This window comes from Enterobacter cloacae complex sp. GF14B (genome assembly GCF_004136805.1).
Taxonomy (GTDB): domain Bacteria; phylum Pseudomonadota; class Gammaproteobacteria; order Enterobacterales; family Enterobacteriaceae; genus Enterobacter; species Enterobacter hormaechei_C.
This window is the reverse complement of the sequence record NZ_QFRV01000026.1, coordinates 1-48,972: the sequence shown is the minus strand read 5'-3', so window position 1 is coordinate 48,972 and position 48,972 is coordinate 1. Positions and strand designations below refer to the sequence as shown.

The 48,972-nt window shown below is 52.8% G+C and carries 39 protein-coding genes; 33 read left to right on the top strand and 6 right to left on the bottom strand.

Going from position 1 to position 48,972, the window contains the following annotated elements; all coding sequences use genetic code 11:
- The 4 genes from DD606_RS10945 to yegD all read right to left on the bottom strand — a co-directional run.
- Positions 1 to 157 (bottom strand): efflux RND transporter permease subunit (locus DD606_RS10945; RefSeq protein WP_139158316.1); only part of this gene is annotated, 157 nt, incomplete at its 3' end.
- Positions 158 to 3,280: an MdtB/MuxB family multidrug efflux RND transporter permease subunit gene (locus tag DD606_RS10940; RefSeq protein WP_022651491.1), complete on the bottom strand. Its 3,123-nt coding sequence runs from the start codon at positions 3,278 to 3,280 to the stop codon at positions 158 to 160.
- Positions 3,280 to 4,482, bottom strand: a complete 1,203-nt coding sequence (locus tag DD606_RS10935; protein WP_022651490.1) for an MdtA/MuxA family multidrug efflux RND transporter periplasmic adaptor subunit — start codon at positions 4,480 to 4,482, stop codon at positions 3,280 to 3,282. The genes DD606_RS10940 and DD606_RS10935 overlap by 1 nt, the downstream gene beginning before the upstream one ends.
- A gap of 216 nt (positions 4,483 to 4,698) precedes the next feature.
- Positions 4,699 to 6,051, bottom strand: a complete 1,353-nt coding sequence (gene yegD / locus DD606_RS10930; protein WP_129258630.1) for a molecular chaperone — start codon at positions 6,049 to 6,051, stop codon at positions 4,699 to 4,701.
- A 130-nt stretch (positions 6,052 to 6,181) separates the two neighbouring features.
- Here yegD and alkA point away from each other — a divergent pair, with 130 nt between their 5' ends.
- Complete coding sequence (alkA, locus tag DD606_RS10925; RefSeq protein WP_047055230.1) at positions 6,182 to 7,054, top strand: DNA-3-methyladenine glycosylase 2; 873 nt, start codon at positions 6,182 to 6,184, stop codon at positions 7,052 to 7,054.
- Here alkA and DD606_RS10920 read toward each other — a convergent pair.
- Positions 7,019 to 10,348, bottom strand: a complete 3,330-nt coding sequence (locus tag DD606_RS10920) for a diguanylate cyclase (RefSeq protein ID WP_058672956.1) — start codon at positions 10,346 to 10,348, stop codon at positions 7,019 to 7,021. The two genes, alkA and DD606_RS10920, sit on opposite strands and share 36 nt — an antisense overlap.
- 342 nt (positions 10,349 to 10,690) lie before the next feature.
- Between DD606_RS10920 and udk the strand changes: the two genes are divergently transcribed.
- The 3 genes from udk (at position 10,691) to asmA (ending at position 13,879) form a co-directional block, all read left to right on the top strand.
- The gene (gene udk / locus DD606_RS10915) at positions 10,691 to 11,332 is read left to right on the top strand and encodes a uridine kinase (RefSeq protein ID WP_000130320.1); all 642 of its coding nucleotides are present in this window, start codon (positions 10,691 to 10,693) and stop codon (positions 11,330 to 11,332) included.
- A gap of 91 nt (positions 11,333 to 11,423) precedes the next feature.
- On the top strand, positions 11,424 to 12,005 hold the full coding sequence (gene dcd, locus DD606_RS10910) for a dCTP deaminase (protein ID WP_013097886.1): 582 nt from the start codon (positions 11,424 to 11,426) through the stop codon (positions 12,003 to 12,005).
- A gap of 23 nt (positions 12,006 to 12,028) precedes the next feature.
- The gene (asmA, locus tag DD606_RS10905) at positions 12,029 to 13,879 is read left to right on the top strand and encodes an outer membrane assembly protein AsmA (protein WP_048208378.1); all 1,851 of its coding nucleotides are present in this window, start codon (positions 12,029 to 12,031) and stop codon (positions 13,877 to 13,879) included.
- Positions 13,880 to 13,992: 113 nt separating this feature from the next.
- On the opposite strand, the gene DD606_RS10900 is transcribed toward asmA, so the two are convergent.
- On the bottom strand, positions 13,993 to 15,576 hold the full coding sequence (locus tag DD606_RS10900; protein ID WP_023314474.1) for a TerC family protein: 1,584 nt from the start codon (positions 15,574 to 15,576) through the stop codon (positions 13,993 to 13,995).
- A 693-nt stretch (positions 15,577 to 16,269) separates the two neighbouring features.
- Here DD606_RS10900 and DD606_RS10895 point away from each other — a divergent pair.
- From DD606_RS10895 to cpsG (DD606_RS10755), 29 genes are all read left to right on the top strand, one after another.
- Positions 16,270 to 17,406 carry a polysaccharide export protein gene (locus DD606_RS10895; RefSeq protein WP_003862079.1) on the top strand — a complete coding sequence of 379 codons (1,137 nt, stop codon included), beginning with the start codon at positions 16,270 to 16,272 and terminating at the stop codon, positions 17,404 to 17,406.
- A 6-nt stretch (positions 17,407 to 17,412) separates the two neighbouring features.
- Positions 17,413 to 17,856 carry a low molecular weight protein-tyrosine-phosphatase Wzb gene (wzb, locus tag DD606_RS10890; RefSeq protein WP_129258628.1) on the top strand — a complete coding sequence of 148 codons (444 nt, stop codon included), beginning with the start codon at positions 17,413 to 17,415 and terminating at the stop codon, positions 17,854 to 17,856.
- A 2-nt stretch (positions 17,857 to 17,858) separates the two neighbouring features.
- Entirely contained in the window at positions 17,859 to 20,021 is a 2,163-nt protein-coding gene (gene wzc / locus DD606_RS10885) for a tyrosine-protein kinase Wzc (protein WP_063158916.1), read from the top strand.
- Positions 20,022 to 20,172: 151 nt separating this feature from the next.
- Positions 20,173 to 21,015 carry a colanic acid biosynthesis glycosyltransferase WcaA gene (gene wcaA / locus DD606_RS10880; RefSeq protein WP_017383272.1) on the top strand — a complete coding sequence of 281 codons (843 nt, stop codon included), beginning with the start codon at positions 20,173 to 20,175 and terminating at the stop codon, positions 21,013 to 21,015.
- Positions 21,015 to 21,506 (top strand): colanic acid biosynthesis acetyltransferase WcaB, encoded by a 492-nt coding sequence (gene wcaB, locus DD606_RS10875; RefSeq protein WP_003863505.1) that lies wholly within the window; start codon positions 21,015 to 21,017, stop codon positions 21,504 to 21,506. The genes wcaA and wcaB overlap by 1 nt, the downstream gene beginning before the upstream one ends.
- Positions 21,503 to 22,720, top strand: a complete 1,218-nt coding sequence (gene wcaC / locus DD606_RS10870; protein ID WP_129258626.1) for a colanic acid biosynthesis glycosyltransferase WcaC — start codon at positions 21,503 to 21,505, stop codon at positions 22,718 to 22,720. Before wcaB ends, wcaC begins: the two co-directional genes overlap by 4 nt.
- Positions 22,695 to 23,915: a colanic acid polymerase WcaD gene (gene wcaD, locus DD606_RS10865; RefSeq protein ID WP_003863508.1), complete on the top strand. Its 1,221-nt coding sequence runs from the start codon at positions 22,695 to 22,697 to the stop codon at positions 23,913 to 23,915. Before wcaC ends, wcaD begins: the two co-directional genes overlap by 26 nt.
- A gap of 16 nt (positions 23,916 to 23,931) precedes the next feature.
- Positions 23,932 to 24,678, top strand: coding sequence for a colanic acid biosynthesis glycosyltransferase WcaE (wcaE, locus tag DD606_RS10860; RefSeq protein WP_045324875.1), 747 nt, complete (start codon positions 23,932 to 23,934; stop codon positions 24,676 to 24,678).
- Positions 24,679 to 24,694: 16 nt separating this feature from the next.
- Positions 24,695 to 25,249, top strand: coding sequence for a colanic acid biosynthesis acetyltransferase WcaF (gene wcaF / locus DD606_RS10855; protein WP_015572376.1), 555 nt, complete (start codon positions 24,695 to 24,697; stop codon positions 25,247 to 25,249).
- Positions 25,250 to 25,270: 21 nt separating this feature from the next.
- On the top strand, positions 25,271 to 26,392 hold the full coding sequence (gene gmd, locus DD606_RS10850; RefSeq protein ID WP_003863514.1) for a GDP-mannose 4,6-dehydratase: 1,122 nt from the start codon (positions 25,271 to 25,273) through the stop codon (positions 26,390 to 26,392).
- 2 nt (positions 26,393 to 26,394) lie between these two features.
- Positions 26,395 to 27,360: a GDP-L-fucose synthase gene (locus DD606_RS10845; protein WP_003863516.1), complete on the top strand. Its 966-nt coding sequence runs from the start codon at positions 26,395 to 26,397 to the stop codon at positions 27,358 to 27,360.
- A gap of 2 nt (positions 27,361 to 27,362) precedes the next feature.
- Positions 27,363 to 27,842, top strand: coding sequence for a GDP-mannose mannosyl hydrolase (locus DD606_RS10840; protein WP_003863519.1), 480 nt, complete (start codon positions 27,363 to 27,365; stop codon positions 27,840 to 27,842).
- Positions 27,839 to 29,062, top strand: coding sequence for a colanic acid biosynthesis fucosyltransferase WcaI (wcaI, locus tag DD606_RS10835; protein ID WP_022651482.1), 1,224 nt, complete (start codon positions 27,839 to 27,841; stop codon positions 29,060 to 29,062). The genes DD606_RS10840 and wcaI overlap by 4 nt, the downstream gene beginning before the upstream one ends.
- Before the next feature lie 3 nt (positions 29,063 to 29,065).
- Entirely contained in the window at positions 29,066 to 30,502 is a 1,437-nt protein-coding gene (cpsB, locus tag DD606_RS10830) for a mannose-1-phosphate guanyltransferase (protein WP_003863522.1), read from the top strand.
- A 109-nt stretch (positions 30,503 to 30,611) separates the two neighbouring features.
- On the top strand, positions 30,612 to 31,982 hold the full coding sequence (gene cpsG / locus DD606_RS10825; RefSeq protein ID WP_045897076.1) for a colanic acid biosynthesis phosphomannomutase CpsG: 1,371 nt from the start codon (positions 30,612 to 30,614) through the stop codon (positions 31,980 to 31,982).
- Positions 31,983 to 32,110: 128 nt separating this feature from the next.
- Positions 32,111 to 33,505, top strand: coding sequence for an undecaprenyl-phosphate glucose phosphotransferase (wcaJ, locus tag DD606_RS10820; protein ID WP_003863525.1), 1,395 nt, complete (start codon positions 32,111 to 32,113; stop codon positions 33,503 to 33,505).
- Position 33,506: 1 nt separating this feature from the next.
- Positions 33,507 to 34,985: a colanic acid undecaprenyl disphosphate flippase WzxC gene (wzxC, locus tag DD606_RS10815; protein ID WP_032609661.1), complete on the top strand. Its 1,479-nt coding sequence runs from the start codon at positions 33,507 to 33,509 to the stop codon at positions 34,983 to 34,985.
- Positions 34,986 to 35,000: 15 nt separating this feature from the next.
- A complete protein-coding gene (wcaK, locus tag DD606_RS10810) occupies positions 35,001 to 36,281 on the top strand; it encodes a colanic acid biosynthesis pyruvyl transferase WcaK (protein WP_129258624.1) in 1,281 nt (426 codons plus the stop codon).
- Positions 36,278 to 37,498, top strand: coding sequence for a colanic acid biosynthesis glycosyltransferase WcaL (wcaL, locus tag DD606_RS10805; protein ID WP_048240489.1), 1,221 nt, complete (start codon positions 36,278 to 36,280; stop codon positions 37,496 to 37,498). The genes wcaK and wcaL overlap by 4 nt, the downstream gene beginning before the upstream one ends.
- Positions 37,499 to 37,510: 12 nt before the next feature.
- Complete coding sequence (wcaM, locus tag DD606_RS10800) at positions 37,511 to 38,902, top strand: colanic acid biosynthesis protein WcaM (RefSeq protein ID WP_129258622.1); 1,392 nt, start codon at positions 37,511 to 37,513, stop codon at positions 38,900 to 38,902.
- 174 nt (positions 38,903 to 39,076) lie between these two features.
- Positions 39,077 to 39,973, top strand: coding sequence for a GalU regulator GalF (gene galF / locus DD606_RS10795; protein WP_045350271.1), 897 nt, complete (start codon positions 39,077 to 39,079; stop codon positions 39,971 to 39,973).
- A gap of 339 nt (positions 39,974 to 40,312) precedes the next feature.
- Positions 40,313 to 41,077, top strand: a complete 765-nt coding sequence (locus DD606_RS10790; protein WP_100397573.1) for a glycosyltransferase family 2 protein — start codon at positions 40,313 to 40,315, stop codon at positions 41,075 to 41,077.
- A gap of 10 nt (positions 41,078 to 41,087) precedes the next feature.
- Positions 41,088 to 42,287, top strand: a complete 1,200-nt coding sequence (locus DD606_RS10785; RefSeq protein WP_100397574.1) for an oligosaccharide flippase family protein — start codon at positions 41,088 to 41,090, stop codon at positions 42,285 to 42,287.
- A 26-nt stretch (positions 42,288 to 42,313) separates the two neighbouring features.
- Positions 42,314 to 43,831, top strand: a complete 1,518-nt coding sequence (locus DD606_RS10780) for a hypothetical protein (protein ID WP_100397575.1) — start codon at positions 42,314 to 42,316, stop codon at positions 43,829 to 43,831.
- A 3-nt stretch (positions 43,832 to 43,834) separates the two neighbouring features.
- Positions 43,835 to 44,848 (top strand): hypothetical protein, encoded by a 1,014-nt coding sequence (locus tag DD606_RS10775; RefSeq protein WP_104469356.1) that lies wholly within the window; start codon positions 43,835 to 43,837, stop codon positions 44,846 to 44,848.
- Positions 44,836 to 45,378 (top strand): hypothetical protein, encoded by a 543-nt coding sequence (locus tag DD606_RS10770; protein WP_100397577.1) that lies wholly within the window; start codon positions 44,836 to 44,838, stop codon positions 45,376 to 45,378. The genes DD606_RS10775 and DD606_RS10770 overlap by 13 nt, the downstream gene beginning before the upstream one ends.
- Complete coding sequence (locus tag DD606_RS10765; RefSeq protein ID WP_100397578.1) at positions 45,379 to 46,455, top strand: glycosyltransferase family 4 protein; 1,077 nt, start codon at positions 45,379 to 45,381, stop codon at positions 46,453 to 46,455.
- Between the two features lie 8 nt (positions 46,456 to 46,463).
- Entirely contained in the window at positions 46,464 to 47,861 is a 1,398-nt protein-coding gene (locus DD606_RS10760) for a mannose-1-phosphate guanylyltransferase/mannose-6-phosphate isomerase (protein WP_165777833.1), read from the top strand.
- 14 nt (positions 47,862 to 47,875) lie between these two features.
- The coding region (gene cpsG / locus DD606_RS10755) for a colanic acid biosynthesis phosphomannomutase CpsG (protein WP_129258620.1) at positions 47,876 to 48,972 on the top strand (1,097 nt) is incomplete at its 3' end.

Genomic DNA, 48,972 nt, shown 5'->3' with positions numbered 1-48,972 from the left:
CCGGCAGCGAGGCGCTGACCATGATCACCGGGAAATCGACCTGCGGCAGCGGGGCCACCGGCAGCAGCCGGAAGCCCAGCACGCCGCACAGGGTGATAGCGACGGAGAGTAAAATCGTCGCCACCGGACGGTAAATGAAGAGGGCGAAAAACTTCACTTACGCCTCCTCTTCACGTTTCGGGAAGCGGCTTTTCGTCCACAGGGCCAGACGGTCAAACAGCAGGTAGATAACCGGCGTGGTAAACAGCGTCAGCACCTGGCTTACGAGCAGGCCGCCGACCATCCCGATGCCCAGCGGACGGCGCAGTTCGGCCCCCACGCCGGTGCTCAGCATCAGCGGCAGCGCGCCCAGCAGGGCGGCGAGGGTGGTCATCAGGATCGGGCGAAAACGCAGCAGACAGGCCTGGTAAATGGCCTCGCGCGGCGCCATACCCTGCTCGCGCTCGGCGGCCAGCGCAAAGTCGATCATCATGATGGCGTTTTTCTTCACGATGCCGATAAGCAGAATGATGCCGATGATCGCAATCACGTCCAGTTCGCTCCCCGCCAGCATCAGCGCCAGCAGTGCCCCCACGCCCGCCGTCGGCAGGGTGGAGAGAATGGTGATCGGGTGGATAAAGCTTTCATACAGCACGCCAAGCACGATATACATCGCCACCACCGCCGCGACAATCAGCCAGACGGTGCTGCCCAGCGCGGCCTGGAACGCCAGAGTACTGCCCTGGAACTGGGTCTGAATATCGGACGGGAAGCTGAGTTCTTTCTCCGCACCCAGAATGGCCTCCACCGCTTCGCCCAGGGAATAACCGTCCGGCACGTTGAACGAAATGGTGGTGGATGGGAACTGATCGAGATGGTTAATCGACAGCGGGGTGTGACGCTCTTCCACGCTGGCAATGGCGCTGAGCGGCACAATCCCGCCGTCTTTGCTGGTCAGGCGTATCGAGTCCAGCGCGGCAAGCCCGGGCGTGTTCTCGGTGTTATGTTCCAGCACCACGCGATACTGGTTCGCCTGGGTGTAAATGGTGGAGATAAGGCGCTGGCCAAAGGCGTTATACAGCGCGTTATCCACGTCGGACATGGTAATGCCCAGACGGCTGGCGGTGTCGCGGTTGACGTTCACGTACGCCGCCAGCCCTTTATCCTGCCAGTCGCTGCTGACGTCAGAAATCTGCGGCAGTGCTTTCAGCTTGTCCACCAGCTGCGGCACCCAGGTGCTGAGTGCATCAAGCGAGGTGGCCTGGAGCGTAAACTGGTACTGCGTGCGGCTCACCTGCGTATCAATGGTTAAATCCTGGATCGGTTGCAGATACAGCTCAATGCCCGGTACGCGCGCCACAGCGCTTTGCAGACGCTCAATAACCGCGTTGACGCGATCGTCACGGTCATCAAGCGGTTTAAGGTTAATTTGCAGGCGCGCGCTGTTAAGCGACGGGTTGGTGCCGTCCACGCCCACGTAGGCAGTCAGGCTTTCCACCGCCGGATCTTTCATGATGATCTCAGACACCTGCTGCTGGCGCTGCGCCATGTTGGCGAAGGAGACCGTCTGTGGCGCCTGAAGCGTGCCCTGAATAATGCCGTTGTCCTGAATCGGGAAGAAGCCTTTCGGAATGAAAATCCACAGCATGACGCTGAGCGCCAGCGTGCCGAGGGCCACGCCGAGCGTCGCCCAGGGATGGTTCAGGACTTTCGCCAGCACGCGGCCGTAGGCGGCAATAATGCGCTCGAACATCCGCTCGGAGGCGAGGGAGAAGCGGTTTTGCTTGCGCAAAGATTCGTGGCTCAGCATGCGGGCGCACATCATCGGCGTCAGCGTCAGCGACACCACGGCAGAGATCAGAATGGCGACCGCCAGCGTCACGGCAAACTCGCGGAACAGCCGCCCGACGATATCGCCCATAAACAGCAGCGGAATCAGCACCGCAATCAGCGAGAAGGTGAGCGAAATAATGGTAAAGCCGATCTCCCCCGCGCCCTTCAGCGCGGCGGCTAACGGCTTTTCACCTTTCTCGATATAGCGCGAGATGTTTTCGATTACCACGATGGCGTCGTCCACCACAAACCCGGTGGCGATGGTGAGCGCCATCAGCGTCAGGTTGTTAATCGAGAAGTCGAGAAATACCATTACCGCGAACGTCCCGACCAGCGAGAGCGGCACGGCAACGGCGGGAATGATGGTTGCCGGAACGTTGCGCAGGAACAGGTAGATGATCATCACCACCAGCGCAATCGCCAGCATCAGCTCGAACTGGGTGTCAGTCACTGACGCGCGAATATTCGTGGTGCGGTCAGAGAGCACTTTCACGCTGACCGATTTTGGCAGGCTTTCCACCAGCTGCGGCAGCATGGTGCGAATGCTGTCGGCGGTATCAATAATGTTCGCGCCCGGCTGGCGCTGAACGTTCATGACAATCGCCTGCTGCTTATTAGCCCACGCCCCGAGCCAGCTGTTTTCCGCGCCTTGTTCGACGGTTGCCACGTCGCCCAGGCGGATCGGTGCGCCGTTCTGGTAGGCAATGATCAGCTGACGGTATTCATCGGCGGACTGCATCTGGTCGTTGGCGGAGAGCGTGACCGCGCGGGTCGGGCCGTCCAGCGAGCCCTTCGCTGAGTTAACGTTGGCGCTGCTGATGGCGGTGCGAATGGTTTCGCTGGTTAACCCCAGCGCGGCAATGGCCTGGGCATTGAGCTTAACGCGCACAGCGGGGCGTTGTCCCCCTGCGAGCGTCACCAGCCCGACGCCTGTCACCTGCGAAATCTTCTGCGCCACGCGAGTTTCAACCATGTCTTCCACTTGGGTCATCGGCATGGCGGAGGAGGTGACGGCAAGGGTCATGATCGGCGGATCCGCCGGGTTGACCTTGCTGTAAACCGGCGGGTTCGGCAGGTCAGACGGCAGCAGGTTGGTGGCGGCGTTAATGGCGGCCTGCACCTCCTGTTCCGCGACGTCCAGCGACAGGGCGAGCTGGAACTGAAGCGTGACGACCGAGGCGCCGCCCGAGCTCTGGGAGGACATCTGCTTCAGGCCAGACATCTGGCCAAACTGACGCTCCAGCGGGGCGGTGATGGCGGACGTCACCACATCCGGACTGGCGCCCGGATAGAGGGTGACAACCTGAATAGTCGGGTAGTCCACTTCCGGCAGCGCCGACACGGGCAGAAAACGGTAGCCAATGATCCCGGCCAGCAGGATCGCCACCATCAACAGGGTCGTCGCAACTGGACGTAAGATAAACAGGCGTGATGGCCCACCTGTAGAGCTCGGCGGCATCACCTGCATCAGGCTTTTGCTCCTGTATTCTGCGCTTCCACCACCTCGACCTGCGCCCCTTCGGTCAGCCGGTCAATACCGTCGGTTACGACGCGGTCGCCTGCGGACAGCCCGGCGCTGATCACCACCGTCTGACTGTCCTGGATCCCGGTTTTCACCAGGTGTTTGCTGACCTTGTTTTCGCTGTTCAGCACCCAGACAAAGTTGCCTTCACTGCCCATTTGCAGGGCCGCCGTCGGGATCACCACGGCGTTTTCTTCGGTCGCGACCAGCATTCGCGCATTGACGAACTGATTCGGGAACAGGGCATCGTCCTGATTGTTGAAGCGTGCTTTTAACTTGATGGTGCCGGTGGTGGTGTCGATCTGGTTATCCAGGCTCAACAGCGAACCTTCGCTCAGCTTCTGCTTGTTGGTGCGATCCCAGGCTTCAACCACCAGCGATTTTCCGGCCTTCTGCGCCTGTATCACCGTCGCAATGTCGCTTTCCGGCAGGGTAAAGACGAGATCGATAGGGTGCGTCTGGGTGATCACCACGATGCCCGTGGTATCGCCGCTGGAGATTTGGTTCCCGATATCAACCTGTTTCAGGCCCACGCGGCCGTCAATCGGCGCGGTGATCCGGCTCCAGTCGAGCTGGAGCTGGGCGCTGGCGACCGCGGCTTCGTCGGCCTTGATGGTGCCCTGAGATTCACTGACCAGAGATTGCTGGGTATCCAGCTCCTGGCGCGACACGAGGTTGGTTTTTACCAACTGCTGATAGCGGGCTAAATCGCGGCGGGCATTGGCGAGGGTGGCTTTGTCTTTCGCGAGTTGCCCCTGCGCCTGCGCCAGGGCCACCTTAAACTGGCTTGGATCGATTTCCGCCAGCAGATCGCCCGCTTTCACCTGTTGACCTTCCTGGAAGTGGATGGCCATCAGCTGACCGTCTACGCGGCTACGTACCGTCACGGTGTTGGCGGCAGTGATGGTTCCCAGCCCGGAGAGATAACGAGGCACCGCTTTATTCACCGCCGTTGCCGCCTGCACCGGTGCCAGCGCACCGCCGCGCATACCGTGGCGCCCGCCGCCCGTTGGGCGTTGTGAGGGGCTACTGGCGCCAGCAGGTGCCGTGGAGTTCGCTGACTGGCTGTGCCAGTACCAGGCGGCGGCCAGGACCACCACAATCAGACCAGCGGCGATTGCCCAGCGGGATTTGTTACTGCCTTTCATCGTTATACGTTCTCATCCTGAAACTCTTTCGGGGAATGATACTAGTTTAGTCAGGTAACACAGTGGAAAAATGGAGGAAATATGGAAGACTGTCAGGAATGGTCTGAGTGTGGTGCCGCGGTTTCGCCTTCGCCGGGTGGCGCTGCGCTTACCCGGCCAACGGTTGGAGGATCTTGTTGGCCGGGTAAGGCGAAGCCGCCACCCGGCACAACTCCATTAGCTAAACACCACCTGCGCCCAGCGCGCCAGCCCTGCCGTAACGGAGCCAAAGTCATCGCCGCCGGCAATCGGGATCCCCAGCAGCTGTTCCGCCAGCGCTTTCTTGATCAGCGGCGAACGGGCGCTACCGCCGGTCAGGTAAATCACGTCCGGCTTCACTTTGCCATTCTCAAGCGCCAGCTGCACCTGCTCCAGAATACGCTGAAGCGGCTGAGTCAGCGCCATTTCCAGCCCTTCCTGGGTGATAGCCGTAGCCAGATCGTCACTGATAAACGGCAGCGAAACCGCATGCTCAGGACGATCGGAAAGGGCGATTTTGCTCTCTTCGGCGGTGCGCACCACGCGGTAGCTCAGGCGCTGACGCCACACCTTATACAGCAGCGCGACCTTCTCTGCATCCTGTGCATCACGCACCAGATCGTTGAGGAAACGGCCATTCGCGGTGCTGTAAAAATCACTCTGGGCAGGGACGTCGTTGATGGCAATCGCGTTCCACCACGGCAGGATCGGCAGGGCGATGCCTTTCTCGGTTTGACCGCCCATGCCGAGCAGCGGCATCAGGCTCTTGAATGCCAGGGCAATATCCAGATCGTTACCGCCCACTCGGCAGCCGCTGTGCCCCAGCAGACTGTTTTCACGATCGCGACGGTGATGCCACTTCGGACCCATCAGCAGTAATGAGCAGTCCGTCGTACCGCCGCCGATGTCCACTACCAGCACCCGTTGTTCTTCTGTCAGCGTGGCTTCAAAATCCAGCCCCGCTGCAACCGGCTCATACTGGAATACCACGTCACGGAAGCCAGCCCGGTGCGCTGCACGCTCAAGGATCCCCTGCGCCTGCTGGTTGGCTTCGTCGCCGCCCAGCCCCTGGAAGTTGATCGGACGGCCAATCACCGCCTGGGTGATGGCATCCGGCACCTGGGACTGCGCCTGATTGCGGATGTGCAGCATCATCGCGCAGACCAGATCTTCAAACATCGCCACTTGCTGTGGCTTCAGGCCGCTGGCGCCGAGGAAGGATTTCGGCGATTTAACGAAGTAGACCTCTTCCGGATCTTCAATGTACTGCCCGAGGGAAGAGAGGCCGAACTGCACGCTGGAAGGGGTAACGTCGATATCTTCCTCGCGGTTAAAGCTGACCGCACGGCGCAGCAGCGCCTGGGTTTCCGCTGCGGTAGCAGGAACCTGATGATGGCGGAACAGCCACTCGCTCACCGCTTCACGCGTCGGCGCACAGAGCATTGACGGCAACAGCGTACTGCCGTTTTCCATTTTCAGGAGCTGCGGTTGTCCGTTTTGCATTATCGCAACCGAGCAGTTTGCGGTGCCGTAGTCGAATCCAATAAACACAATAAATCCCCATGCCGGTGAGAAGGGGCGAGACTTTAGCGAAATGTCTGCCAGGCGACAACAGGAATATGAAAGCAAGGCGCAACGCGATCTTTCGGTTTATGCTGAGGTAAATACAAAAGGAGAGACAATGTACACCCTGAACTGGCAACCGCCTTACGACTGGTCGTGGATGTTTGGCTTTCTTGCCGCGCGTGCGGTCACGGGGGTTGAGACCGTTACGAAGGATTACTACGAGCGCAGTTTTGGCTATGCCGGGCACCAGGGCGTTTTCCGGGTTACGCCAGACAGCGCAACCCATACGCTTGCGGTGTCGCTTAGCCCTGGCCTGATCCCGGTGGCGGATATCTGCCTGGACCGCATCGCCCGCCTTTTTGACCTCGATTGCGACCCGCAGCACATTGCACAGACCCTCGGCGATCTCGGCGCGGCGCGGCCGGGGTTACGTTTGCCCGGAGCAATGGATGCTTACGAGCAGGGCGTGCGCGCCATTCTTGGACAACTGGTAAGCGTGGCGATGGCGGCTAAACTGGCGTCACGGGTGGTGGCGCTGTGCGGTGAACCCATCCAGGACGCGCCGGGCTACCTCTGCTTTCCTCCGCCAGAGGTACTGGCCGCGGTGGATCCGCTGGCGTTGAAAGCACTCGGGATGCCGCTCAAGCGTGCGGAGTCGTTGATTCATCTGGCGCAGTCGGTGGTGGACGGTGAATTCCCGCTGTTCCCGCCCGCGAACGTTGAGGACGGGATGAAGGCGCTACAGCAGCGCCCCGGCATCGGGCGCTGGACCGCGAATTATCTGGCCCTGCGCGGCTGGCAGGCGAAGGATGTTTTCCTGCCGGATGATTATCTGATTAAACAGCGCTTTGCCGGTATGACGCCCGCGCAGATCCGTCGCTACGCCGAGCGCTGGCAGCCGTGGCGCTCGTATGCGCTGTTACATATTTGGTACACCGACGGCTGGTCGCCGTCAGTTGATGGCGAAATAGCTGGTATTCAGCAGTAGATCGAGCGGCTGCGCTTCCCCAATGGTGTCGCCGTAGATAAAGTCAACGCCGATGCCCGACAGCGTATTCATCATGATCGACTGATGGCATGGCCCGGCAATGGTTTTTATGCCCAGACGCTGGGCATGGCCCTGAATGATGGTCACCATCATCTCGTCCATCAGATTGCCGTGGACGTTGGTCACCACGTCTGCATCCAGCAGCAGATAATCAGCGGTGTTGGCGCTGAGCTGGCTGAAGACGTTCATATCGCGTCCAACCCGCGTCAGCACCACGCGACAGCCAGCCTGACGAAGCTTTTGCAGACCCTGCTGCACGTTTTCATCCGTATTGCTCAGCACATCAGCGGCAATCGCCAGATGCAGCAGCCGCGCCGGCAGCGGACCTTTGGTAATGAGGTCGAGCAGCTCATCCACCAGCGTGACGCTGGCTAAACCCGCTTCTGAGAGCGGCAGCGCGACGCCCATTCCTTTGGCCGCCACCTGTGCGGCATAGGTACGGAAGAATTCGCTGAAGATACGTCGGTCCAGGGCGTGCAGCAGCTCCGGCTCCGCCAGCCCGGCGCGGAAGGCATGCTCTTCCAGCACTTCCCCCTGGCTGGTCCACAGCCGCAAGGAAATCAGCCAGAAGCTACTGCTCTCGGGAATGCGCGGCGAGGCGACGCTGCGGGCGATCATCAGCAGATGGTTATCTTTAATCATGTGCCACTGCTCATCCAGCGACATCATGCTGCGCGTGCTGTGGATCCTCTCCTGCTGGGGTTCGTAGACGGTGACCACGCCGCGCCCGCTGTTTTTCGAGGCGTAGCAGGCGATATCGGCCTGAGACATCACTTCCGCAGCCTGATAATTGGTGTCGTCAATCAGCGTAATCCCCGCACTGGCACCAATGCGGTGCAGGCGTCCTTCCCAGGAAAAATGATAGTTGTTGATGGCGTCGATCAACCGGCCCGCAATGTAGCGTGCGCTTTCGACGTTGCAGTCCGGCAGCAGCAGACCAAACTCGTCGCCGCCCAGACGCGCCAGCACGTCGCTGGAGCGCAGCATGGTCAGCATCAGCGAAGAGAGTTCGCGCAGGAGCGCGTCGCCCGCCGCGTGACCTGCGGTATCGTTCACCGCCTTAAAACGGTCAAGATCGATAAAGACCAGCGCGTGATGCTGATGGGTCTCCTGTACTGTCTGCAACAGACGCTTCAGATGGTTTTCAAAGCTGACGCGGTTCGCCAGGTGGGTCAGGGCGTCATGTGAGGCGCTGTAACTCAGCTGGCGCAGCATTTTGCGCGACTCGGTCACGTCCTGAATCACCAGCACCGAGCCGATGGTGTTACCTTCCAGAGTGCTGAGGGGGGTAATGCTGTAATGAATGTCGAAACTGCCGCCATTGCGGCAGTTAAGCACCACGTCCTGTTCGATATCGGTACGGGACATATCGCCGCTGTGGATGTTTTCCATTAACGGACCGTTCTCGCCGAAGGTAATGTGCAGCACCTTCAGAACGGGCTGACCCAGCGCTTCGCTTTGCGACCAGCCGCTCATCTTCTCGGCGACCGGGTTCATAAAGGTGATGTTCATGTCGATATCGGTGCACAGCACCGCTTCGCCGATGGAGTCGAGGGTGATATGCAGGCGCTCTTTTTCCTGGAACAGCGCCTCGTTCAGCTGCTTCACCTCGGTCATATCCATGTTGATCCCTAACAGCCGCTCCACTTCGCCCTGTTTGTTCAGTACCCGGTTCGCCAGCGAACGAATGTGGCGGATGCCATCCTTGACGCGAATGCGAAATTCCAGCTTGAAAGGCACCCTGGCCTGAAGGGATTCTCGCAGCACCTGTTCGGCGTGGGTGCGATCTTCAGGCACCATGGCCGCATGCCAGAGCTGCCAGGTGGGTTTAATGTGCGTGGGGATCTCGTACAGCTCAAACATCCGCTTATCCCAGCTGATCACGTCCGGCTCGAGATCCCACTCCCATATCCCGATGCCACCGGCTTCGTTCGCGAGGGTGATACGCTCCATCAGACGCTTATTGACCCACTCGGTCTGTTTCAGGTCGTTGATATCTTCAATCTGGGCAATAAAGTAAAGCGGGGTGCCGTCGGCATGGCGCACAACGGAGACGGCCAGCAGCGCCCACACCACCTCGCCGCTGCGAGTGTAGTAGCGTTTTTCGAGGCTGTAGCTATTGATCTCCCCGTTAATCAGCTGTCCCAACTGCTCCAGGTCGGTATTTAAATCTTCTGGCCAGGTTAACTGCTGAAACGTGAGCGACTGGAGTTCAGACTGGCTGTAACCGAGGAAATTGCACAGCGCCTTGTTGGCCTGGAGCCACTGGCCCTCAATGCCCACCAGCGCCATACCAATCGCGGAATATTCCATCGCATTACGAAAACGTTCTTCGCTTTCCGTAATATGTTTACGCTCGGCCCGGAAGGCATACATCACCATCGTCATAATATTGGCGGGGAGCAGCATCATCAGGAAGGGGAGCCACGGCGCGTTGAAGGTGACGATCATGGAGGAGGGCGTCATGGAGAGCGGATTTCGCGCCATCATCAGGGACACCATCATGATGGTGAATAAAAATATCAGGAACGCTTCCATACGCGGCAGACGTACCGCGCTCCACATCAGCAGAACGATGATGCAGGTGAATGGCCACGGCAGCCAGGTGATTGCCGTCCAGCAAAGAACCAGCGTAACGACCAGGGTCACCAGCGTTTCCAGCAGCAGTTTCGGATTGCGGTGGCGCAGCAGGTAATGCGGTTTAAACAGCAGACCTAAAGGCACCAGCGCCAGCGCGCCAATGGCCTCTGAAAGTACCCAGACAAGGAAATTACGCAGCGGCTCCGCGCTCGGCACCAGAAAATGAACCAGAACGCCCCCCACCAGCGGCGGCACAAGGGCACTGCCGAGGGCAAGCCGGACCCAGTCGTTGAGGTTTTGCAGCGGATTATACCAGGGGAGCAGTTTACGCAGTAACAGCGCGCCAACCGTGGCCTCAATGATATTGATCGCCGTGTAGGTGATGTTGAGCGATTCCCATGAGAAGAGCATCCACGAGGCAAAGATATTGCCAAAAGAGCAGGCGAGGGCAATGCCGGGCCACATTTTTCCCGCGTGGCGGTAAAACGCTACCATCATTATTGAAGTCGGGAACCACAATGGCGCCAGCAGCGTACCGAAGCGAGTCAGCTCGAGGGAAAATAAGGTGAAGATGAACGTGACCAGACCCAGACAGACAAGCCGCAGTAAAGGATGTGGGGTAGTAACCAAAACCCGCTGGTATTGTTTATTCATTACCGCTCTATCCAGGGACGCCATGTTGTCAGGAGCCAGGTCCGGACGCGTGAAATTAATAATTTGGTTTATGCTAGTACAAACATTTTACAATTCATATGCCGAGTGCTCAGATTTTGACTTCATAGACTTATAAAATAGTTACTCTGCGAAGAATGGTGATGAAATGGTGAAAATCCGCGCGTAAAAATTTCGCTAAAGGCGTGAAACGGCGCTTTTCAGCCCGCCTCGCATAACCTGCGCATTCGACTGGTATCACGCCCCCGAAATCCCTATAATTGCCGCGTTTGACGCTCCGGCGTCGTCCTTCCTTACATCCAGGTTAATCAGGTCGCTAAATTTATGACTGATAAGTCTCATCAGTGCGTCATCATAGGCATCGCCGGCGCATCGGCTTCAGGTAAAAGTCTTATTGCCAGTACGCTTTATCGCGAACTACGTGAACAAGTGGGTGATGAGCATATCGGTGTTATTCCCGAAGATAGCTATTACAAAGATCAATCCCATCTTTCGATGGAAGAGCGCGTAAAAACCAACTACGACCACCCCAGTGCGATGGATCACAGCCTGCTGTTCCAGCATCTGGAAGCGCTAAAGCGCGGCGAGGCAATTGAGCTGCCCGTCTACAGCTACGTGGAACATACCCGCACTCAGGAAACGATCCGTATCGAGCCCAAGAAGGTGATTATCCTTGAAGGGATTTTGCTGCTCACCGACGCCCGTCTGCGCGAATCAATGAACTTCTCGATTTTCGTCGACACCCCGCTGGATATCTGCCTGATGCGGCGTATCAAACGCGACGTTAACGAACGCGGCCGCTCCATGGACTCGGTGATGGCGCAATATCAGAAAACCGTTCGCCCGATGTTCCTGCAATTTATTGAGCCTTCGAAACAATACGCCGATATTATCGTGCCTCGTGGCGGTAAAAACCGTATTGCCATTGATATCTTAAAAGCGAAAATCAGTCAGTTTTTTGAATAAGCCGTGTGAATTGTGTACCGTTCAGAGATAACCTGGTTTTGCCCTGACGCCGTAAGGCTTCAGGGCGCGATGCACGAAAGGAGAAAGTGCCATGCGTCTTTGTGACCGCGATATAGAAGCCTGGCTGGATGAAGGCCGCCTGTCTATCACCCCGCGTCCGCCGGTTGAGCGTATTAACGGCGTGACCGTCGATGTGCGTCTGGGGAATAAATTCCGCACCTTCAGCGGCCACACGGCACCGTTTATCGACCTCAGCGGGCCGAAAGACGAAGTCAGCGCGGCGCTGGATCGCGTCATGAGCGACGAAATCGTCATCGACGAAGGAGAGGCGTTTTATCTCCATCCTGGCGAACTGGCGCTGGCGGTGACCTTTGAATCGGTCACGCTGCCTGCGGATCTGGTCGGCTGGCTTGACGGACGCTCTTCCCTGGCGCGTCTGGGCCTGATGGTGCACGTCACCGCGCACCGTATCGATCCGGGCTGGTCGGGCCGTATCGTGCTGGAGTTCTTTAACGCCGGTAAACTGCCGCTGGCGCTGCGTCCGGGAATGATGATTGGTGCGTTGAGCTTCGAACCGCTGACCGGCCCGGCAGACCGTCCTTATAACCGCCGTCAGGACGCAAAATATCGCGACCAGCAGGGTGCGGTTGCTAGTCGTATCGATAAAGACTGATCTGTGAGTTCACTGAGGAAGCCATGAGAAGAGTTCTGACAACGCTGATGATTTTGCTGGTGGTGCTGGTGGCTGGCCTTTCAGCGTTGGTGCTGCTGGTTAACCCGAATGACTTCCGGGCCTACATGGTGCGGCAGGTGGAAGCGCGCAGCGGGTATGAACTCAAGCTGGACGGGCCCCTGCGCTGGCACGTCTGGCCGCAGCTCAGCATTCTCTCCGGACGTATGTCGCTCACCGCGCCGGGCGCCGCGCAGCCGCTGGTGACGGCGGATAACATGCGTCTTGATGTTGCGCTCATCCCGCTCTTATCCCATCAGCTCCAGGTTGAACAGGTGATGCTGAAAGGGGCGGTGATTCAGCTTACGCCGCAAACCGAAGCCGTTCGTCAGGCGGATGCGCCGGTCGCACCGCGTGAAAACACCTTGCCTGACGTCCCCTCTGATACCGGCTGGTCGTTCGATATTGGTAATCTGAAAGTTGCTGACAGCGTGCTGGTTTTCCAGCATGAGGATGACGAACAGATCACCGTACGCAATATCAATCTCAGGATGGAGCAGGACGCCAATCATCACGCCACCATGGAGTTCTCCGGGCGGATCAACCGCAATCAGCGCGATCTCAACCTGTCGATGAACGCAAACGTGAACGCTTCTGACTATCCGCACCAGCTGACGGCGGACGTTCAGCAGCTCAACTGGCAGCTGACCGGCGCGGATTTACCCGCGAAGGGGATTGCCGGCCAGGGCACGATGCAGGCGGTGTGGCATGAAGAGCGCAAACAGCTCGAACTGAACGCGCTCAACCTCCAGGCCAACGACAGTTCCCTGAAGGGGCAGGCGAGCGTCACGCTTGATGAGAAACCTAAGTGGGTGCTGGATCTGCAATTCGACAAGCTGAATCTCGAGAACTTGCTTCCGCTCCAACCGGTGAACGCGACCGATGAGGGAGCCACGCAGGTAGGGCAAAGCCAGGCCACGCAGTCGCGTCCGGTGATCTCCTCAAATCTCGATCTGCCTGACTACAACGGCCTGCGCGGATTTACCGCCGACATTCTGCTGAAAGCGAACAGCGTGCGCTGGCGTGGAATTGATTTTACCGACGTCAGCAGCCAGATGTTCAACCACAACGGCCTGCTGGTCATCTCCGAGCTCAGCGGAAAAATGGGAGCAGGGAACCTCTCGCTGCCGGGCACGCTGGATGTACGCAAAGACGTTGCCAGCGCCGCGTTCCAGCCGCGTCTGGAAAACGTTGAAATTGGCACCATCCTGAAAGCCTTTAATTACCCAATTGCCCTCACGGGGCAGCTGTCGCTGGCAGGGGATTTCTCTGGCACGAAGATTGATGCGGATGCCTTCCGTCGTAGCTGGCAGGGGCAGGCGCACGTTGAGCTGAAAGATACGCGCATGGAAGGGCTGAACTTCCAGCAGCTGGTGCAGCAGGCGGTAGAGCGCAGCAGCAGCGTGAAAGCGAATGAAAACTACGACAGCGCAACCCGTCTCGACAGCTTTACCAGTGAGCTTGCCCTCGACAACGGTCAGCTCTCGCTGGACGACATGCAGGGCACTTCGTCACTGCTGGCGCTGACCGGAACCGGCGTGCTGGATCTGGTGAAAGAGACGGCAGACACCCGCTTCAACGTCCGCGTGAAGGCTGGCTGGGAAGGCGAAGGCCAGCTTGTAGAGTTCCTGAAAGAGACGCCGATACCGCTGCGCGTTTACGGAAAATGGCAGGCGCTGAATTACAGTTTGCAGGTCGATCAGATCCTGCGTAAGCACCTTCAGGATGAAGCGAAACGTCGGCTGAATGACTGGGCGGACCGCAATAAAGAGACTCAGTCAGGTAAGGACGTGAAAAAACTGCTCGATAAGCTGTGATGCCTGTTGTGCCGGGTGGCATGTACGGCCTGATGCCCTCACCCTGGCCCTCTCCGACGGGGAGAGGGAGCAAACACTAAAAACGGCAACGAGGTTGCCGTTTTGCTTTTTACCTACACCTCAAAATCCATCTCATCTTCACCGCGCAGCGGTATCAGCTGCACCTTCTGCACGCGATGGCTCTCAACCTGCAAGGTTTTGAGCATGTAATCCCCCACCTGAACCTCTTCCCCCGGCTGCGGAATACGTTGCAGATTTTCCATCAGCAAACCGGCGATGGTGTGATATTCGCGCTTCTCGTCCAGCGGAAGCGGAACGAACTGCACCAGATCTTCGAGCGGCATGTGGCCGTTGGCGGTCCAGCTGCCGTCGGCGTTTTTCTGAATATCGTGGCGCGCATCGATCTCATCCACCTCATTAGGCAGATTACCGGCGATGGTTTCCATCACGTCGCTGAGCGTCACCAGCCCTTCCACAGAACCAAACTCATCAACGACAAACGCGAAGTGGGTGCGCGCGTTGCGGAACTGCTCCAGCGCGGAGAGCAGCGGCAGCGCTTCCGGGAAGACCAGCGGCTGGCGCACCAGCGCGCGCAGGTTTAGCGGCTCGCCGTGAAGCTGCTGTTGCAGCAGGTCAATCACGTGTACCACGCCCAGCAGCTCTTCTTCCTCTTCACCGCCGGTCACGACCACGCGGGTGTGCTGGTTTTTATCCAGCAGGGCACGGATCTGCTCTTCCGGCGCCGTCAGGTCAATATGCTCAATGTCATGGCGGGAGGTCATGATACTGCTCACTGTGCGCTGGTTGAGGTTAAGCACGCGCTCTATCATCCGGCGTTCCTGCGGGTTGAAGATCTGCCCGTCGCTGTGGTCGGCAAGCATCGCCGCGGATTCAGCATCCAGCTCGGCATCCTCTTTTTTGCCGCTCAGCAGGCGCATCACCGTATCTGCGGTGCGCTGCCGTAATGTCTGGTTCGCGGAAAGAAAACGGCGACGGTTGAAAATGGCCAGTTGGTTGAGAAACTCAATCAGCACCGAGAAACCAATGGCGGCGTACAGATACCCTTTCGGGATATGGAAGCCAAAACCATCCGCTACCAGGCTAAAGCCAATCATCAGCAGGAAGCTCAGACAGAGGATGACGATAGTCGGGTGACTGTTCACGAAGCGCGTCAGGGCTTTACTGGCGAGCACCATCAGGGTGATGGCGATGATCACGGCGGCCATCATCACCGCCAGATGGTCAACCATCCCGACGGCCGTGATCACGGAGTCGAGAGAAAAGACGGCATCCAGCACCACTATCTGTGCGACCACCGGCCAGAATTTAGCGCCGCGTCGCTGGGTGGGGTTTTCACTGTCTTTTCCTTCCAGCCGCTCATTAAGCTCAACCGTGGCTTTAAACAGCAGGAACAATCCGCCGAAAAGCATGATCAGGTCGCGGGCGCTAAAGCTCAGACCCTGCACGCTGAATAAGGGTTTGGTCAGCGTCACCAGCCACGAGATTGAGGCCAGTAACAGCAGACGCATCACCATGGCGAGCAGAAGACCCGTCACGCGGGCGCGGTCGCGTTGTGAAGGGGGTAATTTATCGGCAAGGATGGCGATAAACACCAGGTTATCAATGCCGAGCACTAATTCGATGACGACCAGCGTCACCAGCCCGGCCCAGATTGATGGATCGGCAATCCATTCCATAGTAAATGCAATACCTTCTGTTATATGACTAATGTCACACTTCGATCATGGATAAAGCCGACGGAAATTGCAATGCCGGGGTGAGATTTCTCTTAATGCTACACTCAGGTAAACCCCGTTTGCCGGGCGGTGTAAATAAGTTAATTGCGAAGATTTAATTACAGAAGTCGTTATTTAGGAAATATCGCAATAAATGGTCCGGCGTTCTATTTTGTCAATATAAAGAAAATCCGAAAACCTTAAAACTTTGCTCTTAATATTAATCTTAAAAACGGATATTAGGACGGTTGTCTCCTTGCCTGCTATTAGGTTAGCTGCAACAATTCTTCCAGCATCAAATGTTAAAACTCCTTGTTGCTATTTTTGTTTCGGTCTTTGGTGAAGGTTATACATTATCAATCGCCCCTGTGAGGCGTTTGATATATTTCGCAAAAGGCCTTATCCAAGAGGGTGTCTAACCATAACGCATTGTTTAGTCAGTGGATTGGTAACTGAAAGCCAAGGGCGGTAGCGTGCCTGAAAGCGTGTGAATCAGCCTCAATTATTCTGTCAATAGCCAATGGATGAATAAGCTTTTTTTAGGACTGATGCCAGTTATATTGCTAAATGATTAACTGCATTCTGATTGTCACCACGACCCGCGCTTATTTTAATTGCACAGGATAATTACTCTGCCAAAGTGATAAATAATCAATGATGAAATCCAAAATGAAATTGATGCCATTATTGGTGTCTGTGACCTTGATGAGTGGTTGCACGGTCTTTCCCGGCAGCAATATGTCGACAATGGGCAAGGATGTGATTAAACAGCAGGACGCTGATTTTGATCTCGACAAAATGGTGAATGTGTATCCATTAACCCCACGTCTGGTGGAACAATTACGCCCACGTCCAAATGTTGCTCAGCCAAATATGTCTCTGGACCAGGAAATTGCCTCTTACCAGTATCGCGTGGGTCCGGGTGACGTCATTAATGTGACCGTCTGGGATCACCCGGAGCTGACCACGCCTGCGGGCCAGTACCGCAGCTCAAGCGACACCGGTAACTGGGTACAGTCCGATGGCACCATGTTCTATCCCTACATTGGCAAAGTGCACGTCGCGGGCAAAACGCTTGCTGAGATCCGTAGTGATATTACCGGCCGCCTGGCGCAGTACATTGCTGACCCGCAGGTGGACGTTAATATCGCCGCGTTCCGATCCCAGAAAGCCTATATCTCTGGCCAGGTCAATAAATCCGGCCAGCAGGCTATTACTAACGTCCCGCTCACCGTTCTCGATGCGATCAATGCCGCAGGCGGCTTAACCGACGGCGCTGACTGGCGCAACGTGGTGCTAACCCACAACGGCAAAGAGCAGCGCATTTCGCTTCAGGCGCTGATGCAAAACGGTGACCTGACCCAGAACCGCCTCCTCTATCCGGGCGACATTCTGTACGTGCCGCGCAATGACGATCTGAAAGTGTTCGTGATGGGTGAAGTGAAGAAACAGAGCACCCTCAAGATGGACTTCAGCGGTATGACCCTGACCGAAGCGCTGGGCAATGCGGAAGGCATCGATCTGACCGCCTCCAACGCCAGCGGTATCTTCGTGATCCGTCCTATCAAAGGCGAGAACGCGAAGGGCAAGATTGCCAACATCTACCAGCTGGATATGTCCGACGCGACGTCGCTGGTCATGGCAACGTCGTTCCGTCTCCAGCCGTACGATGTGGTCTATGTCACCACCGCGCCGGTTGCCCGCTGGAACCGTCTGATCAACCAGTTGCTGCCTACCATCAGTGGCGTTCGCTACATGACGGATACGGCGAGCGACGTTCATAACTGGTAAGCCGCGATGTTTAACAAAATTCTGGTGGTGTGCGTGGGGAACATTTGCCGTTCCCCCACGGCTGAAAGGCTGTTGAAAAATTACCAGCCTGCGTTAACGGTCGACTCCGCAGGGCTGGGCGCGCTGGTCGGAAAAGGTGCCGACGAACGTGCCGCAAGCGTTGCCCTTGAGCATAACCTCTCACTCGACGGGCACGTTGCCCGTCAGGTCTCTGGCCGGATGTGCCGGGAATATGACCTGATACTCGCGATGGAAAAACGCCACATTCACGCGCTGTGCGATATCGCACCGGAGATGCGCGGCAAGGTGATGCTGTTTGGTCACTGGGATGGTGAGCGCGAAATTCCCGATCCGTATCGCAAGAGCCGCGAGGCCTTTGACGCGGTATACACCTTACTAGACCAGTCTGCCCGTCAGTGGGCGCAGGCACTGAAAGCTCAGCAGGGATAACAATGACAGAAAAAACAAGACCTTCTGCCGCCCCGACGTCGGGCAGTGATGAAATCGATATCGGTCGCCTGGTCGGGACCGTTATTGAAGCGAAATGGTGGGTGCTGGGTATTACCGCCATCTTTGCCGTGGCGGCGATCGTTTATACGCTGTTCGCGACGCCTATTTACAGCGCCGACGCGCTGGTGCAGATCGAACAAAATACCGGAAACTCGCTGGTTCAGGATATCGGTTCGGCGCTGGCCAACAAGCCGCCGGCATCGGAAGCCGAAATTCAGCTGATCCAGTCGCGCCTGGTACTGGGCAAAACGGTTCACGATCTGGGGCTGGATATCGCGGTCACCAAAAACACCTTCCCGGTGTTTGGCGCAGGCTGGGATCGCCTGATGGGGCGCAGTAACGATACGGTAAAAGTGACCGACTTCGTGATCCCAAAAGGGGCAGGGGACCAAACCTTTACCCTGACCGTGCTGGGACCAAAACAGTATCAGCTGACCAGCGACGCGGGCTTCAGCGCACGCGGCGAGGTGGGGCAGATGCTGACTAAAGAGGGCGTCAGCATCAAGGTCAGCGCAATTCAGGCGCATGAGGGCGGGGAGTTTACGGTCACCAAATTCTCGACGCTCGGGATGATCAACAACCTGCAAAACAACCTGACCGTCACCGAAAACGGCAAGGATACCGGCGTCCTGAGCATGACCTTCACCGGTGAAGACAAGGATCAAATCCGCGACATCCTTAATAGCATCACCCGCAACTATCTGGAGCAGAACGTTGAGCGCAAGTCAGCGGAAGCCGCAAAAAGCCTGGCGTTTCTCAGTAAACAGCTGCCTGAGGTGCGCGCCCGTCTGGATGACGCTGAGAACAAGCTGAACGAGTACCGTCAGGACAAGGATTCCGTCGATCTGCCGCTGGAGGCGAAATCGGTTCTCGACTCCATGGTGAATATTGATGCGCAGCTGAACGAGCTGACCTTCAAAGAGGCGGAGATTTCCAAGCTCTATACCAAACGTCACCCGGCGTACCGCACTTTGCTGGAGAAACGTCGTACCCTGGAAGAAGAGAAGGCGAAGCTGAATGACCGCGTGACCGCGATGCCGAAGACGCAGCAGGAAATTGTACGCCTGACGCGTGATGTGGAATCCGGCCAGCAGGTTTACATGCAGCTGCTGAACAAACAGCAGGAGCTGAAAATCACCGAAGCCAGCACCGTCGGCGACGTGCGTATCGTTGACCCGGCGATTACCCAGCCGGGCGTGCTGAAGCCGAAGAAGGCGCTGATTATCCTCGGCAGCATTATCCTCGGCCTGATGCTTTCCATTGTCGGCGTGCTGCTGCGCTCGCTGTTCAACCGCGGTATCGAAAGTCCGCAGGTGCTGGAAGAGAACGGGATCAGCGTGTACGCCAGCATCCCGCTCTCCGAGTGGCAGAAGTCCCGTGACAGCGTCAAAACCGTTAAGGGCGTCAAGCGTTACAAACAGAGCCAGCTGCTGGCCGTGGGTAACCCGACTGACCTGGCGATTGAAGCGGTGCGCAGCCTGCGTACCAGCCTCCACTTCGCCATGATGCAGGCCAAAAACAACGTCCTGATGATGACCGGCGTTAGCCCATCAATCGGTAAAACCTTCGTCTGCGCCAACCTGGCGGCGGTGGTGAGCCAGACCAACAAGCGCGTGCTGCTGATCGACTGCGACATGCGTAAGGGCTACACCCATGAGCTGCTGGGGACCAACAACGTTAACGGTCTGTCGGAAATCCTGCTCGGTAAAGGGGAAATCAGCGAGAGCGCCAAGCCGACGTCGATTCCGAAATTTGACCTGATCCCGCGTGGCCAGGTGCCGCCGAACCCGTCTGAACTGCTGATGAGCGAGCGCTTTACGCAGCTGATTGAGTGGGCGAGCAAAAACTATGACCTGGTGCTGATCGATACCCCACCAATTCTGGCGGTCACCGACGCTGCCGTGGTAGGGCGTCATGCGGGCACCACGCTGATGGTCGCACGCTATGCGGTGAACACCCTGAAGGAAGTGGAAACCAGCCTGAGCCGCTTTGAGCAGAACGGTATTGAGGTGAAGGGGGTCATTCTGAACTCCATCTTCCGCCGCGCGACCGGGTATCAGGATTACGGCTATTACGAGTACGAATACAAGTCTGACAGTAAATAACAAAATGCACCCCACACCCCTCACCCTAACCCTCTCCCCAAAGGGGAGAGGGGACTGTTCGGTGCTGGATTTGGGGGACGAACGTAATGATAACCACTGGATGCCTTTCACCCTCTCCCCTATGGGGAGAGGGCCGGGGTGAGGGGAAAATATGACCACACAACGCCCTTTGATTTCTATCTATATGCCGACATGGAATCGTCAGCAGCTGGCGATCCGCGCGATTAAATCGGTCCTGCGTCAGGATTACGATAACTGGGAACTGATTATCGTGGATGACTGTTCCTCCTCTTACGAACAACTGCAAAAGTTTGTTGAAGACCTGAACGACCCGCGCGTGGTGTACACCCACAACGCCATCAACTCCGGGGCGTGTGCGGTGCGCAACCAGGCGATTATGCAGGCGAAAGGGCAGTATCTGACCGGTATCGACGACGATGACGAATGGACGCCAAACCGTCTGTCGATCTTCCTGTCGCACAAAGCGCAGCTGGTGACCCACGCGTTTCTGTATGCCAATGACTATGTCTGTCAGGGCGAGGTCTATTCGCAGCCGGCCAGCCTGCCGCTGTATCCGAAATCACCGTATTCCCGCCGCCTGTTCTACAAGCGCAACATTATCGGCAACCAGGTGTTTACCTGGGCATGGCGCTTTAAGGAGTGCCTGTTCGATACCGAGCTGAAGGCGGCGCAGGATTACGACATTTTCCTGCGGATGGTGGTGGAGTACGGCGAGCCGTGGAAGGTGGAAGAGGCCACGCAGATCCTGCACATCAATCACGGGGAGATGCAAATCACCTCGTCGCCGAAGAAATTCTCGGGCTACTTCCATTTTTACCGCAAGCACAAGGACAAGTTTGACCGTGCCAGCCGGAAGTATCAGCTCTTCACCCTGTATCAGATCCGTAACAAGCGCATGAACTGGCGCACGTTGCTGACGTTGCTGTCGGTACGTAACGGCAAGCGTCTGGCTGACGGGCTTCGGGGGAAATAATGTTTCTGGAAGATTGTCGCGCTAACAGCTGGAGCCTGCGCCCGTGCTGCATGGTTCTGGCCTACCGTATTGCGCACTTTTGCTCGGTGTGGCGCAAAAAAAATGTGCTGAACAATATCTGGGCCGCGCCGGTGCTGGTGCTGTACCGCATCATCACCGAATGCTTTTTTGGCTATGAAATTCAGGCCGCAGCCACCATTGGCCGCCGCTTTACCATTCATCACGGTTATGCGGTGGTCATCAACAAGTTCGTCGTCGCGGGTGATGATTTCACCATTCGCCACGGGGTGACGATCGGCAACCGCGGGCCGGACAGCCTGGCCTGCCCGGTCATCGGCAATAACGTCGAGCTGGGTGCCAACGTAGTGATGATTGGGGACATTACCGTGGGCAATAACGTGACGATTGGCGCAGGCAGCGTGGTGCTGGACAGCATTCCGGACAACGCGCTGGTGGTGGGCGAGAAAGCCCGCGTGAAGGTGATAAAATGAACATTCTGCAATTTAACGTACGCCTCGCAGAGGGCGGGGCGGCAGGCGTAGCGCTGGATCTGCACCAGCGCGCGCTGCAAAAAGGATTACAGTCGCGCTTCGTTTACGGTTACGGCAAAGGTGGCAAGAAAAGCGTCAGCCATGATAACTATCCGCAGGTGCTGAAGCAGACGCCACGTCTGACCTCCATCGCCAATATCGCGCTGTTCCGCCTGTTTAACCGCGACCTGTTCGGCAACCTGAATAATCTCTACCGCACCGTCACCCGCACTCGCGGCCCGGTTGTGCTGCACTTTCACGTGTTGCACAGCTACTGGCTGAATCTGGAAGAGGTGGTGGCGTTTTGTGGCAAGGTGAAGGCGCATAAGCCGGATACCCGATTCGTCTGGACGCTGCACGACCACTGGAGCGTGACCGGACGCTGCGCCTTTACCGACGGCTGCGAAGGCTGGAAAAATAACTGCCAGAAATGCCCTACGCTCAGCAACTACCCGCCGGTGAAGGTCGATCGCGCGCATCAGCTGGTTGAGGGTAAGCGTCAGCTGTTCCGCGATATGCTCTCGCTCGGCTGCACCTTCATCTCTCCAAGCCAGCACGTGGCGGACGCTTTTAATAGCCTGTACGGAGCAGGGCGCTGCCAGATCATCAACAACGGTATTGATGTGGCGACGGAAACGATCCTGGCCGAACTGACGCCCGTAGCCGTTACCGCCGGTAAGCCGAAAATTGCGGTCGTCGCCCATGACCTGCGTTACGACGGCAAAACCAACCAGCAGCTGGTGCGCGACATTATGGCGCTCGGCGACAAGATTGAGCTGCATACCTTTGGCAAATTCTCCCCGTTTGAAGGCGCTAACGTGGTGAACCACGGGTTTGAAACCGACAAACGCAAACTGATGAGCGCGCTGAACGGTATGGACGCGCTGGTGTTCAGCTCCCGCGTGGACAACTACCCGCTGATCCTGTGCGAAGCGCTCTCCATCGGCGTGCCGGTGATTGCCACCCACAGCGACGCCGCGCGGGAAGTGCTGGAGAAATCCGGCGGTAAACCCTTCAGTGAAAACGAGGTGCTGCCGCTGGTGCAGTTGTCGAAGGCCGATATCGCGCAGGCTGTTTTTGGCACGGACCTGGAATCGTTCCGCAACCGCAGCCGCAAAGCGTACAGTGGACAACAGATGCTGGAGGAGTATGTCTCGTTCTATCAGAATCTGTAGTTATCTGCTGCTGCCGCTGATCTACCTGCTGGTCAACGTCAAGATTGCCCAGCTCGGCGAAAGCTTCCCGATCACTATCGTCACCTTCCTGCCGGTTCTGCTGTTGCTTTACGTTGACAAGCTTAACCTCAAAAAGCTGATGATTGCGCTGGGCATCGGGTTTGGTCTGACGGCGTTTAACTACATCTTTGGTCAGTCGCTGGACGCCAGCAAATATGTCACCTCCACCATGCTGTTTGTTTATATCGTTATCATTATTGGCATGGTGTGGAGTATTCGCTTTAAAACTATTTCTCCGCACAATTATAGGAAAATCCTCAGGTTCTTTTATATTGTCGTCGGGCTGATTGTTGTGCTTGCGGCAATGGAGATGGCGCAAATTATTCTCACAGGCGGAAGCAGCCTGATGGAAATAATTTCGAAATATCTTATATACAGTAACAGCTATGTACTGAACTTCATTAAGTTTGGTGGCAAGCGTACAACCGCGCTCTATTTTGAACCGGCGTTTTTTGCTCTGGCATTAATCTCAATTTGGCTCAGCATCAAACAGTTCGGTATCAAAACCCCCAAGACCGATGCTATGATTCTTGCAGGAATCGTTCTGTCAGGGTCGTTCTCCGGGGTAATGACGTTTATTCTGTTTTACCTGCTGGAGTGGGCGTTCCAGTACCTGAATAAAGAGGCGATTAAGAAAAAACTGCCGCTGGCGATAATCTCTCTGACGGTATTTTTAGTGGGCGTGATATTTGCGTTTCCGTACATTTCTGAGCGTCTGGGTGATTTGGGAACGGAAGGGTCATCGTCCTATTATCGCATCATTGGTCCACTGGTGATGGTGGGTTATTCCTTAACCCATATAGATGGCGTAGTAAGATTCGGCTCACTTTATGAATATGTTGCATCATTCGGAATCTTTAACGGTGCGGATGTCGGTAAAACCATAGACAATGGTCTGTATCTGTTAATTATCTATTTTTCCTGGTTCGCCGTACTGTTGACACTGTGGTATCTGTTTAAAGTTTTCAAAATGATGATTAACGCGTTTGGTGATAACCAGAACTTTCGCGTGCAACTTTATCTGTTCACACCGGTGTCGTTGTTTTTTACCGGGTCAATATTTAGCCCGGAATATGCATTCTTAATTGTATGTCCGTTTATTTTGCGCAAGGCGCTGAATATTACGAGCGTATGACGAAATGAGGTGATTTATGTTTCTTAGCGTCATTACTGTCGCCTTTCGTAACTACGAAGGGGTGGTAAAAACCTGGCGCTCGCTGCGCAACCTGGCGCGCGATCCGAGCCTCACGTTTGAGTGGATCGTGGTCGATGGCGGCTCGAACGACGGCACGGCGGAGTTCCTGGAAAAACTCAACGGTGAGTTTAACTTACGTTACATCAGCGAGAAAGATAAAGGCATTTACGATGCCATGAATAAAGGCATCAACATGGCGCAGGGGCGTTACGCCATCTTCCTCAATTCCGGCGATGTGTTCCATGAAGATGTGGCGCTGTTTGCCCGTCAGCTGGTGCGCCAGAAAGAAGATGCCATGTTTATCGGTGATGCGCTGCTTGATTTCGGCGAGGGGAAAAAAGTGCTGCGCGGTGCGAAACCAGGCTGGTATATCTACCACAGCCTCCCGGCCAGCCATCAGGCTATTTTCTTCCCAATGAGCGGCCTGAAAAAACAGCCTTACGATTTGCGCTATAAAGTGTCATCAGATTATGCCCTGGCCGCCAGCCTTTACAAATCTGGCTACCCGTTCCGTCGAATTAAAGGACTGGTATCTGAATTTTCAATGGGCGGCGTGTCAACCTCGAATAATCTGGAACTGTGCCAGGATGCCAAAAACGTGCAGCGTAAAATATTACGCGTGCCGGGGTTCTGGGCGGAATTATCTTATTTCTTACGTCTGAAAACGACGGGTAAAGCGAAAGCCTTATATAACAAAGCCTGAGATATAAGGAAACGTAATGCAGGAATTAAATGGATTCTCCGTACCGAAAGGTTTTCGGGGCGGGAGCGGTATTAAAGTTCAACTGTGGTGGGCTGTACAGGCAACGTTATTTGCCTGGTCGCCGCAAATACTGTACCGCTGGCGCGCATTTTTACTGCGTCTGTTTGGCGCAAAAATAGGAAAAAACGTAGTCATTCGACCTTCGGTGAAAATTACTTATCCCTGGAAATTAACGCTTGGGGATTACGCCTGGGTTGGGGATGACGCAGTGTTATATACCCTTGGTGAGATTACGATTGGCGCAAATTCGGTGGTTTCACAGAAGTGTTATTTGTGCACCGGCAGCCACGATTTTATGAGCCCGCATTTTGATATTACCGCTTCGCCTGTTGTGATCGGTGAAAAATGCTGGCTGGCAACAGACGTCTTTGTTGCACCCGGTGTTTCTGTTGGCGATGGCACGGTAGTCGGTGCCCGCAGCAGCGTTTTTAAATCGCTTCCGGCAAATAAAATTTGCCGTGGCAACCCCGCAGTGGTGATACGCGAACGCGTTGAAACTGAAAAACTTTGATAAGTACAGAGGAATATAAACATGTCTAAAGTCGCTCTCATCACCGGCGTTACCGGGCAGGATGGTTCTTACCTGGCAGAATTGCTGCTGGAAAAAGGGTATGAAGTTCACGGTATTAAGCGTCGTGCCTCTTCATTCAACACCGAGCGTGTCGATCACATTTACCAGGATCCGCATGCGGCAAACCCGAAATTCCATCTGCACTACGGCGACCTGACCGATACCTCCAACCTGACCCGTATCCTGCAAGAAGTACAGCCGGATGAAGTGTACAACCTGGGCGCGATGAGCCACGTTGCGGTTTCCTTCGAGTCCCCGGAGTACACCGCTGACGTGGACGCCATGGGTACGCTGCGTCTGCTGGAAGCGATTCGCTTCCTGGGTCTTGAGAAGAAAACCCGCTTCTACCAGGCATCTACCTCTGAGCTGTACGGTCTGGTGCAGGAAATTCCGCAGAAAGAGACCACGCCGTTCTACCCGCGTTCTCCGTACGCTGTGGCGAAACTGTACGCCTACTGGATCACCGTGAACTACCGTGAATCCTACGGCATGTACGCCTGTAACGGCATTCTGTTCAACCACGAATCTCCACGTCGCGGCGAAACCTTCGTGACCCGCAAAATCACCCGCGCGATCGCTAACATCGCTCAGGGCCTGGAGTCTTGCCTGCACCTCGGCAACATGGATTCCCTGCGTGACTGGGGCCATGCGAAAGACTACGTGAAAATGCAGTGGATGATGTTGCAGCAGGAGCAGCCAGAAGACTTCGTGATTGCGACCGGCGTCCAGTACTCCGTACGTCAGTTCGTTGAGATGGCTGCGGCACAGCTGGGCATCAAGCTGCGCTTCGAAGGCACCGGCGTGGAAGAGAAGGGTATCGTTGTTTCCGTGACCGGCCATGACGCACCGGGCGTGAAGCCAGGCGACGTGATTGTCCAGGTTGATCCGCGTTACTTCCGTCCTGCTGAAGTGGAAACCCTGCTGGGCGACCCAACCAAAGCGCACGAGAAGCTGGGCTGGAAACCAGAAACCACCCTGCAAGAAATGGTATCCGAGATGGTGGCCAAAGATCTTGAAGCAGCGAAAAAACACTCCCTGCTCAAGTCTCATGGCTACGAGGTTGCCATCGCGCTGGAGTCCTGAGAATGACAAAACAACGTATTTTTGTCGCCGGTCATCGCGGAATGGTGGGTTCCGCGATTGTTCGCCAGCTGGAACAGCGCGGTGACGTGGAGGTGATTGTTCGCACCCGCGACGAGCTGAACCTGCTTGACAGCAAAGCGGTGCAGGACTTCTTCGCCAGCGAACGTATCGACCAGGTGTATCTGGCGGCGGCGAAGGTGGGCGGCATTATCGCTAACAATACCTACCCGGCGGATTTCATCTACGAGAACATGATGATTGAGAGCAACATCATTCACGCGGCGCATCTGCACAACGTGAATAAGCTACTGTTCCTCGGCTCATCCTGTATCTACCCGAAAATGGCGAAGCAGCCGATCGCCGAGAGCGAACTGTTGCAGGGCACGCTTGAAGCCACCAACGAGCCGTATGCGATTGCCAAAATTGCCGGGATCAAGCTGTGTGAATCCTACAACCGTCAGTATAACCGCGACTATCGCTCGGTGATGCCGACCAACCTGTACGGACCGCACGACAACTTCCACCCGAGCAATTCCCACGTGATCCCGGCGCTGCTGCGTCGTTTCCACGAGGCGACTGCCGAAAACGCCCCGGACGTGGTGGTGTGGGGCAGCGGTACGCCAATGCGCGAGTTCCTTCACGTGGACGATATGGCGGCGGCCAGCATTCACGTCATGGAGCTGGATCGCGAAGTGTGGCAGGAAAACACCGAGCCGATGCTGTCGCACATTAACGTCGGGACCGGCGTGGACTGCACCATTCGCGAGCTGGCGCAGACCATCGCGCAGGTGGTGGGTTACAAAGGACGCGTGGTGTTTGACGCCACCAAACCGGACGGCACGCCGCGCAAGCTGCTGGACGTGACCCGTCTGCATCAGCTGGGCTGGTATCACGAGGTCTCACTGGAGCAGGGGCTGGCCAGCACCTACCAGTGGTTCCTGGAAAACCAGCACCGCTTCCGGGGGTAATGATGTTTTTAAGTCAGGAAGATTTTGCCACGGTAGTGCGTTCCACTCCGCTCATCTCAATTGATTTGATCGTGGAGAACGAACGCGGCGAGTTCTTGCTGGGGAAACGAACCAATCGTCCTGCACAGGGCTTCTGGTTCGTGCCCGGCGGGCGCGTGCAGAAGGATGAGACGCTTACCGATGCGTTTGAGCGTCTCACTCTGGCGGAACTGGGCCTGCAACTGCCGATGGCAGCGGGCCAGTTTTACGGGGTCTGGCAGCACTTCTATGACGATAACTTTTCAGGCACCGGGTTCACCACGCACTACGTCGTGCTGGGGTTCCGCCTGAAGGTGAGTGAGGCAGACCTGCGTCTGCCTGATTCTCAGCATGACGATTACCGCTGGTTAACGCCAGAGGCGCTGCTGGCAAGCGACAACGTCCATGACAACAGTCGGGCGTACTTCCTTGCGGAACGTCAGGCCGAGGTGCCAGGTCTATGAAAATCCTCGTCTACGGAATTAACTACTCGCCGGAGCTTACCGGTATCGGGAAATACACCGGCGAGATGGTCGAGTGGATGGCGAGCCAGGGACATGACGTGCGGGTGATTACTGCCCCGCCGTATTACCCGGAGTGGAAGGTAGGCGAACGCTATTCCAGCTGGCGCTACCGCCGCGAAGAGGGCGCCGCGACCGTCTGGCGCTGCCCGCTCTACGTGCCGAAACAGCCCTCGACGCTGAAACGTTTAATTCATCTGGGCAGCTTTGCCCTGAGCAGTTTCTTCCCGCTGATGGCGCAGCGTCGCTGGAAGCCGGATCGCATCATCGGCGTGGTGCCGACCCTGTTCTGCACGCCAGGCATGCGCCTGCTGGGAAAACTCTCCGGCGCGCGCACCCTGCTGCACATTCAGGATTATGAAGTGGACGCCATGCTCGGGCTGGGTATGGCCGGGAAAGGCAAGGGCGGCAAGGTGGCGAAGCTCGCCAGCGCCTTTGAGCGCAGCGGCCTGCACAACGTGGATTACGTCTCGACCATCTCGCGCTCGATGATGAACAAGGCGCAGGAGAAGGGCGTCCCGGCGGAAAAAGTGATCTTCTTTCCGAACTGGTCCGAAGTGGCGCGCTTCCGCGATGTGACAGACCAGGATGCGCAGGCGTTACGCGCGCAGCTCGGGTTGCCTGCTGAGCAAAAAATCATTCTTTACTCAGGCAACATCGGCGAAAAACAGGGGCTGGAGAGCGTGATTGACGCCGCGCTTCAGCTGAGCGAACACCCGTGGATGTTCGTGATAGTCGGGCAGGGCGGTGGTAAAGCGCGGCTGGAAAAAATGGCCAGCGAGCGCGGACTGACCAACATCCGCTTCTTCCCGCTTCAGTCTTATGACGCGCTGCCCGCGCTGCTGAAAATGGCGGACTGCCATCTGGTGGTGCAAAAACGCGGCGCGGCGGATGCGGTGCTGCCGTCCAAGCTGACCAACATTCTGGCAGTGGGCGGAAATGCGGTGATTACGGCAGAAGCCGCAACAGAATTAGGCCAGCTGTGCAACAGCTACCCGGGCATTGCCGTTTGCGTGGAGCCTGAATCGGTTCCTGCGCTGGTGACCGGAATTGAGCAGGCACTCGCCATGCCAAAAGAGAACACGGTGGCACGTGAATATGCCGAACGCACGCTCGAGAAAGAGAACGTGCTGAGCCAATTTATTGCAGATATACGGGGATAAATCATGAGTCAAACCACTTTGTATCCGGTCGTAATGGCGGGTGGATCCGGGAGCCGGTTGTGGCCACTGTCCCGCGTGCTTTATCCAAAACAATTTCTGTGCCTGAAAGGCGACCTCACCATGCTGCAAACGACGGTTAACCGTCTGCACGGCGTGGAGTGTGAAAGCCCGGTGGTGATCTGTAACGAGCAGCACCGCTTTATCGTTGCCGAGCAGCTGCGCCAGCTGAACAAACTGACCGAAAATATCATTCTGGAGCCTGCCGGACGCAACACGGCGCCTGCCATTGCTCTTGCGGCGCTGGCAGCAAAACGCAGCAGCCCGGACTGCGACCCGCTGATGCTGGTGCTGGCGGCTGACCACGTCATCCAGCAGGAAGAGGCCTTCCGCGACGCGGTACGCGCCGCGATTCCTTACGCTGAGAACGGCAAGCTGGTGACCTTCGGCATCGTGCCGGATCTCCCGGAAACCGGCTATGGCTACATTCGCCGCGGCAGCGTTACGCCTGGTGAAGGCGACAGCGTGGCCTTTGACGTGGCGCAGTTTGTCGAAAAACCGAATCTGGAAACCGCGCAGGCGTATGTCGCCAGCGGTGAATACTACTGGAACAGCGGTATGTTCCTGTTCCGCGCCGGTCGCTACCTGGAAGAGCTGGAAAAATATCGCCCGGATATCTTAAGCGCCTGCGAAAAAGCGATGGCGGTGGTGGATCCGGATCTCGATTTTATCCGCGTGGACGAAGAAGCCTTCCTCGCCTGTCCGGAAGAGTCCATTGACTATGCGGTGATGGAACGTACGGCAGATGCGGTAGTGGTACCGATGGATGCGGGCTGGAGCGACGTCGGCTCCTGGTCGTCACTGTGGGAGATCAGCGCGCATACCCCGGAGGGTAACGTCCATCACGGAGATGTGATCAGCCACAAAACGGAAAACAGCTACGTCTACGCCGAATCTGGCCTCGTCACTACGGTAGGGGTGAAGGATCTGGTGGTCGTGCAGACCAAAGACGCGGTGCTGATTGCCGACCGTAATGCCGTGCAGGACGTTAAAAAAGTGGTGGAGAAGATCAAGGCCGATGGCCGTCACGAACACCATATTCACCGTGAAGTCTACCGCCCGTGGGGCAAATATGACTCCATCGACGCCGGCGAGCGTTATCAGGTGAAACGCATCACCGTGAAGCCGGGAGAAGGGCTGTCGGTGCAGATGCACCATCACCGCGCCGAACACTGGGTGGTGGTGGCAGGGACCGCCAAAGTGACCATCGACGGTGAAGTGAAGCTGCTCGGTGAAAACGAGTCCATTTATATTCCGCTGGGCGCCACGCACTGTCTGGAAAACCCGGGGAAAATTCCGCTCGACTTAATTGAGGTGCGTTCCGGCTCCTATCTGGAAGAGGACGACATCATCCGCTTCCAGGATCGCTACGGGCGCGTGTAGCACTCCGCATCATGCCCGGTGGCGCTGCGCTTACCGGGCCTACGAATGAAAAAAATAAATTTGGCCATTACATGGTCAGGGCCAACTGTTGCCTGAAAAAGGGGTCATCATGGAAAAATTAACCTGTTTTAAAGCCTACGATATTCGCGGCAAGCTGGGCGAAGAGCTGAACGAAGACATTGCGTGGCGCATCGGCCGCGCGTACGGCGAATACCTCAAACCACAAACTATCGTGCTGGGCGGCGACGTGCGCCTGACAAGCGAATCCCTGAAGCTGGCGCTGGCGAAAGGGCTACAGGACGCGGGCGTCGATGTGCTGGACATTGGCCTTTCCGGTACCGAAGAGATCTATTTTGCCACATTCCACCTGGGCGTGGACGGCGGTATCGAAGTGACGGCCAGCCATAACCCGATGGACTACAACGGCATGAAGCTGGTGCGCAAGGGCGCGCGTCCTATCAGCGGCGACACCGGCCTGCGCGACGTGCAACGTCTGGCCGAGGCCAACGACTTCCCGCCGGTGAACGAAGCGAAGCGCGGCAGCTATAAGCAGATCAACCTGCAAAAAGAGTACATCGACCACCTGCTGGGCTACATCAACGTGGCGAACCTCAAACCGCTGAAGCTGGTGATTAACTCCGGCAACGGCGCGGCAGGCCCGGTTGTAGACGCACTTGAAGCCCGCTTTAAGGCGCTGAACGTGCCGGTGACCTTCGTCAAAGTGCACAACACGCCAGACGGCAACTTCCCGAACGGTATTCCTAACCCGCTGCTGCCGGAGTGCCGCGACGACACCCGCAACGCGGTGATTGAGCACGGCGCCGATATGGGTATCGCCTTTGACGGCGACTTCGACCGCTGCTTCCTGTTCGACGAGAATGGGCAGTTTATCGAAGGCTACTACATCGTTGGCCTGCTGGCGGAAGCGTTCCTCGAGAAAAACCCGGGGGCGAAAATCATTCACGATCCGCGTCTTTCCTGGAACACCGTCGACGTGGTGAAGGCCGCGGGCGGTGAGCCGGTGATGTCCAAAACCGGCCACGCGTTTATCAAAGAGCGTATGCGTGAGGAAGACGCCATCTACGGCGGCGAGATGAGCGCCCACCACTATTTCCGTGATTTTGCCTACTGCGACAGCGGGATGATCCCGTGGCTGCTGGTGACCGAGCTGCTGTGCCTGAAAGGGCAGAGCCTGGGCGAACTGGTGCGCGACCGCATGGCGGCGTTCCCGGCCAGCGGTGAGATCAACAGCAAACTGGCACAGCCCGCTGAGGCCATTGCCCGCGTGGAACAGCACTTTGCCATTCATGCGCTGGAGATTGACCGTACCGACGGTATCAGCATGGCGTTCCCGCAGTGGCGCTTCAACCTGCGCTCGTCCAATACCGAGCCGGTGGTGCGCCTGAACGTGGAGTCCCGCGCTGACACCGCGCTGATGGAAGCCCGAACGAAGGACATTCTGGCGCTGTTGAATCAGTAAAAAGAAAACCTTACCCCTCACCCTAACCCTCTCCCCAAAGGGGAGAGGGAACTTGAACACCCTCTCCCCTTTGGGGAGAGGGCCGGGGTGAGGGGCGAGGGGTAAGGTTTAGAACTAAAGGAACAACGATGACAAATCTAAAAAAGCGCGAACGAGCGAGAACGAATGCATCGTTAATCTCTATGGTGCAGCGTTTTTCTGATATCACCATCATGGTCGGCGGACTGTGGGCGGTGTGTTGGGTCAGCGGGCAGTCGTTCTTATACATGCACTTGCTGATGGCGTTGATTGCGCTGGTGGTGTTTCAGATGATCGGCGGCATGACCGATTTCTATCGTTCATGGCGCGGCGTCAAAATGACCACCGAACTGATGCTGCTGCTCCAGAACTGGACCTTAAGCCTGATTTTCAGCGCAGGCCTGGTGGCGTTCAGCCATGATTTTGATAACCGTCTTGTGACCTATCTCTGCTGGTATCTGTTAACCAGCATTGGCATGGTGGTCTGCCGCTCGCTGATCCGCTTTGGCGCGGGCTGGCTGCGCAACCGCGGGTATAACCGTCGCTTCGTTGCCGTGGCGGGCGATCTGCCGGTGGGACAGGTGTTGCTCGACAGCTTCCGCAAAGAGCCGTGGTTAGGTTTTGAAGTGGTCGGGATTTATCACGACGCGAAGCCCGGCGGCGTACCGTCCGACTGGGCAGGTAACTACGAACAGCTTATTGACGATGCGAAAGCCGGCAAAATTCATAACGTCTACATCGCCATGCAGATGAAAGATGAATCCCGCATCAAGAAACTGATGCGCGAGCTGGCGGATACCACCTGCTCGGTGATCCTCATCCCGGATGTCTTCACCTTCAATATTCTCCACTCCCGTATTGAAGAGGTGAACGGGGTACCGGTTGTTCCGCTGTACGACACGCCGCTGTCGGGGATTAACCGCGTGCTGAAGCGCGTGGAAGATATCGTGCTTTCGTCCCTGATCCTGCTGCTCATCTCCCCGGTGCTGTGCTGTATTGCGCTGGCGGTGAAGCTCAGCTCGCCGGGGCCGATCATCTTCCGTCAGACCCGCTACGGCATGGACGGTAAGCCGATCATGGTGTGGAAATTCCGCTCCATGAAGGTGATGGAGAACGACAAGGTGGTGACCCAGGCGACGCAGAACGATCCGCGCGTCACCCGCGTGGGCAACTTCCTGCGCCGTACCTCGCTCGATGAGCTGCCGCAGTTCATCAACGTGTTCACCGGCGGGATGTCCATCGTCGGGCCTCGTCCTCACGCCGTGGCCCATAACGAGCAGTACCGTACCCTGATTGAAGGCTACATGCTGCGCCATAAGGTGAAGCCGGGCATCACCGGCTGGGCGCAGATCAACGGCTGGCGCGGCGAGACCGACACGCTGGAAAAAATGGAAAAACGTATCGAGTTCGATCTGGAGTACATCCGCGAGTGGAGCCTCTGGTTCGATATCAAGATTGTTTTTCTGACCATTTTCAAAGGTTTCGTGAACAAAGCGGCGTACTAAGATGAGCTTACGAGAAAAAACCATCAGCGGTGCGAAATGGTCAGCCATGGCCACCATCGTCATCATTGGCCTCGGCCTGGTGCAGATGACGGTGCTGGCGCGCATTATCGATAATCACCAGTTTGGTCTGCTGACCGTCTCGCTGGTGATTATCGCCCTGGCCGATACGCTGTCGGACTTTGGTATCGCCAACTCCATTATCCAGCGCAAAGAGATCAGCCATCTGGAGCTGACCACCCTCTACTGGCTGAACGTCGGGCTGGGTATCTTCGTTTTTGTGCTGGTGTTCCTGCTGAGCGATGTGATTGCCGGCGTGCTGCATAACCCGGACCTGGCGCCGCTGATGCGCACCCTGTCGTTCGCTTTCGTGGTGATTCCGCACGGGCAGCAGTTCCGCGCGCTGATGCAGAAAGAGCTGGAGTTCAACAAAATCGGCATGATTGAGACCAGCGCCGTGCTGGCGGGCTTTACCTTCACCGTGGTCAGCGCCCATTTCTGGCCGCTGGCGATGACCGCCATCCTCGGCTACCTCGTTAACTCTGCCGTGCGCACGCTGCTGTTCGGCTTTTTTGGCCGTAAGATTTATCGCCCGGGGCTGCATTTTTCGCTGGCATCTGTTTCATCCAACCTGCGCTTCGGCGCGTGGCTGACGGCAGACAGCATTATCAACTACGTGAATACTAACCTCTCCACGCTGGTACTGGCGCGCATTCTGGGCGCGAGCGTCGCGGGTGGCTACAACCTGGCGTATAACGTCGCGGTTGTCCCGCCGATGAAGCTCAACCCGATTATTACCCGCGTCCTGTTCCCGGCGTTCGCCAAAATTCAGGACGATACCGAGAAGCTGCGCGTGAACTTTTATAAGCTGCTCTCCGTGGTGGGGATCATCAACTTCCCGGTCCTGCTGGGGCTGATGGTGGTCGCCAGCAATTTCGTACCGCTGGTGTTTGGCGAGAAGTGGAACAGCATCATCCCAATCCTGCAACTGCTGTGCGTCGTGGGGCTGCTGCGCTCGGTGGGGAACCCGATTGGTTCTCTGCTGATGGCAAAGGCGCGCGTGGATATCAGCTTCAAGTTCAACGTGTTTAAAACCTTCCTGTTTATTCCGGCAATTATTGTGGGCGGGCACATGGCGGGCGCCATTGGCGTGACGCTCGGCTTCCTGCTGGTGCAAATCTTCAATACCGTGCTGAGCTACTTCGTGATGATCAAACCGGTGCTGGGCTCCAGCTACCGTCAGTACATCCTCAGCCTGTGGCTGCCGTTTTATCTCTCCTTGCCGACGCTGGCGGTGAGCTACGGCCTGGGCGTGGTGCTCAACGGGCATCTGCCGCTGGCGGCACTGCTTGCGGTGCAGGTCGCGGCAGGCGCGCTGGCGTTCGGCGTGATGATTGTGCTGTCACGCAATGCGCTGGTGGTCGAGATGAAGCGCCAGTTTTGCCGTAACGAAAAAATGAAAACGCTGCTTCGCGCAGGCTAATTTTACGAGGCCATTATGAAATTACTTATTCTTGGCAACCATACCTGCGGCAACCGTGGCGACAGCGCCATCCTGCGCGGTTTACTGGATGCAATTAACACCCTTAAGCCTGAGACTGAAGTGGATGTGATGAGCCGTTATCCGGTCAGCTCAACCTGGTTACTGAACCGCCCGGTGATGGGCGACCCGCTCTACAGCCAGATGAAACAGCACAACAACGCCGCGGGCGTGATGGGGCGCGTGAAGAAAGTCCTGCGTCGCCGCTATCAGCATCAGGTGCTGCTTTCTCGCGTAACCGACACCGGCAAGCTGCGCAACATCGCCATCGCGCAGGGCTTTACCGATTTTGTGCGTCTGCTGTCCGGCTATGACGCCATTATTCAGGTGGGCGGTTCGTTCTTCGTCGATCTCTACGGCGTGCCGCAGTTTGAGCATGCGCTTTGTACCTTCATGGCGAAAAAGCCGCTGTTTATGATTGGCCACAGCGTCGGGCCATTCCAGGATCCGCAGTTTAACCAGCTGGCGAACTATGTCTTCGGCCACTGCGACGCGCTGATCCTGCGTGAATCGGTCAGCCTCGACATGATGAAGCGCAGCGAAATCGACACCACCAAAGTGGAGCACGGTGTAGACACCGCCTGGCTGGTGGATCATCAGGATGACAGCTTCCAGGCCAGCTACGCGGTACAGCACTGGCTGGACGTGGCGGCAAAGCAGAAAACCGTCGCCATTACCCTGCGTGAACTTGCGCCGTTCGATAAACGCCTCGGCACGACCCAGGCGGCGTACGAGAAAGCCTTTGCCGACGTGGTGAACCGCGTGCTGGACAGCGGTTACCAGGTGCTGGCGCTTTCCACCTGTACCGGTATCGACAGCTACAACAAAGATGACCGTATGGTGGCGCTCAACCTGCGCAACCTGGTGAACGATCCGTCCCGCTATCACGTGGTGATGGACGAGCTGAATGATCTGGAGATGGGCAAGCTGCTCTCCGCCTGCGACCTGACCGTGGGCACGCGTCTGCACTCGGCCATTATCTCGATGAACTTCGGCACGCCAGCCATCGCCATCAACTACGAACACAAGTCCGCGGGCATTATGCAGCAGCTCGGTATGCCTGAAATGGCCGTCGATATTCGTCATCTGTTGGACGGGTCGCTCGGCGCCATGGTGGGCGACACGCTCGGCCAGCTGCCTGCGATCAACGAACGTCTGGCGGTGGCGGTAAAAGCCGAACGCGAAAAAGGTATTGGCATGGTGAAATCCGTACTCGACCGCGTCCGGGAGGGGAAATGAAGGTTGGTTTCTTCTTACTGAAATTTCCGCTGTCGTCTGAAACCTTTGTGCTGAACCAAATCACCGCGTTTATCGATATGGGGTATGACGTGGAGATTATCGCCCTGCAAAAGGGCGATACGCAAAACACCCATGCGGCGTATACCCGGTATGGGCTGGAGGCAAAAACCCGCTGGTTGCAGGATGAACCCGCCGGACGGATGAACAAACTGCGCTATCGCGCCGGACAGACGCTGCGCGGCCTGCATCGCGCCTCGACGTGGCGGGCGCTGAATATGTCGCGCTATGGGGCGGAGGCCCGCAACCTGATCTTATCCGCCATTTGCGGGCAAACGGCCCAGCCGTACCGGGCCAATGTCTTTATCGCCCACTTTGGCCCGGCGGGCGTAACGGCGGCAAAACTGCGTGAGCTGGGGGTGATTGACGGCAAAATCGCAACCATTTTCCACGGTATCGACATCTCCAGCCGGGAAGTGCTGAACCACTACACACCGGAATATCAGCAGCTGTTTCGCCGTGGCGACATGATGCTACCGATAAGCAACCTGTGGGCCGGGCGCCTGAAAACCATGGGGTGCCCGAGCGAGAAAATCACCGTTTCACGCATGGGCGTAGACATGGAACGCTTCACCCAGCGACCGGTCAAGGTGCCGGGCAAGCCGCTGCAAATTATCTCTGTTGCCCGCCTGACCGAAAAGAAAGGGCTGCACGTAGCCATCGAAGCCTGTCGCCAGCTGAAGGCGCGTGGTGTGGACTTCCACTACCGCATCCTGGGTATCGGGCCGTGGGAGCGTCGCCTGCGCACGCTGATTGAACAGTATCAGCTGGAAGACGTGGTCGAGATGCCGGGCTTCAAGCCGAGCCACGAAGTGAAAGCCATGCTTGATGACGCGGATGTATTCCTGCTGCCTTCCGTAACCGGCGCCGACGGCGATATGGAAGGCATTCCCGTGGCGCTGATGGAGGCGATGGCCGTCGGCATTCCGGTGGTCTCGACCCTGCACAGCGGCATCCCGGAGCTGATAACCTCTGAGCATTCTGGCTGGCTGGTCCCTGAAAACAATGCGCTGGCGCTGGCGGATCGTCTGGCCGCGTTCAGCAATATCGATCAGCAGACGCTGATCCCTGTGCTGCAAAATGCGCGGCAAAAAGTTGAAGCAGAATTCAATCAGCAGGTGATTAATCGCCAGTTAGCGAGCCTGCTGCAAACGCTGTAACGCTGAGGTTGTATGCTGAAAAAGATTACCCGACGCCGATTTGTCTCTTCTTTATCCGTCCTGGCTGCCATGCCGCTGCTGTCGCCCCGCGCTGCGCGGGCGGCAACCGGGAAGACGGTTTCTGTCGATCGCTACAACAATAACGACTGGATCGCCGCCTTTAAGCAGGCATTTACCGAGGGCGATACCGTTGTTGTTCCCGCCGGGTTAACCTGTGAAAACATCAATACCGGCATTTTCATTCCTGATGGCAAAACCCTGCTGATCCGCGGCGCGCTGAAGGGCAACGGGCGCGGGCGGTTTGTGCTCCAGGAAGGCTGCAAGGTCATTGGGGAAGATGAGGGGCGCACACATAACATTACGCTGGACGTGCGTGGCTCCGACTGTGTCATTAAAGGGCTGACGATGAGCGGCTTCGGCCCCGTCACCCAGATCTACATTGGCGGTAAAAAGCCGAGAGTGATGCGTAACCTGCTTATCGATCGCATTGCCGTGAGTCAGGCCAACTACGCCATTCTGCGCCAGGGTTTCCATAATCAGGTGGATGGTGCGCGCATTACCAACAGCAAATTCAGCCATTTGCAGGGTGACGCGATTGAGTGGAACGTGGCGATTAACGACCGTAACATCCTGATCTCTGACCACGTGATCGATAACATCAACTGCACAAACGGCAAGATCAACTGGGGCATAGGCATTGGGCTGGCTGGCAGCACGTACGACAATGACTATCCGGAACAGCAGACCGTTAAAAACTTCGTGGTGGCGAATATCACCGGCAGCAACTGTCGGCAGCTGGTGCATGTTGAAAACGGTAAACACTTTGTGATCCGTAATATCAAGGCCAGCAATATTACTCCCGACTTCAGTAAAAAGGCCGGAATTGATAACGCAACGGTAGCTATTTATGGTTGTGATAATTTCGTTATCGATAATATCGATATGGTGAACAGCGCCGGAATGTTAATCGGGTATGGCGTGATCAAGGGCGATTATCTGTCGATACCGCAAAACTTCAAACTTAACGATATTCGCCTGGATAACCGACAGCTTGCCTATAAGCTGCGCGGGATACAGATTTCCTCCGGCAATGCCACGTCGTTTGTTGCCATCACCAATGTCAACATGCAGCGGGCAACACTTGAGCTGCACAACAAGCCACAACATCTTTTTTTGCGTAATATCAACGTGATGCAGGAGTCAACGACGGGGCCGGCTTTAAAGATGAACTTCGATTTGCGCAAAGACGTGCGCGGGAAGTTTATGGCTAAAAACGAGACGTTGCTGTCGCTTGCGAACATAAAAGCGGTTAATGAAAAGGGGCAGAGCTCGGTGGATATTGATCGGGTCGATCAACATGTGGTGAATACGGAACGGTTGAATTTTGCGCTGCCGCACAGGTGATCATAAAGGTTATTTTGCGACTATTCCTGGTATGGAATCGCGATCTATTCAGATTACAACTACTGTAATTTGTGGTGGGGTGACCTAAGATTACTTCATATTTACGGCAAAACATGCTGGCGAAAACAGGTTTAAAAGCTATAATTCGTCAACCATTTTAAGGTGGAAGAAATAATGATTAATTTGAAAGCAGTCATACCGGTAGCGGGTCTGGGCATGCACATGTTGCCCGCCACAAAGGCCATTCCTAAAGAGATGCTGCCGATCGTTGACAAGCCGATGATTCAGTACATCGTCGACGAGATTGTTGCTGCGGGGATCAAAGAAATCGTTCTGGTGACGCACTCTTCGAAGAATGCCGTTGAGAACCACTTCGACACCTCTTATGAACTCGAAGCGCTGCTTGAGCAGCGCGTTAAGCGCCAGCTTCTGGCAGAAGTTCAGTCTATCTGTCCTCCTGGCGTGACCATCATGAATGTGCGTCAGGCGCAGCCGCTGGGTCTGGGCCACTCAATCCTCTGCGCGCGCCCGGTGGTGGGTGATAACCCGTTCATCGTGGTTCTGCCGGACATCATTATTGATACCGCTTCCGCCGATCCGCTGCGTTACAACCTGGCGGCAATGGTTGCTCGCTTCAACGAGACGGGCCGCAGCCAGGTGCTGGCGAAACGTATGAAGGGCGATCTCTCTGAGTACTCGGTTATTCAGACTAAAGAGCCACTGGAGACAGAAGGGCAGGTGAGCCGGATTGTTGAGTTTATCGAAAAACCCGATCAGCCGCAGACCCTGGACTCTGACCTGATGGCAGTCGGCCGTTATGTGCTGAATGCGGATATCTGGGCCGAACTGGAAAAAACTAAGCCGGGCGCCTGGGATCGTATCCAGCTGACCGATGCGATTGCTGAGCTGGCGAAGAAGCAGTCGGTTGATGCGATGCTAATGACCGGCGATAGCTATGACTGCGGTAAGAAAATGGGGTATATGCAGGCGTTTGTGAACTATGGCCTGCGTAACCTGAAGGAAGGGGCGAAGTTCAGAAGCCGGATTGAGAAGTTGCTGGCTAACGACTGATACTTCTTCTGTGGTATAAAAGGGCTTAATGAGCGATAGTCACCATTTCGTTATGTAACAAAATAACGAAAATGATGTCTGTCGCTTTTTATTATTAACTATTTTGATAACATCTGTTATCTACTTTGCATCACCACTAATTTGTAACGATTTGTGCTTGTTTCTGCTGTCGATTAAGACGACAATTAAGATTAACTTGCCGTTGTCCATTGACAGAGTCGGTTCAGATTCAGACAACAGCAAATGGACAATACATTTTTTGCTCAGCGCGCTGGTAGCTGTTAAGCCAGGGGCGGTAGCATTCTTATTTCATTAATTCAATTTAGGGAATTTATAAAAGTGGCTGGCACTGATTTAATCTCAATTATCACTCCATCCTATAACTCTGAATTATTTATAGAGGAAACATACAACTCTATATGTAGTCAAACATATGATAATTGGGAATGGCTTGTTACTGACGACTGTTCATCCGATAGAACGTGGGAAATTCTTAAAAAAATTAGTTTGTCAAATCCTAAGGTAAAGATATTTCAGAACAAAGAAAACAGTGGTGCCGCAGTTTCTAGGAATAATTCTATCTCACATGCGTCAGGTGAATATTTAGCTTTCATCGATAGCGATGACAAATGGGAACCATGTAAATTAAATGACCAGTTGCATTTTATGAAAACCCATGACTGCAATTTTTGCTTCACTGCATATACGTTAATAACAGAACATGGTGAATTATTACATAAGAATATTGACGCCAGAAAAACATGTTTGTTTGTGAGCTATAAAGATTTGTTAGCTAAAAAAGTAACACTTGGCTGTTCTACTGTCATGTTAAAAAATGATGCGTTTGACAATATCAGAATGCCATTAATAAGAACGGGTCAGGATTATGCGCTATGGTTACATTTGCTAAAGAAATATAATGTCAATGCTGTTTTATATCCCAAAGTATTGACGTCATATAGAATAGTTGCTGGTTCAATATCAAGAAATAAATTAAAAAAAGCAATAAGACAATGGTCTATATATCGTAACCTAGAGAAAATTAATGTTGTTATGTCAATGTGGTATTTCGTAAATTATGCTTGGCGTGCAATTTCACGTTGAAGAGGATTAAGTGAATAAAGCTACATATACTGCTATTGCTAAGATTATATCGAGTAATCTTTCGGCCTCTGTTCTAACATTCCTTTCATTGATGTGGTTAAGTCGTGTTTATGATGTAAACGATTATGGATTGTTTACTAAATACTATTATATGTTGGGAATAATGTATGTTTTATTAGATTTAGGTCTACCAAATGCTTTGGTTATATCTTTGTCGAAACAGGGCCAATCATTTACCATCACTGATTTAGTCAAAAGATATCAATTCAATTTTGCTGTTGTGATATTTATTGTAATTGTTTTGGGGTTCTATTTTTTTTCACCACTCATAGCAATTTCTTTTATCATATGTAGTATTATAGGTATTATTTTAAAATTCAACTCTATTAAATTACAAATAGTGGATGATTGGGGAGGAAGTTCCCGAGTCGTTTTCTATCTCCCATTTTTGCGTAGCTTAGGAATTTTTGGTGTCTGCCTTGCGGTTTTATTTTTTAATGAAAAATATGAACCAAATTATATATATGCCGTAATGATTTTTTCTAGCATAATGGCGATGTACATGAGTTTTAACAAAACTAAGGGAATTAATTATTCAAAGTCTGGCATTTCTAAAAATCTAACCGGAATGGCATGGAAGTTGTATGCAGCAAATATTTTTGCAATTGTATGCATGCGAGCTGATGTTATCTTCATTTCGCATTTCTTTTCCGATGCCTTAGCAGGTGAGTATGCTAGGATTTCGATGATCTTTTTTGCTGCACCATTACTAGCCGGGGCAATTAATACAGTATTTATCCGTGGTCTATCTGCTAGTGAACTTGATATTAATTCTGTAAAAAATATTACGTTCAAATTATTTGGTGTTACCTGTCTCGGTTTATTAATCTTATTAGTCCTCGCATTTTTAACTAAAGATTTGATAGTAAAATATGTTTCCAATGAAGAAATTTATATTTTTATTATCTTAACTATAGCATACGCTGGAACACTCGTATTTGGTGTATGGGAAGCTTTTATCAATCACCGAGATCAGTCCTTTTTCTTAATTTTAAAAATCGCTCAATTATTGTTCTTTATTATTACCTTTGTCTTACTTTATAAGTACGTAGGTTTTATTATTGGTGCTATTGCTTTCCTGATGTCTAGAGTTGGTGGATGGGTGCTGCAATGGATTTATTGTAAGCGAAGAAAGCAAGCTTTTTCTTAACACCGAATAAATCGGAGTGCACAAAATTGTCAGTGATAAATTATTATCCCCAGAGCGAACAAAATAATAATAAAAATTTGAACTATTATTTAGTAGTCGTCTTGGTCGCTTTGCTCTCAGGTTTCTATGTGCAATACTTGGCTGATACGGCCTATGGCTTGTTTATTTCTTATTTAATGCTTACGGTTATAATTTTATCTTCTTTATTTAGTTTAGAGTTATCTGTTAAGCTCTTTGTATTATTATCATTAATCACACCACAGTTTTCGCGTACTTTCGTAGAACAAGTGGTAAGTAGTAATAACCAAGAAGTTGAACAATTCTTTAGCTTTCATTCAGTTCAATTTGCAGGCTTAGGACTATCAGTTATTGCTATAATTTTCATTGGTTTTATTTCGATATGTAAACTGCTTTATCAAAAAACGAAACTTGAAAGCAAGGACACCTTATCATTTTTTAAAGGGTTATACTTTATCTTTGCAGTATTGTTATTGGCAACAACAGTATCCTGTCTAATAGGAAGAACTCCAGATATACGGTACATAATTTCGGATTTCCGTATGTTTATTATTTGGGGAATAGGTGCGTTAGCGGCAATACTCATATGCAATAATGAAAATATAATTGATAAGATCTATAATATATTACTTTTTTCTATCTTAGTTATCGGGTTGAGAACGCTGTTCTTCTTCGCTAACGATTTTATAAGTGGAAGGCCAAATCTTGAATATGCCACTCAGGCATATATTGCTTATCCGTTGATGTTCGTATTTGCAATGACTATCCGCAGTCTCTTCAAACGATTATTAATGACTGGTGTTGCGTTACTGGCTGCGATTTCAATGAAACGCGAAGATATCGCCTTCGTTTTTCTATGCGTGATGGCCATTTTTTATCTTATTGTCTTTTTAAACGACCGAGGGCTTAGAAAAAATGCTCTATTAGCGCTCATGATGCTTGTAGTTATTACATCATTTGCCATATTCGCTTTAGCTATTTACTCCCCACAAAGTTTTGATTTCTTACTATATAAGTTCGATTTCTTCTCAAAACTAATTTCAGGTGATAAACAGTCTTCAGGATCTGTTTTAGTTCGATTATATGAATTGCAGAACATAGTTGGTTATAGCGTTGAACATATATATCCTATTTTTATAGGAATGGGTTTTGGTGGCTACTTCGATTTTTCACTAACCGGATATCCTATCATTCTTGGTGTATCAGATTATAGCATTAATGAACTTGCGACCAATAAATTCGTTAGACCTCATTCTTTTACTAACTTCCTGTTCTTGAAAGGGGGGTTAATATTTTTAACTTATTATTTAAGTATCATTATTAAGATGATGAGTCGTTCTTTTAGGCTTATGCGTAGAGTATTAAAAACAAAATCGATATATAGTAATGAATTTAGGATCTATTTGTTCTGTTTCCTATATTCAATATTTTGCGTAAATATGTTTTGGCAACCTGTACATAATTTTTTATTTTCATTTCTTCTCGTACTCTTATTAGTAAGAACTAAAACTCTCCTTAGGATATAATTAATGAAGATATTGATCGCTGATCCATTGTGTGAAAAAGGCCACTTAAACTTTAACTTGAATATAATAAAATGGTTTAATAACGATCAAAATATTAGCATTGATTTATACCTTTCTGAATCCATGTTAAAAGATATGTCCATGCAAGGTATCGCGTTTAAGGATTCTCTTCTTACAAAAGGGAATAAATATAAATATAAGCTAAACCAACTTAAAATAATCAATGCTATATATAAATATGCGATTGATCACAAATATGATAAATTAATCTTCCTATCATATGAGTTATTCTCTACAGCAGCTTTTTTAAATTTAAGGAAATTTAGGAATAACTTAGAAATTGTTTTATTTGAACATAATACTGTACCCAACTCTTTTGCTAAGGAGTTATTATATAGGGCTATTCCGACATATAAAATAACTCACGTTGGATTGATGCCATATATTAGCAAATATATAACTGAAAAATTTCATAAAAAAAGTATATACATACCACATCCTATACGATTAATTATTGCTAACACCAATGAAATAAAATCAAATGATGTAGGTAGGGTTACAAATGTATTCATGCCGTCATTTGTTGAAGAAAACTTGAAACATAAAATTTGTGCAAGTTTTGATACTTTGGGCAATAAATTTATTTTACGAACCAAAGGTAAGCTTTCAAAATTTAAAAATGTTTCTACTCAAGAGTTTTTTTATAATTATGATGAAAATATGTTAGATGCTGACGCTATTTTCATTCCTCAAAAGTTTGATTATCGGGTAAGCGGGGTACTCTTTGAGGCACTGCAAACAGATGCTAAAATATTTATGAGTAATTGTCTTTTCTCTAAAAGCCTTAAAGAAAAATTTGAATCCAAGATAGTCATAGTTGATGATTGGGAACATTATATTCGACATGAATTTATTAATGAAATAAACAATCGAAACGGAAAGGAAAGAATAAATCGAGAAGCATTCAATTCTGTTGGATTTAAGTTGCTACAGAAGGAATTATTATGTCAAAAATAGTCAAGAGCTTAATGTATATTTATGTGGGGCTATGGAATCACATTTTATGTTATTTCCCTTCCTATAAATTTAGATGGTTTATCTTAAGATTCCTTTATTGTGCGAATATTGCTCGCGGAGTAAATATACATATGGGGGTAAAGTTTTTTAGTCCGTGGAAATTAAAAGTTAAGGCAGGGACTAATATCCAGTGGGGTTCATTTCTTGACTGTCGTGGTGGCTTAGAAATAGGTTCTAATGTTGATATTACTTTAGGAGTAAAAGTTCTAACGCAGTATCACAATATCCATGATGAAAACTATTCCACCATATCGAAAGCCGTTATAATTAGTGATGATAGTATCGTGGGCTCTTTTTCTTTGTTGTTACCTGGATGCAAAATAGAAAAATTCGGTGTGCTGGGAGCTGGTTCAGTTTTAACTAAGACAGTATATGAAAACACATTATTTGCCGGTAATCCGGCTAAATTTATAAAGAACAGAGGTATTAACCAAATTGTTAACGTAAGTTATAAAAGGACCTTTCATTAAATGGGTAAAATTGCCATAATTGATCCTGCTTCATATGCTTTACCATATGATTATTTTTATGTAAAAAGCTTATCTTCTTTTTATAAAGTTGATTTTTATTGCTCCTCTACTAAATTCAACTATGACTATGTAGAGAAGCTTAGGTTGTTACCAAACGTCACCGTGCATGAATTTCAAGTTTCTGGTGTAAACAAATTTCGCGGATTGATTAATTATATAAAACTACTAATGAAAGTTGCTTTGTCATCACAAAAATATAAAGCTATTAATTTACAGTGGTCATTGGTAACATTTTTTGAAGTAATATTTTTTTTCTATGTAAGATCAAAGCTGATAGTCACATTTCATAACAGCGTTCCACATAATAAGCCTAGGAAAGCATATCGTAATATTAAGATTTTGGCACACATGGCTAATAAATTGTTATTTGTAAGTAATTACACAAGAAATGATTTTTTAGATTTATATGGTTTTGCAAAACAGAAATGTTTCGTATTAAATCATGGGGTTATGCCAATAAATAACGAGCATTTCCATTGCAAAATTTTTTCATCTCCCCCGAGACGTATTGTTTTTTGGGGGAATATAAAGGATTACAAAGGCGTTGATTTTCTATTAGATGCCCTACCTCTTTTCAAAAAGAAAGGGTTTAGTCTAGAAGTTTATGGTAAATTTGATGAGAATAAAAAAGCACTCGCACAAAAACTCTATCATAATGGAGTTAAGGTAATTGATGGATATTTAAATCTGGATGAGGTTGAAAAACTTTTGTCTTCTAATATTGCCCTCATTCTTCCTTACAAGGCTGCATCACAATCAGGAGTAATGTACACTGCGCTAAATTATAATACTATTATATTAGCTACCAATTGTGGTGATCCCTACGAGTTTCTCAAAGAATGTGATTTAAAAGAACTCTCATTTAAATATAATGATTTGATAAGCTTGGAAAAAAGTCTTGATTATTTATCTGTTAACCATGAAATTATTAAGGAAAGGATTGTATCGAGCAAGGAAAAATATAATTGGGCTTTTCCTGCTTCTGTTTTAAATAATATCTTTGGTTCAAGAATATGAGTGTTAATATGAATAATAAACCTAAAGTTGTTCCTGTGATCATAGCCGGTGGTGTAGGTAGTCGTCTATGGCCTATGTCACGAGAAGAGCACCCTAAACAGTTTTTGCCTCTTTTAAATGATACATTATCATTATTACAGCAAACTTTAATCAGAGTCAGTGGCGTTGGTTTCGAAAATCCTATTATTATCTGTAATGAAGAGCATCGTTTCTTAGTTGCACAACAACTGAAAGAAATGGATTTGCTAAATAATAATATCATCCTTGAACCATGTAGCAAGAATACGGCCCCAGCTATAACATTAGCAGCACTTTCTTTGAATGATGATGATTGCGTGATGCTCGTTCTTGCAGCGGATCATTATATCAAAGACGGCCAGTATTTTTCAAATCTAATTGAAAAAGCATTGCTTTCTGTTGACAATGAAACGTTAATAACTTTTGGCATTACTCCATCTCATCCTGAAACCGGATATGGTTATATAAAAAAAGGCGATGAAATATCTGATGGCTTTTTCGTCGTTAACGAATTTGTTGAGAAGCCTAACAAAGATAAAGCCATTGAGTATATTTCAGAAGGAATGTATTTGTGGAATAGCGGCATGTTTATGTTTAAACCAAGTGTCTATTTGAGTGAGATAAAACGATTTAGGCCCGATATACATGACGTGTGCGTTTTAGCCATTGCGGATGCTACAAGAGACATGGACTTTACAAGAATTAATAAAGATATTTTTGATTCTTGTCTCAGTGAGTCAGTCGATTATGCGGTTATGGAAAAAAGTTCCCATGTGAAGGTTCTCCAATTTGACTCGCAATGGAGCGATGTGGGCGCTTGGGGAGCATTGTGGGATATATCTCCTAAAGATTCTTCAAATAATTTCACATCAGGTGATGTTCACACAGTTGACTCTGTTAATTGTTACATAAAAAGTGATGGGATTTTTACATCGGCTATCGGTTTAAAAGATCTAATAATTGTAGCCACTAGAGACTCGGTTCTCGTATCACACCGCGATGATGTCCAGAAAGTAAAAGATACAGTTGAATATCTAAAGAGAAATAATCGATACGAATATAAACGCCACAATATTCGTTATTTACCGTGGGGGACAACGTTATGCTTAGTTGACTCCAGGAAATATAAAATTAATTTTGTCACGGTTGAATCAGGAAAAACGATTTCGTTACAAAAACACTATCATCGTAACGAACAATGGACAGTCTTATCAGGAACTGCTGTTGTAATAATTAATGGTGATGAAAAAATCATTACAGAAAATCAAACTGTCTACATTCCTATCGGAAGCGAGCATTCAATCCACAATCCAGGTGTGTTACCTGTTGAGTTTATCGAAACTCAAATCGGTGAGTACATTGATTCAACAGATGTTATTAGAATGTAAAGCAAGAGAAAATCATGAGTACACTAACCTGTTTTAAAGCCTACGATATTCGCGGCAAGCTGGGCGAAGAGCTGAACGAAGACATTGCGTGGCGCATCGGCCGCGCGTACGGCGAATACCTGAAACCACAAACTATCGTGCTGGGCGGCGACGTGCGTCTGACCAGCGAATCCCTGAAGCTGGCGCTGGCGAAAGGGCTACAGGACGCGGGCGTCGATGTGCTGGACATTGGCCTTTCCGGTACCGAAGAGATCTATTTTGCCACATTCCACCTGGGCGTGGACGGCGGTATCGAAGTGACGGCCAGCCATAACCCGATGGACTACAACGGCATGAAGCTGGTGCGCAAGGGCGCGCGTCCTATCAGCGGCGACACCGGCCTGCGCGACGTGCAACGTCTGGCCGAGGCCAACGACTTCCCGCCGGTGAACGAAGCGAAGCGCGGCAGCTATAAGCAGATCAACCTGCAAAAAGAGTACATCGACCACCTGCTGGGCTACATCAACGTGGCGAACCTCAAACCGCTGAAGCTGGTGATTAACTCCGGCAACGGCGCGGCAGGCCCGGTTGTAGACGCACTTGAAGCCCGCTTTAAGGCGCTGAACGTGCCGGTGACCTTCGTCAAAGTGCACAACACGCCAGACGGCAACTTCCCGAACGGTATTCCTAACCCGCTGCTGCCGGAGTGCCGCGACGACACCCGCAACGCGGTGATTGAGCACGGCGCCGATATGGGTATCGCCTTTGACGGCGACTTCGACCGCTGCTTCCTGTTCGACGAGAATGGGCAGTTTATCGAAGGCTACTACATCGTTGGCCTGCTGGCGGAAGCGTTCCTCGAGAAAAACCCGGGGGCGAAAATCATTCACGATCCGCGTCTTTCCTGGAACACCGTCGACGTGGTGAAGGCCGCGGGCGGCGAACCGGTGATGTCCAAAACCGGCCACGCGTTTATCAAAGAGCGTATGCGTGAGGAAGACGCCATCTACGGCGGCGAGATGAGCGCCCACCACTATTTCCGTGATTTTGCCTACTGCGACAGCGGGATGATCCCGTGGCTGCTGGTGACCGAGCTGCTGTGCCTGAAAGGGCAGAGCCTGGGCGAACTGGT

What these genes read in the sequence shown, in the direction of transcription:
- DD606_RS10940 (WP_022651491.1), bottom strand. Translation starts at nt 3,280, where the DNA reads ATGCAGGTGATGCCGCCGAGCTCTACAGGTGGGCCATCACGCCTGTTT.
- DD606_RS10935 (WP_022651490.1), bottom strand. Translation starts at nt 4,482, where the DNA reads ATGAAAGGCAGTAACAAATCCCGCTGGGCAATCGCCGCTGGTCTGATT.
- alkA (WP_047055230.1), top strand. Translation starts at nt 6,182, where the DNA reads ATGTACACCCTGAACTGGCAACCGCCTTACGACTGGTCGTGGATGTTT.
- DD606_RS10920 (WP_058672956.1), bottom strand. Translation starts at nt 10,348, where the DNA reads ATGAATAAACAATACCAGCGGGTTTTGGTTACTACCCCACATCCTTTA.
- udk (WP_000130320.1), top strand. Translation starts at nt 10,691, where the DNA reads ATGACTGATAAGTCTCATCAGTGCGTCATCATAGGCATCGCCGGCGCA.
- dcd (WP_013097886.1), top strand. Translation starts at nt 11,424, where the DNA reads ATGCGTCTTTGTGACCGCGATATAGAAGCCTGGCTGGATGAAGGCCGC.
- asmA (WP_048208378.1), top strand. Translation starts at nt 12,029, where the DNA reads ATGAGAAGAGTTCTGACAACGCTGATGATTTTGCTGGTGGTGCTGGTG.
- DD606_RS10900 (WP_023314474.1), bottom strand. Translation starts at nt 15,576, where the DNA reads ATGGAATGGATTGCCGATCCATCAATCTGGGCCGGGCTGGTGACGCTG.
- DD606_RS10895 (WP_003862079.1), top strand. Translation starts at nt 16,270, where the DNA reads ATGATGAAATCCAAAATGAAATTGATGCCATTATTGGTGTCTGTGACC.
- wzb (WP_129258628.1), top strand. Translation starts at nt 17,413, where the DNA reads ATGTTTAACAAAATTCTGGTGGTGTGCGTGGGGAACATTTGCCGTTCC.
- wzc (WP_063158916.1), top strand. Translation starts at nt 17,859, where the DNA reads ATGACAGAAAAAACAAGACCTTCTGCCGCCCCGACGTCGGGCAGTGAT.
- wcaA (WP_017383272.1), top strand. Translation starts at nt 20,173, where the DNA reads ATGACCACACAACGCCCTTTGATTTCTATCTATATGCCGACATGGAAT.
- wcaB (WP_003863505.1), top strand. Translation starts at nt 21,015, where the DNA reads ATGTTTCTGGAAGATTGTCGCGCTAACAGCTGGAGCCTGCGCCCGTGC.
- wcaC (WP_129258626.1), top strand. Translation starts at nt 21,503, where the DNA reads ATGAACATTCTGCAATTTAACGTACGCCTCGCAGAGGGCGGGGCGGCA.
- wcaD (WP_003863508.1), top strand. Translation starts at nt 22,695, where the DNA reads ATGTCTCGTTCTATCAGAATCTGTAGTTATCTGCTGCTGCCGCTGATC.
- wcaE (WP_045324875.1), top strand. Translation starts at nt 23,932, where the DNA reads ATGTTTCTTAGCGTCATTACTGTCGCCTTTCGTAACTACGAAGGGGTG.
- wcaF (WP_015572376.1), top strand. Translation starts at nt 24,695, where the DNA reads ATGCAGGAATTAAATGGATTCTCCGTACCGAAAGGTTTTCGGGGCGGG.
- gmd (WP_003863514.1), top strand. Translation starts at nt 25,271, where the DNA reads ATGTCTAAAGTCGCTCTCATCACCGGCGTTACCGGGCAGGATGGTTCT.
- DD606_RS10845 (WP_003863516.1), top strand. Translation starts at nt 26,395, where the DNA reads ATGACAAAACAACGTATTTTTGTCGCCGGTCATCGCGGAATGGTGGGT.
- DD606_RS10840 (WP_003863519.1), top strand. Translation starts at nt 27,363, where the DNA reads ATGTTTTTAAGTCAGGAAGATTTTGCCACGGTAGTGCGTTCCACTCCG.
- wcaI (WP_022651482.1), top strand. Translation starts at nt 27,839, where the DNA reads ATGAAAATCCTCGTCTACGGAATTAACTACTCGCCGGAGCTTACCGGT.
- cpsB (WP_003863522.1), top strand. Translation starts at nt 29,066, where the DNA reads ATGAGTCAAACCACTTTGTATCCGGTCGTAATGGCGGGTGGATCCGGG.
- cpsG (WP_045897076.1), top strand. Translation starts at nt 30,612, where the DNA reads ATGGAAAAATTAACCTGTTTTAAAGCCTACGATATTCGCGGCAAGCTG.
- wcaJ (WP_003863525.1), top strand. Translation starts at nt 32,111, where the DNA reads ATGACAAATCTAAAAAAGCGCGAACGAGCGAGAACGAATGCATCGTTA.
- wzxC (WP_032609661.1), top strand. Translation starts at nt 33,507, where the DNA reads ATGAGCTTACGAGAAAAAACCATCAGCGGTGCGAAATGGTCAGCCATG.
- wcaK (WP_129258624.1), top strand. Translation starts at nt 35,001, where the DNA reads ATGAAATTACTTATTCTTGGCAACCATACCTGCGGCAACCGTGGCGAC.
- wcaL (WP_048240489.1), top strand. Translation starts at nt 36,278, where the DNA reads ATGAAGGTTGGTTTCTTCTTACTGAAATTTCCGCTGTCGTCTGAAACC.
- wcaM (WP_129258622.1), top strand. Translation starts at nt 37,511, where the DNA reads ATGCTGAAAAAGATTACCCGACGCCGATTTGTCTCTTCTTTATCCGTC.
- galF (WP_045350271.1), top strand. Translation starts at nt 39,077, where the DNA reads ATGATTAATTTGAAAGCAGTCATACCGGTAGCGGGTCTGGGCATGCAC.
- DD606_RS10775 (WP_104469356.1), top strand. Translation starts at nt 43,835, where the DNA reads ATGAAGATATTGATCGCTGATCCATTGTGTGAAAAAGGCCACTTAAAC.
- DD606_RS10770 (WP_100397577.1), top strand. Translation starts at nt 44,836, where the DNA reads ATGTCAAAAATAGTCAAGAGCTTAATGTATATTTATGTGGGGCTATGG.
- DD606_RS10765 (WP_100397578.1), top strand. Translation starts at nt 45,379, where the DNA reads ATGGGTAAAATTGCCATAATTGATCCTGCTTCATATGCTTTACCATAT.
- DD606_RS10760 (WP_165777833.1), top strand. Translation starts at nt 46,464, where the DNA reads ATGAATAATAAACCTAAAGTTGTTCCTGTGATCATAGCCGGTGGTGTA.